The organism is Paracoccus sp. (in: a-proteobacteria) (assembly GCF_046462195.1).
In the GTDB taxonomy this organism is placed as follows: domain Bacteria; phylum Pseudomonadota; class Alphaproteobacteria; order Rhodobacterales; family Rhodobacteraceae; genus Paracoccus.
Genome location: NZ_JBKGUN010000007.1, coordinates 1 through 44,021 on the forward strand (window position 1 = coordinate 1; position 44,021 = coordinate 44,021).

33 protein-coding genes are annotated in these 44,021 nt (G+C 65.6%); 16 read left to right on the plus strand and 17 right to left on the minus strand.

The genetic code is table 11. The features are described from left to right. Together ACLHHB_RS00290 and ACLHHB_RS00295 are read right to left on the minus strand one after the other, a co-directional pair. Positions 1-1,631 (minus strand): molybdopterin cofactor-binding domain-containing protein (locus ACLHHB_RS00290; RefSeq protein WP_410216273.1); only part of this gene is annotated, 1,631 nt, incomplete at its 3' end. Beyond that, positions 1,628-2,086 (minus strand): (2Fe-2S)-binding protein, encoded by a 459-nt coding sequence (locus tag ACLHHB_RS00295; protein WP_410216274.1) that lies wholly within the window; start codon positions 2,084-2,086, stop codon positions 1,628-1,630. The genes ACLHHB_RS00295 and ACLHHB_RS00290, both read right to left, overlap by 4 nt. A 319-nt stretch (positions 2,087-2,405) precedes the next feature. Between ACLHHB_RS00295 and glf the strand changes: the two genes are divergently transcribed. Both glf and ACLHHB_RS00305 read left to right on the plus strand, forming a co-directional pair. After that, complete coding sequence (gene glf, locus ACLHHB_RS00300; protein WP_410216275.1) at positions 2,406-4,709, plus strand: UDP-galactopyranose mutase; 2,304 nt, start codon at positions 2,406-2,408, stop codon at positions 4,707-4,709. Continuing rightward, the gene (locus ACLHHB_RS00305) at positions 4,696-6,264 is read left to right on the plus strand and encodes a hypothetical protein (protein WP_410216276.1); all 1,569 of its coding nucleotides are present in this window, start codon (positions 4,696-4,698) and stop codon (positions 6,262-6,264) included. The genes glf and ACLHHB_RS00305 overlap by 14 nt, the downstream gene beginning before the upstream one ends. Positions 6,265-6,276: 12 nt before the next feature. On the opposite strand, the gene ACLHHB_RS00310 is transcribed toward ACLHHB_RS00305, so the two are convergent. Together ACLHHB_RS00310 and ACLHHB_RS00315 are read right to left on the minus strand one after the other, a co-directional pair. Then, complete coding sequence (locus ACLHHB_RS00310) at positions 6,277-7,458, minus strand: acetyl-CoA C-acyltransferase (RefSeq protein ID WP_410216277.1); 1,182 nt, start codon at positions 7,456-7,458, stop codon at positions 6,277-6,279. Positions 7,459-7,470: 12 nt separating this feature from the next. Further along, positions 7,471-8,238, minus strand: coding sequence for a 3-hydroxyacyl-CoA dehydrogenase (locus ACLHHB_RS00315; RefSeq protein ID WP_410216305.1), 768 nt, complete (start codon positions 8,236-8,238; stop codon positions 7,471-7,473). 166 nt (positions 8,239-8,404) lie between these two features. Between ACLHHB_RS00315 and ACLHHB_RS00320 the strand changes: the two genes are divergently transcribed. After that, on the plus strand, positions 8,405-9,169 hold the full coding sequence (locus ACLHHB_RS00320) for a DUF2243 domain-containing protein (RefSeq protein WP_410216278.1): 765 nt from the start codon (positions 8,405-8,407) through the stop codon (positions 9,167-9,169). A 15-nt stretch (positions 9,170-9,184) separates the two neighbouring features. Here the strand turns inward: ACLHHB_RS00320 and ACLHHB_RS00325 are convergent, their stop codons facing one another. From ACLHHB_RS00325 to ACLHHB_RS00340, 4 genes are all read right to left on the minus strand, one after another. Then, entirely contained in the window at positions 9,185-10,828 is a 1,644-nt protein-coding gene (locus tag ACLHHB_RS00325; RefSeq protein WP_410216279.1) for a Na/Pi cotransporter family protein, read from the minus strand. Between the two features lie 295 nt (positions 10,829-11,123). Further along, positions 11,124-12,023 carry a patatin-like phospholipase family protein gene (locus ACLHHB_RS00330; RefSeq protein WP_410216280.1) on the minus strand — a complete coding sequence of 300 codons (900 nt, stop codon included), beginning with the start codon at positions 12,021-12,023 and terminating at the stop codon, positions 11,124-11,126. A 143-nt stretch (positions 12,024-12,166) separates the two neighbouring features. Continuing rightward, a complete protein-coding gene (locus ACLHHB_RS00335) occupies positions 12,167-12,667 on the minus strand; it encodes a ferritin-like domain-containing protein (RefSeq protein WP_410216281.1) in 501 nt (166 codons plus the stop codon). A 133-nt stretch (positions 12,668-12,800) separates the two neighbouring features. Further along, a complete protein-coding gene (locus ACLHHB_RS00340) occupies positions 12,801-13,091 on the minus strand; it encodes a hypothetical protein (protein WP_410216282.1) in 291 nt (96 codons plus the stop codon). Between the two features lie 2,045 nt (positions 13,092-15,136). Here ACLHHB_RS00340 and ACLHHB_RS00345 point away from each other — a divergent pair. Genes ACLHHB_RS00345 through ACLHHB_RS00365 form a run of 5 tightly spaced genes read left to right on the plus strand, consistent with a single transcriptional unit; the run spans position 15,137 to position 20,566 of the window. Beyond that, a complete protein-coding gene (locus tag ACLHHB_RS00345) occupies positions 15,137-16,237 on the plus strand; it encodes an ABC transporter ATP-binding protein (RefSeq protein ID WP_410216283.1) in 1,101 nt (366 codons plus the stop codon). Then, a complete protein-coding gene (locus ACLHHB_RS00350) occupies positions 16,230-17,303 on the plus strand; it encodes an MBL fold metallo-hydrolase (RefSeq protein ID WP_410216284.1) in 1,074 nt (357 codons plus the stop codon). The genes ACLHHB_RS00345 and ACLHHB_RS00350 overlap by 8 nt, the downstream gene beginning before the upstream one ends. Next, complete coding sequence (locus tag ACLHHB_RS00355; protein ID WP_410216285.1) at positions 17,300-17,893, plus strand: histidine phosphatase family protein; 594 nt, start codon at positions 17,300-17,302, stop codon at positions 17,891-17,893. The genes ACLHHB_RS00350 and ACLHHB_RS00355 overlap by 4 nt, the downstream gene beginning before the upstream one ends. Continuing rightward, positions 17,890-18,861 (plus strand): ABC transporter substrate-binding protein, encoded by a 972-nt coding sequence (locus tag ACLHHB_RS00360; protein WP_410216286.1) that lies wholly within the window; start codon positions 17,890-17,892, stop codon positions 18,859-18,861. The genes ACLHHB_RS00355 and ACLHHB_RS00360 overlap by 4 nt, the downstream gene beginning before the upstream one ends. Further along, positions 18,851-20,566: an ABC transporter permease gene (locus ACLHHB_RS00365; protein WP_410216287.1), complete on the plus strand. Its 1,716-nt coding sequence runs from the start codon at positions 18,851-18,853 to the stop codon at positions 20,564-20,566. Before ACLHHB_RS00360 ends, ACLHHB_RS00365 begins: the two co-directional genes overlap by 11 nt. Positions 20,567-20,602: 36 nt before the next feature. Here the strand turns inward: ACLHHB_RS00365 and ACLHHB_RS00370 are convergent, their stop codons facing one another. Next, the gene (locus ACLHHB_RS00370) at positions 20,603-21,628 is read right to left on the minus strand and encodes a Gfo/Idh/MocA family protein (RefSeq protein ID WP_410216288.1); all 1,026 of its coding nucleotides are present in this window, start codon (positions 21,626-21,628) and stop codon (positions 20,603-20,605) included. Continuing rightward, a complete protein-coding gene (locus ACLHHB_RS00375; protein WP_410216289.1) occupies positions 21,619-22,629 on the minus strand; it encodes an MDR/zinc-dependent alcohol dehydrogenase-like family protein in 1,011 nt (336 codons plus the stop codon). The genes ACLHHB_RS00370 and ACLHHB_RS00375 overlap by 10 nt, the downstream gene beginning before the upstream one ends. 207 nt (positions 22,630-22,836) lie before the next feature. Between ACLHHB_RS00375 and ACLHHB_RS00380 the strand changes: the two genes are divergently transcribed. The 8 genes from ACLHHB_RS00380 to ACLHHB_RS00415 are packed head-to-tail and all read left to right on the plus strand — an operon-like array spanning position 22,837 to position 32,096. Then, positions 22,837-23,967 carry an NAD-dependent epimerase/dehydratase family protein gene (locus ACLHHB_RS00380; RefSeq protein WP_410216290.1) on the plus strand — a complete coding sequence of 377 codons (1,131 nt, stop codon included), beginning with the start codon at positions 22,837-22,839 and terminating at the stop codon, positions 23,965-23,967. Then, positions 23,964-25,958, plus strand: coding sequence for an NAD-dependent epimerase/dehydratase family protein (locus ACLHHB_RS00385; RefSeq protein ID WP_410216291.1), 1,995 nt, complete (start codon positions 23,964-23,966; stop codon positions 25,956-25,958). The genes ACLHHB_RS00380 and ACLHHB_RS00385 overlap by 4 nt, the downstream gene beginning before the upstream one ends. Continuing rightward, positions 25,955-27,052, plus strand: a complete 1,098-nt coding sequence (locus tag ACLHHB_RS00390) for a glycosyltransferase family 4 protein (protein WP_410216292.1) — start codon at positions 25,955-25,957, stop codon at positions 27,050-27,052. Before ACLHHB_RS00385 ends, ACLHHB_RS00390 begins: the two co-directional genes overlap by 4 nt. Positions 27,053-27,057: 5 nt before the next feature. Then, on the plus strand, positions 27,058-28,173 hold the full coding sequence (locus ACLHHB_RS00395; protein ID WP_410216293.1) for a glycosyltransferase: 1,116 nt from the start codon (positions 27,058-27,060) through the stop codon (positions 28,171-28,173). After that, positions 28,170-29,270 carry a glycosyltransferase gene (locus ACLHHB_RS00400; protein ID WP_410216294.1) on the plus strand — a complete coding sequence of 367 codons (1,101 nt, stop codon included), beginning with the start codon at positions 28,170-28,172 and terminating at the stop codon, positions 29,268-29,270. The genes ACLHHB_RS00395 and ACLHHB_RS00400 overlap by 4 nt, the downstream gene beginning before the upstream one ends. Beyond that, positions 29,270-30,349: a glycosyltransferase gene (locus ACLHHB_RS00405; protein ID WP_410216295.1), complete on the plus strand. Its 1,080-nt coding sequence runs from the start codon at positions 29,270-29,272 to the stop codon at positions 30,347-30,349. Before ACLHHB_RS00400 ends, ACLHHB_RS00405 begins: the two co-directional genes overlap by 1 nt. A gap of 17 nt (positions 30,350-30,366) precedes the next feature. Beyond that, a complete protein-coding gene (locus ACLHHB_RS00410) occupies positions 30,367-31,377 on the plus strand; it encodes a UDP-glucuronic acid decarboxylase family protein (RefSeq protein ID WP_410216296.1) in 1,011 nt (336 codons plus the stop codon). Then, positions 31,374-32,096: a TIGR04290 family methyltransferase gene (locus tag ACLHHB_RS00415; protein ID WP_410216297.1), complete on the plus strand. Its 723-nt coding sequence runs from the start codon at positions 31,374-31,376 to the stop codon at positions 32,094-32,096. The genes ACLHHB_RS00410 and ACLHHB_RS00415 overlap by 4 nt, the downstream gene beginning before the upstream one ends. 27 nt (positions 32,097-32,123) lie before the next feature. On the opposite strand, the gene ACLHHB_RS00420 is transcribed toward ACLHHB_RS00415, so the two are convergent. From ACLHHB_RS00420 to ACLHHB_RS00450, 7 genes are all read right to left on the minus strand, one after another. Continuing rightward, complete coding sequence (locus ACLHHB_RS00420) at positions 32,124-33,083, minus strand: alpha/beta hydrolase (RefSeq protein WP_410216298.1); 960 nt, start codon at positions 33,081-33,083, stop codon at positions 32,124-32,126. Then, entirely contained in the window at positions 33,073-35,025 is a 1,953-nt protein-coding gene (locus ACLHHB_RS00425) for a hypothetical protein (RefSeq protein WP_410216299.1), read from the minus strand. The genes ACLHHB_RS00420 and ACLHHB_RS00425 overlap by 11 nt, the downstream gene beginning before the upstream one ends. Continuing rightward, the gene (locus ACLHHB_RS00430) at positions 35,022-36,335 is read right to left on the minus strand and encodes a DUF3131 domain-containing protein (protein WP_410216300.1); all 1,314 of its coding nucleotides are present in this window, start codon (positions 36,333-36,335) and stop codon (positions 35,022-35,024) included. The genes ACLHHB_RS00425 and ACLHHB_RS00430 overlap by 4 nt, the downstream gene beginning before the upstream one ends. Further along, positions 36,335-38,176, minus strand: coding sequence for a glycosyltransferase (locus ACLHHB_RS00435; protein WP_410216301.1), 1,842 nt, complete (start codon positions 38,174-38,176; stop codon positions 36,335-36,337). Before ACLHHB_RS00435 ends, ACLHHB_RS00430 begins: the two co-directional genes overlap by 1 nt. Continuing rightward, positions 38,173-39,324: an acyltransferase gene (locus ACLHHB_RS00440; protein ID WP_410216302.1), complete on the minus strand. Its 1,152-nt coding sequence runs from the start codon at positions 39,322-39,324 to the stop codon at positions 38,173-38,175. The genes ACLHHB_RS00435 and ACLHHB_RS00440 overlap by 4 nt, the downstream gene beginning before the upstream one ends. Continuing rightward, positions 39,324-41,015 (minus strand): DUF3131 domain-containing protein, encoded by a 1,692-nt coding sequence (locus tag ACLHHB_RS00445; protein ID WP_410216303.1) that lies wholly within the window; start codon positions 41,013-41,015, stop codon positions 39,324-39,326. The genes ACLHHB_RS00440 and ACLHHB_RS00445 overlap by 1 nt, the downstream gene beginning before the upstream one ends. Next, a partial coding sequence (locus ACLHHB_RS00450) for an ATP-binding protein (RefSeq protein ID WP_410216304.1) occupies positions 41,012-44,021 on the minus strand: 3,010 nt, incomplete at its 5' end. The genes ACLHHB_RS00450 and ACLHHB_RS00445, both read right to left, overlap by 4 nt.

Below are 44,021 nucleotides of genomic sequence, written 5' to 3' on the forward strand. Positions count from 1 at the left end.
GACTGGATCGCGAAGGCATGGGGGATGTTCGACACCGACCGATACCAGCCGATCCGCGTATGCGCCGGGGCCTGCGGGTTTTCCGCCCGCACGTTCGGGATATCGAGCGGCATGTTCGTCAAACCCATGCCCAGTTCGAAGGGCAGCTTTTCCATCGGGTCGGGCGCAAAGATCGACCCGATGGTGGGCGCCGCCGTGCGGTGCAGCCAGGCGACGGGCTTGCCGCTGTCGTCCAGCGCGGCCTCCATCCGCTCGACCGAGACGGTGTGGAAATAGCTGTGGTGCAGGTCGTCCTCGCGCGTCCAGGTCAGCTTGACCGGAGTGCCGTCCATCTCGCGGCTGAGGAGCGCGGCTTCCAGCACGAAGTCGGGCTTGGACTTGCGGCCGAAGCCACCGCCCAGCAGGGTGACGTTCACGGTGATGTCCTCCTGCGGCAAACCCAGCTTTTCGGCCAGGCGCAGGCGCGTCACCTGGGGCGCCTGGACGCAGGCCCAAACCTCGCACTTGCCGTCGCGGATCTCCGCCACGGCGGCGGGCGGCTCCATCGGGGCCTGTGCAAGGTGGGGGATGTAATATTCCGCCTCGACCTTTTGCGCGGCATTGGCCAGTTCGGTCAGCGCGTCGCCCCGGTTCAGGATCAGCTTGCCATCGGTCGAACGCGCGGCCTCCTCCAGCTGCGTGCGGAAATCCTCTGACGAATAGGACCCGTGTTCGCCATCCTCCCATTCGATGGTCAGGGCCGCGCGGCCTTGCATCGCGGCCCATGTGTTGCGCGCAATGACCGCGACGCCGCCCAGCGGCTGGAATTCGGAAGGCAGTTGCGGGCTGTCGAGGGCCACCACGCGCTCGACCCCCGGCACCTCCAAGGCGGCAGTATCGTCAAAACTGGCGATGCGGCCACCAAGGACTGGCGGGCGGGCAATGACGGCATAAAGCATGCCCTCGCGCCGCACGTCGATGCCATAGGTCGTGTGGCCCGTGGTGATGTCCATGTTGTCGACAAGGCCCGTGCCGCCCTTGCCGACATAACGGAAGGTGGCCGGATCCTTCAGGCGCAGGCCTTCGCGATCGGGAACAGGCAGTTGCGATGCCGCCGTGGCCAATTCGCCAAAGGACAGGGTGCGGTTTGACGCATCGTGACGGATGGTATGGTTTTCCGTTCGGACCTCTTCGACCGGCACGCCCCATTGCTCGGCTGCGGCCTGTTCCAGCATGGTCCGGGCAGCGGCACCGGCATGGCGCATCGGGTTGAAGAAATGCCGCAGGCTCCGCGACCCGTCGGTATCCTGGTTGCCATAGCGGGGCTCGTCGCCGGGGGCCTGCGTCACCCGAACCATATCCCAGTCAGCCTCCAGCTCGTCCGCGACGACCATGGCGATCGACGTGCGCACGCCCTGCCCCATCTCGGAACGATGGACAGTGACCGTGACGATGCCGTCCTCGGCGATCGAGATGAAGACGTTGGGATCGTCGCGCCAGCCGTTCGGCATCGCATCGGCGCCGAATTTCAATTCCTGCTCTTGCGCACGGGCGCGCCGGGGCAGGCCCACTGCCAGAACGAGGCTGCTTGCCCCCAGGCCCATCAGGATGGACCGGCGGCTGACATTTGTGATCGAGGTGTTGCGCATCATTCGGTCCTCGCCTGAACGGCCTGCTTGATCGCGGCGCGGATGCGGGGATAGGTCCCGCAGCGGCACAGGTTCGCGCTCATCACGGCATCGATGTCCTCGTCCGTCAGGTCGGGGGTGGAATCCACCAGCGCCGCCGCCTGCATGATCTGACCGGCCTGGCAATAACCGCATTGCGACACGTTCAGGTCGCGCCAGGCCACCTGGACCGGATGATCGCCCTCGGCCGACAGTCCTTCGATCGTCCGGAGATCGGACCCTTCGGCGACTGCCATGGGTGTGACGCAGGCAAAGGTGGGCGCCCCGTCCAGATGGATGACACATGCGCCGCATTGCGCGATGCCGCATCCGAATTTCGTTCCTGTCAGTCCCAGTTCGTCCCGCAGATACCACAGGATCGGCATCTCGGGATCGCCCTCGAAACTGCGCTCTTCCCCGTTGACGGTGAGGGTGATCATGGTGGCTTCCTCGCTTCCGTTGGGGGCCTTGCCGCCTCATGATCAGGCAGGCCCACTTGACCGTGACGGCGCAACGCCTGACCCGCGAGGTTGTTCCTGTCTTTTTGGACAGTGCGCCTGAAGCTGAAAACAGCATTTCCTTGTCTTGAACGGCCATATCCTGCCACCATTGCAAGCATGCAGGGATCGTCATCCGAACCATGGGAACATAAGATGGCCCGGGGCGGTTGAGCGAAACAATTCAAGGAACCCTCTTGGACGGCGTCGAAGGGGAAAAGACGACAGGCTTATTGGTCCGCCTTTGTTTTCAGGAAATGCCATGACACAAAATCTTCCGCTGCCGATGCCGGCAGCCAGTCGTCTTCTGTGCTTTTCGCATCTGCGGTGGAATTTCGTGTTCCAGCGCCCGCAGCACCTCCTGACACGCGCCGCAGCCACCGCTGACGTCCTCTATGTCGAAGAGCCCGTGCACGAGCCGGTGCCCGCACCCATTTACCGCAGCCACCGGGACCCCAGCGGGGTCACGATCCTGACGCCCGTACTGCCCGAAGGACATCCCGATCCCGTCGCCGCCCAGCGCGCGTTGCTGGACGAATGGCTGTCCCGACAGCCCCCGCTGCCGCTGGTGACATGGTATTACACGCCCATGGCGCTTGGTTTCAGCCGGCATCTGGTGCCGGATCTTTGCATTTATGATTGCATGGACGAGCTTTCGGCCTTTCTTGGTGCGCCCCCCGAACTGACCGAAGCGGAAGACGAGCTGTTTGCCCGGGCGGATCTGGTCTTTGCCGGAGGCCGGGCGCTCTACGAGGCAAAGGCGCCGCGCCATCCTGCGGTGCATCTGTTTCCCAGCAGCGTCGACCGCCAGCATTTTGCCGCAGCGCGCGATCCGCGTCCCGATCCGGTCGATCAGGCGCCGATTCCCCTTCCCAGGATCGGCTTTTTCGGTGTCATCGACGAACGTATGGATACCGATCTGGTGGGGCGCATGGCGCAGGCCATGCCGGAGGTGCAGTTCGTGATGCTGGGCCCCGTGGTCAAGATCGATCCTGCCCAATTGCCGCAGGCTCCGAACCTGCACTGGCTGGGGGGCAAGGGTTATGCCGACCTTCCGGATTACCTTTCCAACTGGACAGCGGGCTGGATGCCCTTTGCGCTCAACGCATCGACCCGCTTCATCAGTCCCACCAAGACGCCGGAATTCTTGGCGGCGGGCCTGCGCCTGGTGTCGACCGCGGTGCCAGATGTCGTGCGCGGCTATGGCGACAACGGCATCGTCGCCATAGCGGACGGTGAAACCATGGTTGCCGCCCTGCAGGAGGCAATGCTTCCGCCGGGCGCCGAGTGGCTGCAAAAGGTCGAGGCCCATCTGCAGACCACCTCATGGGATGGTACCTGGGCCGAGATGGCCGCTCTGATGGCGCAGGCGCGGCGGCAGCATGCGACCCCGGTCCAGTCGCGAAAGCCCACGGCCCGCAGCTATGACTGGCTGGTCGTCGGCGCGGGCTTTGCGGGCAGCGTCCTTGCCGAACGTCTGGCTGCCGAACGCGGCGAGCGTGTGCTGGTCATTGACCGGCGGCCCCATGTCGCCGGCAACGCTTATGACCACCTGGATGACGCAGGCATCCTGATCCACCAGTATGGCCCCCACATCTTTCACACCAACGCCCCGGCGGTGGCCGATTATCTGTCGCAATTCACCGAATGGCGCGATTACGAGCACCGCGTGCTGGCGCAGGTCGATGGGCAACTGCTTCCCATCCCGATCAACCTCGACACGGTCAACCGGCTGTATGGTCTTGATCTGGACAGCGAGGGGATGGAGGCGTTCTTGGCCGAGCGGCGGGAACCCGTGGACAGGGTCCAAACCTCCGAGGACGTGGTCGTTTCGACCGTCGGGCGCGATCTTTATGAAAAATTCTTCCGCGGCTATACACGCAAGCAATGGGGAATGGATCCTTCCGAACTGGCCAGCGCCGTCACGGCCCGCATTCCCACCCGGACCAACCGCGATGACCGTTACTTCGGCGACAGCTTCCAGAAGATGCCGGCCGAGGGCTATACGCGGATGTTCCAGCGGATGCTGGATCATCCCAACATCGACATCCAGCTGGACACAGACTTTCGCGACCTGCGCGGCATCACCTACAAGCGGATGATCTTTACCGGTCCCATTGACGAATATTTCGACCACCGGCTGGGAAAGCTGCCCTACCGGTCCCTGACCTTCAGGCATGTGACAAGGCCTGTCGAATGGGCGCAGCCCGTGGCCGTCGTGAACTTTCCCCAGACCGAGGACTACACTCGCGTCACCGAATACAAGCACCTGACGGGCCAGCAGAATCCACAGACCAGTCTGACCTATGAATATCCGTCCGACGTGGGTGATCCTTATTATCCCGTTCCCCGTCCCGAGAACGAAGCCCTCTACAAGCAGTATCAGGCGCTGGCTGACAAGGTGAAGGACGTGTGGTTCGTGGGCCGTCTGGCCACCTACCGTTATTACAACATGGACCAGGTGGTGGGTCAGGCACTGGCGACCTTCAAGCGGATCGACGCCCAACTGGGCAGGGCACCGCAGATGCGGGCAGTGCTGCGGGAAGCCGCACATGCCCCGCAATGAACCCCCGATCGAGATCTGGGGCGGGATCGAGTGCAGCCATGTCCTGATCAACGGAGAGATCCGTGATCAGCTGCACGAGACCGGTCATCATCAGCGCCTTCGGGATCTGGACCTGATCGCGGAACTGGGGGTGAAAACGCTGCGCTATCCGGTCCTGTGGGGGCGCGAGGCGGCCCCCGCCTGGCAGGACGCGCGGATGGCAAGGCTGGCCGAACTGGGCATCGACCTCATCGCGGGCTTTCTGCATCACGGCAGCGGGCCCGACGGCCTTCATCCGTTGGAACCCGGCTTCAAAGAAGCCTTGGCCGATCATGCCGAAGCGGTCGTGCTGCGTTACCCGTGGCTTCGCCGCTTCACTCCCATCAACGAGCCGGTCACCACGGCGCGTTTTTCCTATCTTTATGGTCATTGGCATCCTCATCTTCGTGACGAAGACGCTTTCCTGCGCGCCGTGACCGCGTCGGCCGTGGCAACGGCCCTGGCCATGGCGCGCATCCGTCGCCATATCCCCGAAGCGGAACTGATCCAGACCGAGGATCTGGGCCGTGTCTTTGCGCCGCCTGCGCTGGCCTGTCAGGCCGATTACGAAAACGACCGGCGCTTTCTGGGCATGGACCTGCTGACCGGGCGGGTTTCAAGCGACCATCCGTTCCACCGCCGCCTGTTGCAGGCGGGCGTCGATCCGCGCGACCTGGACCGACTGGAGGCTGATCCCTGCCCCCCGCAGGTCATCGGGATCGACCAGTACCTGACCAGTGACCGTTATCTTGACCCGGATCTGGAGCGGCATCCCCCCAGTCACCATGGCGGCAACGGACGTGACACTTATGCCGATGTTGCGGCAGTCCACCTGCACGAATTGCACGACCAGGTCGGGTTCCTGCCCCGCCTGCGCGAGGTTTATGCCCGCTATGACCTGCCGATCGCGCTGACCGAGGTTCACAATGGCGCCCGGCCCGAAGGCCAGCTCCGCTGGCTGGACGAGGCATGGCGCGCCGCCTGTGCCGCCCGGGCTGAGGGAATCGCCCTGCGCGCCATCACGCCATGGTCGCTGTTCGGCTGCATGGACTGGGATTCGCTGTTGTGCGAAAGGCGCGGCCGGTACGAACCGGGCGCTTTCGACATCCGTTTCGATCCTCCACGGCGCACCGTTCTCGGTCATGCCATTGCCAGACTGGCGCGTGCTTCGATCCTGGATCACCCGATCCTGGCTCAGTCCGACTGGTGGCGCCCGTTCTGTCCGTCCCAACCGGTCCTGTTGTCCGTGCAAGGGGCACCCGAATGGACCGAACGCTTTGTGCGGCTTTGTGCGCAGCGGCACATCCGGGCGACAACCGCAGGCCCGCCGCCCCGGATGGGACGTGTCATCATCGACAGCGACGCCTCGGGGTTGTCGCTTCGGGGGCTGACGCCAGAGGGCCTGCTGATCCTGGATCATCGCGCCGACGCTGCGGCCGGCCCCGACGACAGCATGCATCTGTTCCTTGACCTGCTGATCGAGGGGGTCTGGAGCGATGACAACAGCATCTCCAAAAGGTCCAGGATTTCTGCCTGAGCCCTGACGATGTCAGGACAGTCGTTCGATGGCAATGGCCGTGGCCTCGCCGCCCCCGATGCACAGCGAGGCGATGCCGCGGCGCTGGTCGTGACGCTCCAGCGCGGCCAGCAGCGTGACCATCACCCGCGCGCCCGAGGCCCCGATCGGATGTCCCAAGGCACAGGCTCCGCCATGCACGTTCACCACGTCATGCGGCAGGCCCAGGTCCTGCATCGCGGCCATGGCGACGACGGCAAAAGCCTCGTTGATCTCGAACAGGTCGATGTCCGTCAGGGCGATGTCGCAGCGTTCTTGCAGCTTGCGGATCGCCCCGATGGGAGCCGTGGGGAAATTACCCGGACGGCAGGCATGCGTCGCATGTCCCATGATGCGCGCCCGCGGGGTCAGCCCCCGACGCTCGGCCTCCGAGGCACGCAGGATCACCATCGCCGCCGCTCCATCCGATATGGACGAACTGTTGGCGGCCGTGACGGTGCCACCCTCGCGAAAGGCGGGTTTCAGGCCGGGGATCTTGTCGATGCGCGCCTTGCCGGGCTGCTCATCCGCCTCGACCCATGTAGCGCTGCCGCGTCCCGGCACGTTGACGGCCACGATCTCGGCGGCAAAGGCCCCGGACCCGATGGCTGCCTTGGCCCTTTCCAAGGAAGCGATGGCAAAGGCATCCTGCGCCTCGCGCGTGAACTGATAGGCCTGTGCGCAGTCTTCGGCGAATGTCCCCATCAGGCGGCCCTTGTCATAGGCATCCTCCAGCCCGTCCAGGAACATGTGATCCAGAACCGCACCATGACCCATGCGATAGCCGCCCCGCGCCTTGGGCAGCAGATAGGGCGCGTTCGACATGCTCTCCATTCCGCCGGCCACGATGATCCGGGCCGAGCCTGCCGCGATCAGGTCATGGGCCAGCATCGCAGCCTTCATCCCCGATCCGCACATCTTGTTCACCGTGGTGGCCCCCACCGAGACCGGCAGCCCCGCCCCCAAGGCCGCCTGCCGTGCCGGGGCCTGCCCTTGCCCCGCTGGCAGGACGCATCCGATCAGCACCTCGTCCACCGCATCGGGCGGCAGGTCGCCCAAAGCCGCACGAATGGCCGCCGCGCCCAAGGCCGGGGCATCCATGGGTGCCAGCGCGCCTTGAAACCCGCCCATGGGGGTGCGGAACGCGCTCGCGATCACGATCGGATCCTGTGTCATCCGCTGTCCTTCCTATTTTGGAGCCATGCGCAAGGCACCGTCCAGCCGGATCACCTCGCCGTTCAGCATCGGGTTCTCGACGATATGGCGCACCAGGGCCGCGTATTCCGGCGGGCGGCCCAGCCGCGGCGGAAAGGGTACGGTTGCGCCCAGGCTGTCCTGCACATCCTGCGGCAGTCCGGCCATCATCGGCGTTTCAAAGATGCCCGGCGCAATGGTCATCACGCGGATGCCGTGCCGCGCCAGCTCGCGGGCGGCCGGCAGGGTCAGGGCGGCGACGCCCCCTTTCGAGGCCGCATAGGCCGCCTGCCCGATCTGCCCGTCAAAGGCGGCAATCGAGGCCGTGTTGATGATCACCCCGCGCTGCCCGTTCGTGTCCGGACTGTTCTGCGCCATGACTTCGGCCGCCAGACGCAGGATGTTGAAGGTGCCCATCAGGTTGATGCCGACGGCCCGGGAAAACCGTTCAAGGTCGTGCGGACCCTCACGCCCCAGGATCCGCTCTCCCGGCGCCACGCCCGCGCAGTTCACGGCCACGTCCAGCCGACCCAGGTCACGGGTCAGTGCAGCGATGGCTTCCGACGCCTGCGTGGCACTGGTGACGTCGACGGGATAGAACCGCGCGCCCTGACCAAGCTCCTGCGCCAGGGCGGTTCCGGCCTCGGCATTCAGGTCGAACAACGCCACCTTTGCCCCGGCCTGTGCCGCCATGCGTGCGACCGCAGCCCCCAGACCGGACGCTGCGCCCGTCACCAGAAAGACGGCTTCCGACAGATTCACCATATCCCCTCCCTCATCGTCCGGGACCTGCCCTTGCACAGACAGCCTTCCGGACCTTCTCCCGCCGCGGAGATTAGAGGAAACAACCGGTCAGGCAATGAAGGAATGGCACGGGAACAACCGCAGCCGGTGCCGGTTGATACGGAACGCGCAAAGGATGAGTGGCATGGCGGCAGGACGTGTGATCGGACCGGGCATCGTTCTGGGCATTGGCCTGGGCGGTTTCTTCGACGGCATCCTGCTGCACCAGATCCTGCAATGGCACCACCTGCTCAGCCTGGTGCCCGGCATGACCGACATCCGCAGCCAGATCCTGTGGGACGGGCTGTTCCATGGCCTGATGTACGTTCTGGCCGCAGTTGGCCTGTTTGGCCTGTGGCGGGCCCATCGCGGAACGCAGCCGCTGCGGGGACGTGCCTTGGCCGCTTCTGTCCTGATTGGCTTTGGCCTGTGGCACATCCTGGACAACGTCCTGTCGCACTGGCTGCTGGGCATTCACCGGATCCGGGATGACAGCCCCAACCCGCTGCTGTGGGACCTGATCTGGCTTGCGGCCTTTGGCATCGTTCCCATCCTCCTCGCGGTGACCCTGTTGCGGGGGCAAGACAACGGCTCCGGCAGCGCCCATGCGGGCAGGATGACGCTTCTTCTGGGTGTGCTGACGATCGGAACGGGCGCGTGGGCGCTGAGAACACCCCCGGACATGCCGCTGTCTGCCGTGATCTTCCGCGCCTCCACCACGGCCGAACAGGTGGAGGCCAGTCTGGCCGCCACCGGGGCCCGGATCGTCTGGGCGGACCCGGCGGCCGGAGTCGCCCTTTTGCAGGTTCCACGCCGGAACAGCTGGGCCTTTTACCGCCACGGCGCGCTGATGGTCACCGGCTCGGGCATGCCGCCCGGCTGTTTCGCCTTCAGCCGGCTGCATGCCTGACCGGCCGCCCATGCGTCATCCGGCTGCGCCGTCCCCTGAACGCAGCCGGCTTTCGATCAGGAGGCCTTCTTCGTCCAGAATCGGATAAGCGACCGAAACGGCGTGGGCGTTGATCCGCTTGAGATCGCGCAGGATGTCCAGATGCAGCGAGGAGGTTTCCCGCGTATCGCTGCGCCCTTCGCGCAGGCGGATCAGGTGGCGCTGCGAAGACTGCTTTTCCAGATGACGGATCCTGACCTTTAGCTCGACCAGTTGGCGGGCCATTTCCCGGTCGCCGGTCATGAACACCGTTTGGGCCATGCGCAGGTTTTCCTGCGTCATCAGGAACAGCCCCTCCAGCTCGTGATACCCTTCGTCCGAGAAGCGCAGGTTCAGGCCGATCTTGGTGCGGACCGCGGGGCACAGGCCCTTGTCGATGATGTCGCCCACATGCTCGAGGTTGATCACATAGTCGAGAATGCTGATCGTGCGGCGACGCTCTTCCTCGGTTGCCGCGTTCCCCAGGCGTGACAGGTAGTTCTTGACCTCTTGCTGGCGGCGGTCGATGCGGCCTTCCAGTTCGGTCACCTCGGCCAGAGGGCTGGTGTCGTTGCTGCGAAAGGCTGTCAGCGTTTGCGACATCATGCGCTCGGCCATGTCACCGATTGCCAGAACCTCGCGGCTGGCGCCGGTCAGGGCCAGAAGCGGCGTTTCCAGCTGGTCGTCATCCAGCCAGCGGCTTTGCTCGATCCCGGTCACCTCGTCCTCGGGAAGCAGCCAGGCCACGGCTGCGGTCACCAGGCCGACCAGGGGCCAGATCAGCAGGGCCAGAACCAGGTTAAAGGCCAGATGGGTTTCGACCGTAAATCCGATCTGCCCAAAGGGCACCTTTTGCAGCACTGTCCCGATCTGGGTGGCAAAGGGAAAGGCCAGAAGGCAGCCCAGGCCCCTTGCCGCCAGGTTTCCCGCCGTCAGCCGGCGTGCCGGCGCACCATCAGCCATGGTCGCCAGAACCGGAGGAATCGCTCCGCCCAGATTGGCGCCGAGAACCATGATTACCGTCAGCCCCGGCGGAAGCGCCAGCGACGCCACCAGCAGCACCGCCGCCAGCGAGGACGAACACAGCACCGCGATCACGGCCGACAAAGCAAAGGCCGCAAGGGCCGCGTTTTCCAGCAGCGGCAGAAAGGCCGCAAGAGCCGCCGACTGGCGGATCGGCGCTGTCGCTTCCTCCAGAAGCACCAGAGAGATCAGCATCAGCCCAATCCCGATCAGCGCCGCCCCGCCGCCTCTTGCGGTTGCGCTCTGGCGGCGGCGCAGGACATAGCCTGCCAGCACAAGAACGGGCGCAAAGGCACTGATGCCGGCCGAAATGATCACGGCCGTCAGCGCCGTTCCGACATTGGCCCCCAGAAGAATGATCTGCGCCATCCGGCCGCCGATCAGGTCGCGCTTGACAAAGGAGGCCGTCAGAAGGGCCGTCGCGGTCGACGACTGCAGACCAAGGGTCGCTATGAGACCCGACACAAAGGCCCGCAGTCCGGTCTGTGTGCCGAAACCGAGGATCATCTTCATGCGCAGACCAAAGGCCTCGTCCATGCCGCTGCGGATCAGCGACAATCCGAAGAGCAGCAATGCGACGGAACCGGCGATCTGCAGGGCAACATCAACAGAACTCATTCAGGATCTCCTCTGCCCCGCCAGCCGATCGGGCAGCACCAACGAAAACCGCGAAACAGCCGTATGTGCCGGCAGACAGCAAATATTAACCTGACATGCCCGCTCCTTCGGATGCATGTCTGGGCCCTATCATCCGGGACCGACAGGCATGCCTTGATCTGACCTTGTTCCGCATCCCCAGGCAAGACATTCCCCGACCGTCGGGCGGATTTGCTTCATCTGTCGGCAAACGGGGCACGGCCAGATGGGTTGCCGTGCACCACGTGATAACGCCTTCTGACCCGGAAGGGCGTGCTCAATCCGCCCTGTCCAGCGCATTCTTCGTGATCTGCTGCCCGATATCCTGCCAATGGCGAAGCGACTGGAGACTGTAGTCGAAGGCCTTTCCCACGAAATCATCGTCCTCGTCCCGCAGCACGATATGGAGCAGGGGCCGGCCCTTCAGATCGCCCTTCTCCAGAACATGCCGCGACTGCGATGCGAACATCAGCTCCTGCGCCCGGTGGGCCACGCTGTTCAGCGAAGGGGCAAAGCAACCCTGGAGGCCGTACAGGTCAAAGGCCAGTATTCGGGCCGGGTCTTCGCGGTCCAGCAGGGCCGGCAGGGGCAGGTTCTCTGCCAGACCCGGATCAAGGAACCAGCGTCCCTCCACCTCCACCGGACGAAAAATCACCGGCAATGCGGTGCTGGCCATCAGGTGATCCACGGTCAGACGGGTTTCGCCGGTCCTGAAGCGCACCACCTCTCCGGTTTCGGCATCAAGGGCGGTGATCGTCAGCTCGAACTCTCCGCCGTTCAAACGGTCAAAGTCGATCCTGTCTTCCAGAAGGCGGCGCATGGGCCGGCGCAGAAAGGCCGAGGCATCGGGAGGTGCCGCCGGAAAGATCTCGGAAAGACCCGGAAACGACGGTGTGAACATCGTGGGGTTGCCGGACAAAAGGGTTTGGGCCACGGCGCTGCGCCGGGTCATGCTGTTCCAGTGGAACGGTCTTTGCGCGATGGCGACCAGAAATTCGCTCAGCGCCTCCTGCCGCCGATGGGGTGGGTTGCCCGCGATCAGTGCCGCCATGACCGAACCGATCGAGGCCCCCGCCAGCCGCGTGACCTTCAGCCGCGCATTTTCGACGGCGGCCCAGGCTCCGGCATGAAAAGCGCCGAGGGAATTTCCGCCCGAAAAACACAACCAGTGATCCATCTTCAAACCCTTTTCCTTGCCGATTGCCCCGACAGGTCGCCCCCTCAAGGTGATGAACAGCCCCGCCCGGCATCGGCATCATCGGCCCTTGGCGATGCCAGAGGCCGATGCATTCTCCGATACTGCCGTTGAAGGTCCGGACGCTATTGCGGGCCGCCCTCTGCGGCCGCGTTGACAACAGCTTCGGCAAGCTTGGTCAGCTTCTCGTCAGTGGCGACCTCTTCCTGCAAGGTCTGGTCTAGCAGGCTGACGGCATCGTCCATGCCCAATTGCGTGGCCCAGCTTTTCAGGGTGCCATAGCGGCTGATCTCGTAATGCTCGACCGCCTGCGCCGCAGCCAGAAGCCCCGCGTCCAAGGCCGGGCTGCCCTTGAACTCGTCCATGATCTCCTGCGCCTCGCTGACGATGCCCTCGATCGCATCGCAGGTCTTTCCCTGCGCCCGCTTGCCGATCATCTCGAACACGTCCTGCAGGCGCTCGTACTGAGCCTGCGTCTCCTGTTCATGCGTTTCGAACGAAGCCTTGAGGTCCGGGTTCTGTGCCGCACGGGCCATCTTGCGAAGGGCGGTCGCGATCTTGCGCTCGGCGTAATAGATATCCTTCAGGGTTTCGTGAAACAGCGTGTCCAGGGTCTTCTCAGCCATCGTGATGCTCCTGTCTGGGGTTCTTGTATTTGCAGGCTGTAAAGTTTTGACCCCTTTGCCCGGCCCGCCGGCCGGGCAAAGGGGAACCATTCACCTACGGAATGTGTGCAAGGTCGGGACAGCGGTCCCGGCCTCAGTCATAGGTGTCGTCATCCGCCTTGGCGCCGTTGATCTCCTCGGCACCTTCGACCGGGCCGGGGTTGTTGTCGGGCTGGTCGCGCTGCCGGTCCTTCTGGCGCGCCGGGCTGCGGTCGGACGGATCGCCCTCCCCAAGCCCGAGCGATGCGCGCATGGCCTCCAACTGCTGATCATCGGCGTCAACCGGCATGCTGCTGTCGTCCGGCAGGCCCGGCCCGGTCTGAGCGATGCTGGCATCCTTGGGGCGGTCATTGGCCCCGGTGGTGGTCTTGTTGTCCTGTGTCATGGCGTCACTTCCATCAAGGGCAGGTATTGTTCAACCGATGGGTCCGGTTGTTGTTCCCGTAGAGAGGGCGTACCGACCTAGGCCTGTGCGCAGGTCTTGCAAAAGGAGGCAGGAACAGGGGCGGCCCTCGTGACGGAACAGCCGAGCCTTGTCGGAGGCGGTTGAGCCGCAGACGGATCCTGCATGTCGTTTCCATCAAAGGCCGGACCCAGAGACAAGGGATCCCGTTGCTGTCAAACCGGCTTGGCGCCGGCAGTGGCGGCGCCTGAACACCCTTCTGCGCCCGTCCATCCAGTGTTCAAGGCTCCCTCGATGAAATTTCTCGCAGGTGTCGCGCCTGTTCTTGCCTTTTTGTCACAACCAGTCGCTCAGCAGGCCGAAGGATACGGACCGCTCTTATCGATTGAGCAACACTGCCCCTGTCCTTTTCAAGTGCCCGCACGCGCTTCGTCGTCCACCGTCCCTGGCCAGCACCGACCCTCTCGCATATGTCGATGGAAGAACCGGAGCACCGGACTACCCCTCCGGAACAGCGGCTCGCGCCTGAAGTCACACCCGCCGCTGCCTGACGCGCATGGCGCTGCATCATGCACGCAACGATATCATCGCTGCCTGACTTTGGAATCCCCATGGATAAACCGAAGCCAGTATCTTGCGTCGCCCAAACCACCCGTTTCGGAGCAGCAAGAGGGATAGGACGCATCCCACACTCCTAGCGCGCGGACAAAACGGATTGAAGGAAGTCTTGACCAGGGATCTACGCACTGATTACCGAAGATTTTCGACATCGTGCCGTGCCGGGGAAAGCACAGGACGCTCAAAGACCTTTCCGGAGTTGCAATGAACAATACCGTTCAGCCAGAATGAACGCGGCGGCAAAAAGAGCGCTGGTCCTGCCGATCTTTTCTGATCACCCACTGCCAAACAGGCCCACTCGTTGTCTGCCAGCCGAGCCTCATGTTGATGCTGCCGTGGCATAACTCCGCGCTGGCAGGGCCTATGGGGCGTCATGCACCCTGCCGCAGGCATTGCGACATTGGCAGCCGAAGGGGTGGATATGCGCCTGCTGAATGGCTGCCCTTGCCAATTTTCACCATCGTCATGACAGGGGCCATGCTGTCCCCTTCCCGGCAAGAGGGCCAATCGTCCAGCTTTGCATTTTTTCCAGTCCCACATGTCGCGCATGAACGAGATTGGAAGCAGAGACGCAAAAGCTTGGCGTGGTTACTGCCAAGACAGCTCACCTGAGCCCTGAGCGGCAAGCTTCCTTTCGAACTGTCCGATGGTGACACAAGGGACACAGTGGTGGTCCCGCCTGCTGCCCCTGTGCAGGTCCCGGATCATGGTCCGATCTCTTCACCTTGCCGCTTCCATCGCAACTTTGGTCGGTTCCTTCCTGCACTCAACCTTCGGCATAGGTCTTTCAGATATTTGCTTCCAGTGTCCCTCAAGCGCATCATGGGGTTCGCGCTCGATGGTCATGGACAGGTTATGAGAACAGGACACGAATTGCTGCCTCGCCAAGACATGATCATGCTGTTCCGGATTTCGCGGATCGGATTGTCCCGACCCGTCTCAGGACTTGAAAGGTGCCTGTTGAACCTTATCCTGTTTTCTCCGCTTTCCCGGACGCTCCTGACCCTTGGCAGCATGAAGCCCTTCGCCCAGCAGTGATTTCCCGACGCCCCGGAAACCATCAGCGACTTGATTTCCTTATATGACGACGCGGACGCGGGCTTTTGCTTGGCTGACATCAGGTCGGTCGTGATCGTGGCGGCCTGCATGGCCCGCTCGATCTTTGGCGCTGTGTTGAACGAACGGAACTGGTGTCATGGCTGAGACGACCGAGCCAATGCAGAGATGGGGTGGCACCAGTGCGAGGCAGATTTGCTGCGCTTTCCGCAGGTGGACATTCCTGATCCGTGACCCGATCCTCCTGCGCGGTTGCGGACGATCGATCGCCGGCATTGTCATCCGGACGTTACCGAAACGTCATCGCGGCATCACAATCCCGCTCTAGATGCGGCAGCGAAAGGTGACACGCAATGCCCGATATCCGTGCCCGGGGCCTGGGAAAGGCCTTCAACCGCACGTTCGTTCTTCGCGACATCGACCTCGACCTGCCGCAGGGGGCGTTCCTGGCGCTGCTGGGCCCGTCGGGCTGTGGCAAGACCACGCTGCTGCGGCTGATTGCCGGATTGGAGTTACCGGACGAAGGGCAGTTGCATCTGGGCGAGCGGATGATTGCTGGCCCCACCTGTTTCGTGCCGCCAGAAGAGCGCGATCTGGGGATGGTCTTCCAATCCTATGCGCTGTGGCCGAACATGACCGTTCGCGGCAATATCGAGTTTGCGCTGAAGGCCCGCCGGATGCCGCGTCCGGAACGCAACGCGCGGGTGGCCGAAATGCTGCAGGCCGTGGGACTGACGCCGCTGGCCGACCGGCGCCCGCACCAGTTATCGGGCGGCCAGCGCCAACGGGTCGCGCTGGCGCGATCGCTGGCCTTGCGCCCGGCGCTCTTGCTGCTGGACGAGCCGCTGGCAAATCTGGATGCCCATCTGCGCCACCGCATGCTGGCCGAGTTCCGGCGCCTGCATGCGGCCACCGGCACGACCTTCGTCCTGGTCACCCATGACCAGGACGAGGCGATGGCTGTCGCCACCCATATCGCCGTCATGGATGCCGGCCGCATCGAACAGGTGGGCACACCCGAGGATCTGTATCGCCGCCCCGCCACGCCCATGGTGGCGCGTTTCATCGATCACGGCGTCACACTGCCGGTCACCGTCACGAACGGCCGTGACGGCCTCTGCCAAGGCACCCTGGGTGGAGCCACGTTCGATCTGCCGGGCGAGGCAGGTCCGGGCAGGGGTTGGCTGTGCCTTCATCGCCAGGACCTGCGTCCTGCAGCCAACGGCCGGGGGCATTTTCGCGCGCAGGTGCTGTCGCAAACCTTCCAGCACGGCCGCTATCTGACCCATGTCCTGCCGCAAGGGTTCGAGATGGACAACCTGTCCTTGGCGCTGGACCGGCCCCTGCCACCGCAAGGGCTCCTCGATATCGAGATCACCGGGGGCTGGGTAATCGGGCGCGAGGCGCGGTCCGATCGCGTGCCCCTGAACGAAAGAGTCAAGACCAATGCCTGAATTGCGCGCGATCTCCGGGATGGGCATCAAGGGTCCGGCCTGCTTCCTGCTGGAGATGCAGGGGCGCCGCCTGATCCTTGACCTCGGCCACGGCCCCGATGGTGCAACCCTGCCCGACCTCTCGGCCCTGCCTCCCATAGATGCCATTCTTTTCAGCCATGGCCATGCCGATCATACGGGCGGGCTGGACCGGTGGGATCAACTGGGGCGCCCCTCGCTGTTTGCCACCCGCCCCACCATCGCCGTCTCGGAACGACCCGAACTGCAGCGGGCGACGCCGCTGGAGGATCTGGACCGCATCATGGACCTGCCCCTGATGACCGGTCCTGCCGGCCATGCGCCCGGTGCCGTGTGGATGCGGATCGGGGGCGAGGACGGGCTGATGTATTCCGGGGACATCAGTGCCGAAAGCCTGCTGTTCCGGGCCACCCCCCTGCCCCGGGCCGCGGCCTTGGTGCTGGATGCATCCTACGGACAGGCCGCCGAGGCGTTGCCGGACCAGATCGAGGCGATCATGGCGCTGGCGGATCGCCCGGTCCTGTTCCCTTGTCCCGCCGGGGGACGTGGGCTGGAACTGGCATGGACCTTCCTGCGCCAAGGGTGGCCCGTCTCGATCTGCGCGTCCCACCGCCGCGTGGCGCAGATCCTGCGCGACCACTCGGACTGGCTGACGCCCGCAGGCCCGGCGGCGCTGGATCTTCTGCTGGAACAGGCCGGCCATCTGCAGAGCGATTCACCGATCGACGGTGTCATGGTGGCAGCGGGTCCCAATGCCGAGCGCGGCACGTCCAGGGATCTGGCCGCCCGCATTGCTGCAGGAACCGAGGCGCGCATCGTCCTGACCGGCCATGTTGCACGGGACACGCCCGCCAGCGCACTGGTTGCCGCCGGACGGGCGCAGTTCCGGCGCTGGAACGTGCATCCGACCTTCGGCGGCGGCAGCGATCTTGTCGCGGCCTGCGCGCCACGGATGATGCTTGCCGCCTTTTGCGACCCGCAGGCGCTTGGTGCCTTGCGCAACAACAGCCATTGGCCCATCGCCTCTGGCGCGGAGCTGGTCTGGTGAGCCTGTTCGACCACACGCGGTTCCATATCCTGCGCCATGGCCAGACCGCGATGAATGCGGCCGGGCTGATCGGCGGGTCCAGCGACGTCCCGCTGTCTGATCTGGGCCAGAGGCAGGCACGGTTCGCCGCCCAGGCTTGGCAGGACCTGCCGATCGGGCGGCTGATCACCTCGCCGCTACTGCGTGCACGGCAAACGGCCGAAGCCGTTGCAGCCCTGCGCCCGGACCTGACCCTCGAGGACGCGCCGCCGTTGGCCGAACGCGACTGGGGCCTCTGGGAGGGCCAGCCCCGGGCCATGCTCGTGCGCGACGCCACGCCCCCGGGCGGCGAAGCGCCGGACGCCTTTCGCGACCGGATCCGGGCGGGTGTCATGGCCATTCCCGCGCCCGGCACCGCCGAGGCACCTCCGCTGATCGTGGCCCATTCCGGCACGGCACGCGAGATCTTTGCACTGCTGGACCTGCCCTTCCTGCGCCCGCAGAACGGCACGCTGATCACCCTCACCCGCGACGTGGCGGGAACATGGTGGGCCAGGCCGCCCCGGCACGCTCCTGAAACCTCCCCATCCAACCGCAAGAGGATCGCATGACCCGCACCCTTCTTCTGTCGACCGCTTTGACCGGCCTTGCCTTGGCCGCACAGGCCGAGACGCTGACCGTCTATACCTCGCAGCCGCAGGACCAGATGACCCAGGTCATCGAGGCCTTCAACGCCGAGCATCCCGAGATCCAGGTCGAACTGTTCCGTTCGGGCACGACCGAGGTGATGGCCAAGCTGCAGGCGGAATTCGCGGCCGGACGCTCGCCCGCCGACGTTCTGCTGATCGCCGATGCCGTCGCCATGACCCAACTGAAGCAGGACGATCGCCTGATGGCCTATGCCGAGGCTCCGGTCGAAGGAATCGACCCGGCCCTGCTGGACGCCGACCAGATGTTCTTTCCGACCAAGCTGATCACCACAGGCATCGTCTACAACACCAACCTGGTGGACACGCCCCCCACCTCATGGGCGGATCTGACCGACCCCGAGCGGGCAGCGCAGACGATCATGCCCTCGCCCCTGTATTCCGGTGCGGCGGCGATCCATGTGGGCACGCTGGTCCAGCAGCCGCAGATGGGCTGGGACTATCTTGAGGCGCTGGCCGAGGGCGGCGCGGTCGCCGGCCAAGGCAACGGCACCGTCCTGGAGGCCGTCGCCCGGGGCGAAAAGGCCTATGGCGTTCTGGTTGAATACATGGCGATGAACGCCAAGGAACAGGGCTCTCCGGTTGATTTCGTGTTTCCGTCCGAAGGAGTGACGGCGGTCACCCAGCCGGTGGCGATCATGGCCGGCACCGACGCACCCGAGGCCGCCCGCGCCTTTGTCGACTGGCAGCTGTCGCAGGCCGCGCAGACCCAGTCGGTCGAGCAGGGTTATTTTCCGCTGCTGCAGGGGATGGACGCACCCGAAGGTTATCCCGATCCCGCGACGCTGACCGTTATCGAGGCGGACAATGCCACCCTGCTGAGCGACGGCGATGCGGTCAAGCAGGAGTTCGCGGACCTTTATGGCGGCTGAGCGGTCCCTTCGCCTGCTGGGCGACCGCAGGACCGGCGGTGGCGAGCGTCTGCTCGCCATTGTCCTTTGTATCTATGTGGGGCTGATCACCATCTGGCCGCTGGGCCAGTTGCTGCTGACCGCCTTTCGGCCCGGTGACGAAGGGCAGGTGCTGGGCGTCATGCGCGACACGCTGTCCGCGCGCGCCACCGGCCGGGCCTTCTGGAACACGCTGACGCTGTCGCTGGTGTCGGTGGCGGTGTCGGTGACGCTGGGCGGGGCGCTGGCCTTTGCCGTCGGCCTGATGCGGATGCGGTGTCGTGCGGCCCTGTCCTTCCTGATCCTGATGCCGCTGATCATCCCCTCGCAGGTGCTTGCCCTGTCATGGATCGAACTTCTGGGCGCGCAATCGCCAATACTTGCACCCTTGGGCCTGGCGCCGGCGCCCGGCTCCGGCAATCCGCTTTATTCCGGGACAGGCATCGCGCTGGTCATGGGGATCGAGCACATGCCGCTGGTTTACATCGCCATCCGTGCGGCGTTGAAATCGCTGCCCGCCGACCTGATCGAGGCTGCGCGCATTGCGGCCATTCCCCCCCGGCTGGTGCTGACGCGGATCATCGCGCCGATCACCCTGCCCTCGGCCCTGGCCGGAGCGTTGCTGGCCTTCACGGCGGCGGTTGGCAACTTTGGCGTGCCGGCGCTGCTGGGTATTCCGGGGCGGGTGCCCATGCTGACAACCCTGATCTATCAGCGATTGAACGGGTTCGGGCCGTCGGCGGCGGGACAGGTGGCGGTGCTGGCGCTGATCCTGACCCTGATGGCCGTGGTAGCCCTGCTGCTGCGCGGCCTGCTGATGCGTCATCTGCACATGCGGATCGAGAACGGGCCCCGCTTTCGCCCTGCCCGCGCCGCGCCTTTCTGGGCGCAAGGGCTGATCTGGGCCATGGTTCTGGTCATTGCGCTTCTGCCGCTGTCAGCGCTGGTGCTGACCTCGCTGATCCCCGCGATCGGGGTGCCCTTCTCGCTGGAAGTGGCAGTTCTTGACCAGTACCGTTCCGTTCTGGCCAATGACGCCGTTTCGCGCGCTTTTGCCAATTCGCTGATGTTGTCCATGGCGGCCGCAGCCATCTGCGCGCTGGTTGCGCTGCCCCTGGCCTATCTGTCCACCCACCGTCCCGGTCCTGCCGTTGCAACCATCGACCTGCTGGCCGAAGCGCCTTGGGTCGTGCCGGGCACGGTTGTGGCACTGGCCATGATCCTCGCATTCCTGCCGCCCCTGCCGCTTCTGGGGATCTCGCTCTATGGGTCGGCAACGATCATCCTGATCGCCTATCTGGCACGGTTCCTGCCCCTGGTGCTGCGTCCCGTCGTTGCGGCGGCTCAGGGCAGCGACCCCGGTCTGGACGAGGCGGCGCGGATTGCAGGGATCGGACTGCCCCTGCGGCTTGGCCGGATCTTTGCACCCTCGGTCCTGCCGGCGGCACTGGCGGGCGCGATCCTGGTGGTGATGACCGCCCTGAACGAACTGACCCTGTCCGCGCTGCTGTGGTCATCGGGCGTCGAGACCATCGGCGTCATGGTCTTTTCGCTGCAATACGAAGGAAATTCGACGGCAGCGGCGGCTGTTTCGGTTCTGTCGACGCTGCTGGTGCTTGCGCTGTGCGGGGTGGCCGATCTGGCGGCCCGCCGCAGCGCAGCCGACGTTCTGCCCTGGCGGGGATGAGCGGCTGCGGCAGGCATCCCTGCCGCAGCCGGTGTTTCAAAGACCCGCCACGCGGTAGATGTCGTCCAGCACCCTGGCCAGCGTCACCAGTTCTTCCGCACGGGGGTCAAAGCCCTGCCCCTGACGCAGCCGCGCGGCCCAGTCAATGCCGGCGCGGCCACCCCATTCATCGGGGGGACCGGCAATCTGTTCCCGGGACGTACCGTTGTGCCGCCAGGCCGCAAAGTCATAGAACGAGCCATCAATGTTGCTGACCCGGCCCCCGCCCCGGGTGCCATGGGCCTGCATCTCGATCACCGCCTCCTGCCCTGCGGGCAGGTTCCAGGAGCAGGCGATCCGGATCACGGTGCCCGAAGGCGTTTCCAGGGTCGCGCTGACGTAATCCTCGACCTGGTGATGCGGGTCGGTCAGGGGCTGGCCGCCCGTGCGGGCATGGGCCGCAACGCAGCGCATGTCGCCTGCGTCCAAGCTCCACAGCGCCATGTCGATCAGGTGGATGCCCAGATCGATCAAGCAGCCGCCGCCCGACAAGGCGCGGTCACGGAACCACGGCTTGTCAGGGCCATAAGCATTGTGAAAGGTCAGATCGACCGCGTGAACCTCGCCCAGGTCACCCTGACGGATCAGGTCGCGCAGCGCGATGAAGGCCGCCGAATGGCGATAGCTGAGATCGGTCATCAGCAGCCGGTCAGCCTGACGCGCGGCCTCGACAACCGAAGTGGTCTCCGTTTCGTTTCGCCCCAGGGGCTTTTGGCAAAAGACTGCCGCCCCGGCCTGCAGCGCGGCGACGGCCTGCCCGGCATGGAGCGCCGAAGGGGTGGCGATCACCACGCCATCGGGCTGCGCGGCCAGAACCGTTTCCAGCGTATTGCCAATGGTGGCACCGGGGGCCAGTGCGCTTGCTGCGGCAACCGCTTCGGCATCGAAATCGGCAATGGCTGCGACCTCGATATCGCCTGCCTCGGCCATGGCCTGCATGCGATGACGGCCGATCCAGCCCAGCCCCAGGAAACCGATGCGGGGGCGCCGCGCCTCGGCGGGTGAACGTGCGTTCAGTTGCATGCGATCACCGCCTTGACGAAAGTGCCGGGCTTGTCGCGCGTCGCGTCCAGCGCCGCGGCCAGATCCTCCAGCGGAAAGGTTCGGGAATAAAGCGGGCTGGGGTCCAACTGTCCATCGGCCACGGCCTGAACGGCATGACGCATGCCATCCAGCACCACGGTCTGGTCCCGTTCATGGGCGTTGATCACGTCCATGCCCTTCCAGTTCCACATCTGCATGTTCACCTGACGCGGGCCGTCCTGATGATATCCGCCGATCACCAGACGCCCGCCCTCGCGGACCAGTTCACCCGCCAGATCCAGCGGCCATTGCTTGCCTACCACCTCGATCACGACGTCGCACAAACGCTCGCCGGTCAGGCGCTTGACGTCCTCGATGATGCGCCAATGGTCATCCATGACAACGGTATGTTCCGCCCCCATCTGGCGGGCCAGATCCAGCGAGCTGTCGCGACGCGAGATCGCGATCACCCTTGCCCCGGCCAAGGTTGCCTGCCGGACCAGCAGCGCACCCAGAAAGCCGATGCCGATGATGGCCACCGTGTCGCCCGCCCGGATGGCGGCACGGCGGAACACGTTGACCGCGCAGCCCAGGGGCTCCGCCGGGACAGGCTGGCCCGCCAGCGCCTCAGGCAGTGGGATCACGTCGCTCGCAGGCACCGTTTCATGCGTGGCAAAGCCGTTCTGGCCTGCAAAAGCCACCCGCTGACCCACCTTCAGGCCCTGAACGTCCCGGCCCACCGCCTCGATGATGCCCCAAGCCTCGTGCCCCAGTTCGCCGGGGCCCAATGGAAAGTTCATCCATTCCGGCCCCGCCCAGGGCCCCAGGTTCGACGCGCAGACGCCGCAGCCCTCGATCGCGATGCGGATTTCGGACGCTTCGGGGTCGCGGGGGGTGATCGGCACGATCTCGACCTGACCGGGGGCCACGATACGGGCTGCGCGCGGTGCTTGGCTGGCAAGGGTCATCGGGGTCCAGGACTGGGGGCTGGCGTCGATCATCGGCATCTCCGGCTTGGTTCAGGTGGGGCGGAACGCGAAGAACCGCCCGAACAGGAACACGAACAAGAAGCTGGAACAAATGTTCCCTCCTGAGGTTCCGGGCCCGTTGATGATGTCTCTGAAGAAGACATTGAAGAAGATCCTTGGCCTTCATTTTGCCCGTGTGCGCAGGGCTTGGGGCCAGCCGGAACAAGGAGATGGGCAACAATGACGACGACTTTGATCACGGGCGGCTGCGGCTTCATCGGCCGCCATGTCGCGACCGAGCTGATGGATGCCGGTCAGGACGTCATACTCTATGACGCGATGATCGAACAGGTTCATGGTGGCGCGCCGGCGGAGCAGGCGCCTGACCTGGCCCCGATCCTGGCGCGCGGGGCGCGGCTTGTGCGCGGTGACATGCGCGACGCCGATGCGTTGCGCGGCGCGCTGCAGGGTGCCGACGCGGTCATGCACCTTGCCGCCGAAGTCGGCGTCGGTCAGTCCATGTACGAGATCGCCCGCTATGTCGGCGCCAACGACCTGGGCACTGCCGTCCTGCTGGAGGCCATCGCCGACCACCCGGTGAAGAAGATCGTCGTCGCCTCCTCCATGAGCGTTTATGGAGAAGGCTATTATGCCACTGCCGATGGAACGCTGCACGAGAACGTGCGCCGCCGCACCGCAGATCTGCGGGCCGGTCAGTGGGAGCCTTCGACCGCGGATGGCACCGCCCTCAAGCCCGTTCCCACCACCGAGGACAAGCGCGTCGACCTGGCCTCGATCTATGCGCTGACCAAGTACCAGCAGGAACAGGCCGTGCTGATCTTTGGCGAAGCCTACAACATCCCGGCAACCGCGCTGCGCCTGTTCAACGTCTTCGGTGCGGGCCAGGCCTTGTCGAATCCCTATACCGGCGTTCTGGCCAATTTCGCCTCGCGCATTGCCAACGACCAGCCGCCCACCATCTTCGAGGACGGACAGCAGAAGCGCGACTTCGTTCACGTTCGCGATGTCGCCCGCGCCTTCCGCCTGGCACTGGAAAGCGAGGCCGCCAACGGCCATGTCATCAACATCGGCTCGGGCCATGCTTATTCGGTGTCCGAAGTGGCCAGCCTGCTGGCCGAGGCCATGGGCGCGCCCCATCTGCAGCCCGAGATCTTAGGCAAGTTCCGCGCCGGCGACATCCGCAACTGTTTTGCCGATATCAGCAAGGCGCAGACCCTGCTGGGCTTTCAACCGCAGCACCGGCTGGAGGACAGCCTCGGGCCCTTCGTGGAATGGGTCAGCCAGCAGCCTTCGGTGGACAACGGCAGCCGGATGAGGGCCCAGCTGGAGGAGCGGGGGCTGGTGACATGAGCGCCGATTTCGGCTTTGTCGAATGGTTCCGGCCCGGCGAATACGACCGGGTCGAGGCGCTGCTTCCCGCCCTTGTTGCGTCAGGTGCCCGGCACCTGCGCACCCATGTCAGCTGGGCCGAATACCATTCGCCCGGCGGGCAGGAGTGGTTCGACTGGCTGCTGCCCCGTCTGGCCCGCGACCTCGAGATCCTGCCCTGCGTCCATTACACGCCCCCGTCGCTGTCGCGCACGGGGCGCAGTTCGGGGGCGCCCAAGGTCCTCAAGGATTATGCCGATTTCATCGACATGCTTCTGACGCGGCATGGCGAGCATTTCACCCATGTCGAATTGTGGAACGAGCCCAACAACCTGCTGGACTGGGACTGGCGCGAGGATCCTGATTTCGACCTGTTCTGCGAGATGGTCGGTGGCGCGGCCTATTGGGTGCAGAGCCGCGGCTGGAAGGCGGTGCTGGGCGGGCCCGCGCCTTTTGACCCTTACTGGCTGAACCTGATGGGCGAGCGCGGCGTGCTGGGCGTGGTGGATGTCGTGGGCTTTCACGGCTTTCCTGGAACCTGGGACAGCGAGGCGGCATCTTGGCGCGGGTGGGACATGCATTTGGGCGAGATGCGCCGCATCCTGGACCACCACAATCCTGCCGCCCGGATCTGGATCACCGAAACCGGCTACTCCACCTGGCGCCGAGACGAGATCGAGCAGGCGCGCCGCTTTGTTCGCTCGCTCCAGGCACCGGCTGACCGTGTCTACTGGTATGGCTGGGCCGATCTGCCCGCCGATGTGGCCGTGCAGGAAGGATTGTGGTTCGACCCGCGCCATTACCACATGGGCGCCGTCGCCACGGATGGCCAGCCCAAGCTGCTTGGGCGCCTGCTGACCGAAGGCGGCGTTGGCCGCTTGCAGGAACTGACCCAGTTGGCCAGCCCCGCAGGTGCGCGCACGCAGGACAGCGTGCTGATCACGGGCGGTGCGGGTTTCATCGGGGCGAACCTGGCCGATGCGCTGATGCGCGACGGGCAGCGCGTCACGGTTCTGGACAACCTCAGCCGTCCGGGCGTCGAGCGCAACCTGCGCTGGCTGGCCGACCGGCACGGCGACCGGCTGCGCGCGGTTCCCGCCGACCTGCGCGACCAGCCCTCGCTGACCAGCATCATCGCGGATGCTTCCACGGTCTTCCATCTGGCCGCGCAGACAGCCGTGACGACCAGCCTGACCTCGCCCATGGAGGATTTCGAGGTCAATGCCCGCGGCACGCTGAACGTGCTGGAGGCGGTGCGGGCCACCGGACGGTCCGTGCCGGTGATCTTTGCCTCGACCAACAAGGTCTATGGGGCGCTGTCGGACCTGACCGTGCGCGACAGCGGCGACCGGTGCGACCCGCTGGACAACGAACTGTCCGCGCATGGGGTCAGCGAGGCGCGGCCGCTGGATTTCTGCACGCCCTATGGCTGTTCCAAGGGGGTCGCGGACCAGTATGTGCTGGATTATGCCAAAAGCTATGCCATCCCGGCCGCCGTTCTGCGGATGAGCTGCATCTACGGACCCCGCCAGTTCGGAACCGAGGATCAGGGCTGGGTGGCCCATTTCCTGATCCGTGCGCTGGAGGGCCAGCCCATCACGGTCTTCGGCTCGGGGCGCCAGGTGCGGGACGTGCTGCATGTCAGCGATGCGGTGGCTGCCTATCGCAGCGTGCTGGACAATATCGGGTCGCTGTCGGGCCGCGCCTTCAACCTGGGCGGCGGGCCTGCCAATGCCGTCAGCCTGCGCGAGGTTCTGGCCGAGATTGCGCGCATCACCGGGACCAGCCCCGATGTCACCTATCGCGATTGGCGTCAGGGCGACCAGCCCTGGTTCGTGGCCGACACTCGGACGCTGCAGGCGGCCACGGGCTGGCAGGCGCGCATGGATTGGCGGCGCGGGCTGGCCGATCTGGCCGGCTGGCTGGCCGAGGATCGCGGCCTGTCCCTGCACCTGGAAAGGCGGTCCGCGTGACTGGCCTGCGCCTGCTGATGACGCTGGATGCAGTGGGGGGAGTTTGGCAGCACGCGATCGACCTTGCGGCCGGGCTGCGGGCGCGCGGAGTGTCGGTCGTGTTGGCGGGGCTGGGCCCCCGTCCCGATGCCGCGCAGATGGCGCAGGCCCGGACCATCGGGCCTGTCGAATGGGGAGCGGCGCCCTTGGACTGGCTGGCCGAGCGCCCCGCGGATCTGGCCGCAATTGGCCCTTGGCTGGACGGATTGGCGGCACGGCATCAGGTGGACGTCCTGCACCTGAACCTGCCGACACAGGCTGTGGGCCTCGCCTGCGGTTTGCCGGTTCTGACAATGTCGCATTCCTGCCTCGCCACATGGTTTGCCGCTGTGCGCGGCAGCGATGTGCCGGAAGACATGGCCTGGCAACGTGACCTGACGGCTCAGGGCCTGGCAGCTGCCGATCTGATCGTCGCGCCCAGCCAGGCGCATGCGGATGCGCTGGCGCGGTGTTATGGCAGCTTGCCGGCTCTGGCCGTTGTTCCCAACACCAGCCGTGCGGCCCTTCCTGACAGGCTGCGCCTTCCGCAGATCGTGGCGGTGGGGCGCTGGTGGGACGACGGCAAGAACGGCGGCCTTCTGGACGAGGCTGCGGCGCGCACTGACTGGCCCGTTTCCTTGGTCGGCGCCCTGTCGGGGCCCAACGGCGCGCGCATCGTGTTGTCGCATGCACAGCATGCCGGGGCGCTGTCCCACCCCGACACGCTGGCCCGGATCGCCGAGGCCGGGATCTTCTGCGCACCTTCGCGGTACGAGCCCTTCGGCCTCGCGGTTCTGGAGGCCGCGCGCGGCGCTGCGCCCCTGGTCCTGGCCGATATCCCGACCTTTCGAGAGTTGTGGGACGGTGCCGCGATCTTCTTTGACCCGGCCGACGCGGGTGAATTGTCGGACGTACTGAACCGCTTGTCGCGCAATCCTGCGCAACAGAAGGAACTGGGCCGGGCCGCGTGCGCCCGCGCTGCCCGACTGACCCCCGACACCCAGGTTGCGGCCATGCTGCGACTGTATCGCCGGCTGGCCGTTGCGGCCGCTCCGGCCCAAACCGCAACAGGATGAGGACCATGCGCTTTCTGTTCTATACCCACTCGCTTGTTTCGGACTGGAACCACGGCAACGCCCATTTCCTGCGCGGCGTGATGCGATCGCTGAACGCGCGGGGCCATCAGACTCTGGCGCTTGAGCCCAGTGACTCTTGGAGCCGGCAGAACCTGATCGCCGACCGGGGCGAGACGGCCTTGGCCGAGTTCGACCAGACCTTCCCCGACCTGCGCTGGCAGGATTACGGCGCGAATTTTGCCCATGAGCAGGCATTGGACGAGGCCGATGTGGTCATCGTGCATGAATGGACCGACCCGGCCCTGGTTGCCCGCATCGGCGCGCATCGCCGGGGGAGCGGGCGTTATCAGCTGCTGTTTCACGACACCCATCACCGCGCCGTCAGCGCGGGCGACGATATCGCCGGAATGGACCTCGATGGTTATGATGCGGTTCTGGCCTTTGGGGAAAACTTGCGCGAACATTATCTGGCGGCGGGCTGGGGACGGCAGGTCTTCACTTGGCACGAGGCCGCCGACACCACCCTTTTCCGGCCGATGCCTGAAATCCTGCCGACCTCCGACCTGATCTGGGTCGGCAACTGGGGCGACGACGAGCGCAGCGCCGAACTGGAACAGTTCCTGATCGCCCCAGCCGAGGCGTTGTCCCTCAAGGCCTGTGTGCATGGCGTGCGCTATCCGGAACATGCGCTGGAGCGGCTGTCGCAGGCGGGCATCGACTATCGCGGATGGTTGCCCAATGCCCGCGTGCCGCAGGCCTTTGCCCGGTACAGGGTGACGGTTCATGTCCCGCGCCGCCCTTATGTCACCGCCCTCCCCGGCATCCCGACCATCCGTCCCTTCGAGGCGCTGGCCTGCGGCATCCCCCTGATCAGCGCCCCGTGGGACGATGCCGAGGGTTTGTTCCGGGCAGGCGACATGCGCTTTGCCCGCGACGGGCTGGAAATGCAGAACCACCTGCGCGAACTTCTGCACGATCCCGAAGCGGCCGCCGCGCAGGCGCAGCAGGGCCTGCAGACGATCCTCGAGCGCCACACCTGCGACCACCGGGTCGAACAGCTGCTGTCCGTGCTGGACAGCCTGAACCCTGCCACCCCTCAGCCGCAGGAGGTCCCCGCATGACCCGCGTCGCATTCTATGGCTCCAGCCTCCTGTCCTCCTATTGGAACGGCGCGGCCACCTATTATCGGGGCATCATCAAGGCCATGTACCGTCATGGCTTTGATGTGACGTTCCACGAGCCGGACGCCTATGACCGCCAGTCGCATCGCGACATCGCGGTGCCGGACTGGGCAAAGGTGAATGTCTGGGCGGCCACGCCCGAAGGCTTGCGCGCCGCCGCCGCCCTTGCGGCCGAGGCCGACATCGTCATCAAGGCATCGGGCGTGGGCTACGAGGATGACGTGCTGCTGGAACAGGTGATGGGCGCGGCCCGTCCCGGAGCACTGCGCATCTTCTGGGATGTGGACGCGCCTGCGACACTGGCGGCGATGCAGCAGGAGCCGCAGGATGCCCTGCGCCGGATGCTGCCCGAACTGGACATGGTGCTAACCTATGGCGGCGGCGAGCCGGTCATCCGTGCCTATCGCGACTTGGGCGCGCGCGATTGCGTGCCGATCTATAATGCGCTGGATCCGGACACCCATCATCCCGCCCCGCCCCAGGACCGTTTTGCAGCCGATCTGGGCTTTCTGGCCAACCGCCTGCCCGACCGCGAAGCGCGCGTGGCAGAATTCTTTCTGCGCCCCGCGGCCCTTCTGCCGGACCGGCGCTTCATGCTGGGTGGTTCGGGCTGGAACCAAGGCGACCTGCCGGGCAATGTCCAAGCCATCGGCCATGTCGGCACGGCCGATCACAACGCCTTCAACACCACTCCGCGGGCCGTGCTGAACGTCGCGCGTGACTCCATGGCCGCGACCGGCTTTTCCCCCGCCACCCGTGTCTTCGAGGCCGCAGGCGCGGGCGGCTGCCTGATCACCGACGCGTGGGAAGGGATCGAGCTGTTCCTGACCCCGGACCAGGAGGTGCTGGTCGCGCGCGACGGGCAGGACGTGGCAGACATCCTGGCGGACCTGACCACGGAACGCAGCCAGGCGATCGGACAGGCCGCGCTGAAACGTGTGCTGGCCGACCACACCTATGATCGCCGCGCGCTCCAGCTGCGCGACCTGCTGCACCGCATCCGCCCCGGCCTTCTGGCCCGAGAGGAGACTTTGTGATGCCGCAAGACGAGATCATCATCTTCGGCCTGTCCCTCAGCTCGTCCTGGGGCAACGGCCATGCGACCACCTTCCGCGCCCTTTTGCGCGGGCTGCATCAGGAAGGACAGCGCGTCCTGTTCCTGGAACGGCGGCAGCCCTGGTACCAGGAAAACCAGGACCTGTCCGATCCCGACTTCTGCACGCTGGAATTCTATGACGACATCCCTGCGGTGCTGGAACGGCATGGCGCGCGGCTGGCACGGGCCAAGGCCGTCATCGTCGGCTCCTATGTCCCCGAAGGGCAGGCGCTGATCGATGCCCTTCACCGCCTGCCGCTGCAACAGCTGTGCTTTTACGACATCGACACGCCCGTGACGCTGGACATGCTGGCCCGCGGCGAGGAACAGCATCTGGCCCGCCGGCAGGTGCCGTGGTTCGACACCTATCTGTCCTTTTCGGGGGGACAGGTGCTGGACCGGCTGCGGCAGGACCATGGCGCGCGGCATCCGGTTGCGTTGTACTGTTCGGTCGATGCGGAGGCCTATCTCCCGATGCAGGTGCCGCAGCGGTGGGACCTGGGTTATCTGGGCACCTACAGCCCGGACCGCCAGCCGGGACTGGAAGCGCTGCTGATCGAGCCCGCCCGCCGCCTGCCCGACCGGCGATTTGTCGTGGCGGGATCCATGTTCCCCGACACCATCGACTGGCCCGACAATGTCGACCGGATCGAACATCTTCCGCCCGCAGGCCATGCCGAGTTCTACAATGCCCAGCGCTTTACCCTGAACATCACGAGGGCGGCGATGCGCCGGCTGGGGTGGTCCCCGTCGGTGCGGCTGTTCGAAGCGGCTGCCTGCGGCACGCCGATCATCTCGGACCGCTGGCCGGGGCTGGACGACCTGCTGCCCGAAGGCCGCGCCATCATATTGGCCGACCGCACCGAAGATGTGGTCGCCGCCTTGCGTTCCACCGATGACGCGCAACGCAATTCCATGGCGCAGGCTGCGCGCCGGATCGTGCTGAGCGATCACACAGGCAGTGCCCGGGCGCGGGACCTGATCCAGGCGCTGGATCCCGTTACCGCCCTCAACCCGTGACCACAGGAGCAACGACCATGCAACGGATGACCGCATTCCCGAAAACAGTTTTGGTCGCCGGTGGTGCCGGCTTTATCGGGTCCCATCTTTGCGAAACGCTGCTGCGACAAGGACGCCATGTGGTCTGCGTGGACAGTTTTCTGACCGGGCGGCGCGAGAATGTCGAGCCGCTGACCAACCACCCCCGCTTTACCCTGATCGAGGCGGACGTGACCGATCCCCTGTCGGTGCCGGGGCCCGTGGATCAGATCTACAACCTGGCCTGCGCCGCTTCTCCGCCCCATTACCAGGCCGATCCGGTTCATACGATGCTGACGAACGTCATGGGCGTGCGCAACCTGCTGGAACTGGCGCGGCTCAAGGGCGCACGGTTCCTGCAGGCCTCCACCAGCGAGGTTTACGGCGATCCCCTGACCCATCCGCAAACCGAGGATTACTGGGGCAACGTCAACTGCACGGGCCCCCGCGCCTGTTACGACGAAGGCAAGCGTGCGGCCGAAACCATCTGTTTCGATTACCTGCGGGCCCAGCGGGCCGACGTGCGCGTCGCGCGCATCTTCAACACCTATGGCCCGCAGATGCGGCCCGATGACGGACGCATCGTGTCGAACCTGATCTGCCAGGCGCTGCAGGGCAAGCCGCTGACCATCTATGGCGACGGCACGCAGACACGCAGCTTCTGCTATATTTCCGATCTGGTCGACGGCCTGATGGCGCTGATGGAACTGCCGGCTGCCCCGGACAGTGCGATCAACCTGGGCAATCCGGGCGAGTTCTCGATCCTGGAACTGGCCGCGGTCATCCGCCAGTTGGTGCCGGGGGCGCCGCGGCCGGTGTTCAGCCCCCTGCCCATCGACGACCCGCGCCGGCGCAGGCCGGATATCTCACGCGCCGAGCAGTTGCTGGGCTGGCAGCCCCGCATTCCGCTGCGCGAAGGGCTGCGCCATACGATCCCCTGGTTCGCCGCGCATCCTCAGCCCGATGCGCCCCCCCGTCCCCAGCTTCATGTCGAGGAGGTGCGGCCATGAACACCCAAGATATCGCCAGGCGCATCCGGCACCTGGGGCCGTGGTTCCACAACCTCCGGATCGGTGACCAGCAGACGGCGCCCGATCATCCTTTGGGGGATTACCCGCAGTTCAAGTGGCAAGGTTTCCGGCACGTGATCCCGGACGACCTGAGCGGGATGACGGTTCTGGACATCGGCTGCAACGCCGGCTTTTATGCCATCGAGATGGCGCGGCGCGGTGCCCGGGTGACCGCCGTCGACACCGACCCCCGCTATCTCGAGCAGGCGGGCTTTGCGGCCCGCATGTCCGATGTCGACATCACCTTCCGGCAGATGAGCGTTTACGACGTGGGCGCCTTGGGCCAGCGGTTCGACCTGGTGATCTTCATGGGGGTCCTTTATCACCTGCGCCACCCGCTGCTGGCGCTGGACATGCTGCACCAGCATGTCGTCGGCGACCGGCTGCTGTTCCAGTCGATGCAGCGGGGCTCACTGCAGGTCGCGGAAACGGAAGCGGACTATCCCTTCACGGACTGGGACATCTTCAACGATCCTGACTGGCCCAAGCTGCATTTCGTCGAACATTCCTATGCCAAGGATCCGACGAACTGGATGATCCCCAACCGTGCCGCGGTCGAGGCCATGCTGCGTGATGCGGGTTTCCGCATCCTGGATCATCCGGAGCCCGAGGTTTACCTGTGCCAACGCCGCGAGGATGGGGGCCACCCCCTGCCCTGAGGCTGCGTCGTCAGGTCCGGCTGGCGGTCATTCCCCGTAGCCGCGGGTAAAGATCGCCGCGAGGTGCCGCAGGGCTTCGGGAAAGGCCGCACGCCAGAACACCCAGTCGTGCTTTCCTTCCCGCACCTGGAAACGGTGCATGATGCCGGCATCGCGCAGCGCGACATGAACGGCGGCATTGCCCGCAAAGAATGGATCGTCCGCAGCCAAGTCCAGATAGAGACGCGGGATGCGCCGGAAGGGCTGGGCCTCCAGGCTGGTGATGACCCCTGCCACATCCGACGCGCGCCAGGCGTCGTTCAACCGCGCCGGTCCCTCGAGTCCTGCGCCATAGGCCCCGCCAAAGCGCAGGTCGAATGCCGGCTGTTCCATCGCAAGCAGTTCATCGGAGGTGCGGAACGCCGCACTGAGGGCTGCGGCGCCGGCGAACAGGTCGGGATGGCGAAGCTGGTTCAGGACCGCCGCATGCCCTCCCATCGACAATCCCATCAGGCCGCGTTGCAGTGGATCCCCTATGGCGCGATAGCGGGCCTCGATCCCGGGAATGAGCTCTTGCCGGAACATGTCGGCCCATCGATAGCCGCCATCCGCGTCGTTCAGGAAATAGGTTGCGCGCGCATCCTGAGGACGGCGGCCGTCCGGCGCCACGGCGATGCAGGGCGGCATGACCCCTTCGCCGATCAGGCGATCCAGGATCACGTCCAGCCCTGCCAGCCGGAACCAGTCCGCAGGCTGGCCGTCTCCGCCACCGTGCAGCAGATAGATGACCGGGTAACGCCTCCCCTCGCGCTCGTATCCCGGCGGCAGATAAATCGCATAGGGCAGGCCGTGCCCCAGGATCTCGCTGGCCAGCAGATTGCCCTCGCGCACGATGCCCGCCCCCGCCGGCCGCACCAGCATGGGAACGGCCAAGGCGGCCATGCCGCCCCCAAGGGCGCGGCGACGGGTGACAACCTGCCCCGAAGGGCGCCTTTCTTCAGAAGTCATAGCGATAGTTCAACCCGATCGTGCCCCCGTGGAACAGTTCGACACTGTCGGACGAACGGTTCCACGGCCAGCGGTTGTTGCCATAGTTCGAATAGGTCAGCATCACCTTGTCGTTGAAGGCATAGCTTGCAGCATAGGAAAAATCAGGATCGGTGCGCCTTTGCTGTCCGCGTGGATAAGCCAGGGCCGTCATGCGCAGTGTCAGCCTTTCGGTCACGTTGACGCCGCAGCTGACCCCGCCATTGACGGGTGCCGTCGACAACGAGACGTTGGCAAAGGCCGAGCAGCGCAAGGCGCGGTTCGGAAAGCGGCTGGTCCCCAAGGGGAACTCCGGCAACGCGGCCGACAGTTGCAACCGCCCATCGCCCAGTCCTGCCAGTCCGCGCCCGCCCGTCAGCGCGGCCGCGTAATTGGCATAGGTCAACGCCACGCGGTCCGTAATGCGCCAGTTGACTGAATAGCTGTAGGTCGTCTTTCCGCCATGCCGTTCGTCATGGACCGGAAAGGTCGTCAGGGCGGCGCTGAAGGTCAAACGGTCGCCGATCCGGCCTGCGCAACCGACGCTGAGCGTGATCTCCCCGATTTCCGTGATGTCCTCGCGACCCAGTGCCATCGCGCTGCTGACCGTGCAGCGCGTCAGTGCCAAGGGGGAAAGCGGCCAGGGTTGGGGTGCCGTTTGCACCACGGCGGGCGCGGGCGGCGGAGGTGGAGGCGCCTGCACCACCCGAACCGGCGGCAAGGGGCGTGGAGGCTCTGGCCGTCGCGCGACCGGCGCAGGTGCAGGGGGCGCAGGTGCAGGTGGTGTCGATGCAGGACGGGCCTCGCGGCGTGATGGCAGCGCCTCGGACGGCGGCGGCACGACAGGCTCCGGGCGGGGCTGGGAGGGGGGCACGGGATTGCCAGCCGCGGCAGGACGTGTTTGTGGCAGGAGGCGGTTCGGGGACGGTTCTTCCTCGTCACGCGGCTTCGCCCGGGACAGCGGCGGCAGGATGGCCGTGCCCTGCGTCGCGGAATATTCCAGCGGGGCGTCATCAGACGCCGCTTGGGCTGAGCCTGTTTCCTGCCGTTCCCGGGGTGGGGTTATCGCTGGGGTCTTGGCGTTGCCAAAGGGTTCGGCCACACGCGCAGCATCGAAGCCGTGCGACGGCTCGGGAGTTGCGGCAGGCGGCGCTTCTGGTGCAGGTCGGACAGGCGGCACCGGTGCCGGCTGCCGCTCCGTGGCTGCGGGGGCGGCGCGCGCACTCCCAGCCTGTACGTGTCCTGCAGCAGATCCTGTCGCGGGAGAAGGGGGCTGAGCAGGCGCGGTCGCCGCCTGGGGCGCTGCAGGGGACAACTGCTCTGGACGCGGTGCGGCCGACCTCGCCGGGCTTGCAGGTGCCGATGGCTGCGGCGTTGCCGCCGTAGGCGCAGGTGGCGTGGAGCCGGACGGTGGGAGGGTGGATGCATCCCCTTTCCCCGCCGGTGGAGCCGCCTCGGAGGAGTTCTGCGCGGGCGTCGGCGAAGGCGCAGCCGGTTGTGGCGCCGACGGGGCCGCCGGCGCCGGAGGTACGGCGGCTGGGGGAGGCTCGGGCCCGAGGATGCAACGGGCCAGCCCTTGTGCGGCGGCCTTCCCCGGCGCGCTCGCCCCTCCCGTATCGCGATAGCTGCACTGCCGCTGCTCAAGATCGCAAGAAACCTCGATCCGCCATGCGGCCATCGAGGGTGCCGGACCGATCATGGCCAGTCCTCCCGGAAAGATCCGATAGGTCAGGTCGCCAATGCGACCCTGTTGCCATTTGCCGGGAAACCGCGCCGCCGGAACGTCGGCATAAAGAACCTGCCCGTCCGTCGCGCCTGGCGGAAGGCGCGACAGATCGTCTCCGGTACAGGCATCGGCACCCAGGGCAAGCCCCGGATGGGCAGCCAGCAGCAGCACCAGCGCGCCCTGCCGACCGGTGATCACGGGGTGATCTGCATCAACGCGCCCCCGGCGCGGAAGGCCTGCGCGGCCAGGACCATGGCATTGGTGTTTGCCGTGAACGAGCCGTTCACCGTTCCGTCGGCCTCGTACACACCTTCGGGCCAGCCACGCTCGGGATCCGCGAAGGGCAGAATGGCCTCGACCATCTCCTGGGTGTAGTCGGTGGCGAAAAGGGCGTCCCAGCCAAAGGCGGCCTTGGTCGACAATGTGCGGCGGCTGTCGATGCGTTCTCCCGCAAAGGTCAGTACCGCCCATGGCGCACCTCCGCCCCAGACCGAGCCATAGGCAAAGTAGGGCTCGATCGTGATGTGCCCCTCGCTGACACCGGTCAGAAGCCCCGTGTTGCGATAACGCATTTCCTGTGCGCGATATACGACGGTGGCAAAGACATGGGTCAGGGCGTCAAAGCCGAATTCCAGCCCGTCCATCATGTAGGGCTCACTGGTGGTCAGCGCGGGGGTGCTGTTGCGGTTGAGGCGAGTGTCCACAGGGATGGGAACATCCTCGACCCGAACGACCTGCAGGGTCTGGGCCACATCCATCGCCCCGGTAGCGTCATAACCCCACAGCATCATACCCTTGGCCGCATAGCGCTCGTATCCCACGCGGCCTTCCTGGTTCTCGCGCACCGCGCCCTCGACCACGGTGGCCCCATTCAGCCGCCCTTGGCGCACCACGCGATCCAGATCCCAGCCCGTCACCAGCCGTTCGACCGCCAACGCCTGGTCCGGGTAATGGCGCTGGATCATCTTCAGCCCAGTCATCAGACGACCGATGTCCAGTGCGGACCAACCCAAGCCCACCGAGGTCGGCCGGTTGGCGTAATCGACCATCTGCAGGCTGCGCGTGTCATAAGCCTTGTTGGGCAGGCTGTTTTCGAACAGGACCAGGCGCGACAGGGCATCGACGACCTTGGCCATGCGCTCCTCGGCTTCGGCGCGGGGGATGATCCCCAGCCGCTCGGCCGAAACGGTGGCCACGACATAGGACGCGGTTTCCCACATCGTGGTCGAGGGGAACCCGTCGACCGACCCGACCAGTCCCGTGTCGGGATCGGTGTTGTTGCGGAAATAGCGCCAGGCGACACGCCCGTAGTCCACCCGCTCGGCCGACCCGCCCAGGCCGTCCGCCAAGGGCAGCGGCACGACCCCTTCGAAGGGCGCCATGACATCGGCCTGTCCGCTCATGTTTCCGGCCCTTTCCAGATAGATGATCAGCGTCACCCCAAGCAGCAGCGCCGCGACAAAGACAAGGTGGCTGCGCGCCCGGGCCAGGTTTCTCCGAAAGCTCATCACACGTCATCTCCTGTCTGTTGCGCGTCGTTTGGCGGCTGCCACAGTGCCGCCGAAATCATGCCCCACATCGCGAAGCAGTTGTTCAGGCCCCACAGTGCGTTGGTGACGACCCCGGTCACGCTGTGCCCGGTGTCTGCGGCCATCAGCGCGCCGATGCCCCAGATCGTCGAAACCAGCGTCAGCACGACGATCCCGATCTGCGGACGCACCAGGCGCAGGTGGCGTCCCGTCTGGCGGTCCTTGGGGGTCACGGGAAACGAGATCTTGCGCCCCGACAGCACCGTCCCGATGGCGCGCAGGCCCACCGGAAAGAAGGCCAGATAGCTGGTCTTGCTGGCATAGCCGGAAATGCCCCATGTGCCGACCATCATCGCCAGTTCCAGCGCCACCAGGAAGGCGATCGCGTGCAGGAAGAAGGGCAGCGTATAGGCCGAAACGGGGGCGATGCCGGTGATCAGATAGATGATCGGCGCGATCAGGAAGACGACGTTCCAGATCGGGGCCAGATAGGACCAGAAGGTCGCCCCGTACATCAGCCGCTGCGGCAGGGTCAGCCCGCGCCGGAACAGCGGGTTGTCATGGGCCAGGATGTCCAGCGAACCGCCCGCATACTTGAAGCGCTGGATCGTCCAGGACAACAGGTCCTGCGGCGACAGCATGCGCGATTCATAGGTCGGGTGCAGGACCGACTTCCAGCCCCGCTCGCGGTCGGAATGCAGCACGATGGAGGTGTAGATGTCCTCGGACACGTGGAACCGGTAGGGCGTCAGCACTTCGGCCACCACCGCCTCCGTCCGGATGGCCGACAAAAGCTGTGGATCAACAATGCTTTCGCGGCTGGTCAGGGTGATCTCCTCCTCGGTCGCGATCACCCGACGTTCGACGCTGTCGGCAAAGCTGCGCAGGGCGGCCTCCATCACCGCCTCGCGCCGATGGATCGAGCCTGCGCCGCAGCAGAAGGCCGCGTTCGCGCGGTTCCGGCGGCGCAGGATGACCTGATAGAACATCTCGGCGTCATTCACGAAGGGATCCCGGCCGATGCGGATTTCTCCGAGGACCGCCTCCGCGGCGCTCCCGAGGATGCGGCCGGTGCGGCCCATCCTGCCTTCCAGCCATTGAGGCAGGCGCCGGCCCGCAGGCAGGTCATAGAACCACTGCGGGGTCTGGACCCAGGCCATCTGCGGATCGCGGAAATGGCCCAGCGTATGCTTCAGGATCGTGGGAAAGGGGCGCGTGTCGGCGTCGAAGATGACAATGAAGTCGCCCGAGGTTTCCTCCATCGCGTGGCGCAGATTGCCGGCCTTGTATCCTTCGTTGGTGGGACGGGTGATATAGTTCACCCCCTCCTCGTCGCAGACGGCGCGCATCTCGGGGCGGCGGCCGTCGTCGCAGACATGGATCTGCAGGTCGATCGGGTGGGGATAGGTGATGGCCTTGGCGTCGATGACCCCCAGCCGGACCAGTTCGGGGTCCTCGTTAAAGGTCGCGAAGAACAGGTCGATGCTCAGCGGGCGGTCATCATCGGGCATCTGCCCCGGCGCGCGCGTCTGCCCCACGGTGGCGACAGGGTCGGGGACGGTGACCGGCTGGTCGCGCCACAGGTTGTAGATGAACAGCAAGAGCCCGACATAAGCGCAGCTTTCCGCCACCACCAGGGGCACGGCAAACCACATGGCGTCGGGGTTCAGGGACTGGGTCCAGCGCCACCAGACATACCAGCCGCCCAAAAGCGCGGCCAGCGTGGCCAGTACCTGCCACAGCGCCTCGCGCCAAGGCGAATAGGGCAACGGCGGGGGTGGGCGGCGGTGTTCGAAGCTGCGGAAATAATCGTCCATCATGCGCCCCGCCCCACCTTCTGTCGGCCCCATTCCCAAGGCGCCGGCCCCAAGCCGATGGTCCAGGCCAAAGGCTGAAAGCGGGACAGGCCCACGGCCAGCAGCAGGGCCGCGGGCAGCACCACGGCAAAGCGGCTGGTCACCACCATCCAGGGTGACATCAGCGCCGCGATCCCTGCCTTGACCACGATCACGTCGTAAAGGTCGATCAGCAGGGGGTGCACCAGATAAACGCCGAACGTGTACTGGGCCATCCAGCTCCAGCGGGGCGACCAGTCGCGGTACTGCCCGCCCATGAACAATGCAAACATCAGCAACGGCATCAGGAAGTGGCCGTAAAAGGACCATCCTTCGCGCACGCCCCACGCACCGCTGGCCACGGCCGCGCCGAAAAAGGGAATGGTGGCCAGATAGGCCATGGCTGCGAAATAGAACGCGCCGCGCCGGATCACCCGGGATTCGCCGCGCGGGATGCCGTCGCGCCACAAACCGTACAGCGCGAATGCCGCAAGGCCATACCCGACATAGCCAAGCACCTTGGTCGCGCGGAGAAGGTACTCGCGCAGGCCGGGCTCCAATCCCAGGCTCCAGATGTAGTCCTGGACGTGGTGCATCATGCCCAGCGTGGCGAAAAGGGAAATTCCCAGGATCGGAAAGCGCAGCGCCAGGCGCATGACCGGATAGAACAGGAAGATCAGGAACAGCGTGGGCAGAAAGTGCATGTGGTATTGGGACTTTCCCAGGATCAGATAGCCCATCCAGACAGCCGGATTGGACAGCTGCGCCCAGAGCTGGGGCGCATAGCCGAAGGCATCCGCCTTGATCAGCCGGAAAAAAGCATAGAACAGCGTCCAGAAGGCAAAGGGAACCAGCAGCCGCCGCGCCTGGTCGCGCATGGCGGGTCCATATTCGGGCCGGTTCCGGTCGATCCGCATCGACATCAGGAACAGCGAGAAGAAGAAGAACATCTCGGACCCGGAAAATTCCGCCACAGAACGCAGGAAAACGGGCGCCATCCTTTCCTGCGGCGTCGCGTCGGGAAAGACGCCCCCGGAAAAGTCGGTCGTGCAATGGATCAGCACGACGCCCATGGCGGCGCAGACGCGGTTGGCGTCGAACCAGACGAGGCGGGGCTTGGGCTGCTTGACCATCAGAAACCTCCGGGTACCGGGCATTGCGACACCGGGGCCGGGAGCGGCTGAGGCAATGGCAGGTTGTGCTTGTCCAGGCTGCAATCGGTGGCGGCGATGGTGCCGTCCGGCTGCGGCACGGGGCGGCAATAAAGGAATTCGGTCACCGGCACCGCAGGCTCGGCCGGAGCGGCCTGACAGTTGCAGCAGACGGGTTCGGGACGGGGCTGCGGCAGACAGCGCCTCGTGCGCGTGTCCTGATGCTGGAAGGCCGTGTCCCAGACCTGCGTGTTGCCGTTCAGCCGCTGAAGGATCGGCCCCTGCTCCTTGTAGAGCAGCGCGGCGAGGATGATGCCGTTGTTGTTGGCGCTCTGGACGGGGATGTGGCCGTTGCCGTTTTCGTAAAGCCCTTCGTAGAACCCGCCCTCGTCGCTGGACAGGTCCGCCACCGCCTCCAGCAGCAGGTTGGTATAGGGCGTTTCCCACAGCGCCCACATGCCGATGGCGGCCTTGGAGGCGATGGCCGCGCGGTCCGGCTGATAAACGTCGCTGGGGTCCAGGGTGTGCCAGGCAAAGCCATAGGCCCAGATCGCGTCATAAAAGAAGAAGGGCTGCCCAACGACCTGATGCTCGGACTTGGCGGTCATGATGCCGGTCTGTTCGAACCGGCGCTGCTGGACCAGATAGATGCGGTTGGCGAATTCGGCGCGCCAGCCCTGCGTCGCCAGACCCGGACGGTCGTTCCGGCGGTCGGTCGGCAGCTTCCAGCCCAGTTCCAGTCCGTCCAGCAGATAGCTTTCCGTCAGGACATAGTTCATGTTCTGGAAGATGCGGGGATCGCGGGCATCCACGGGAACGCGGATGTCATAAATCTCGGTATAGGTCAGCGGCTCAGGCGCCAGCGCGGCGGACACGTCGAAATTCCACAAGGCGAACCCCTTGGCGGCATATTCCTCGTAGCCCAGACGACCTTCCTGGACATAACGTGTCTCGCCGGCGCTGTTCACGACCGACCCGAACAGCCGGCCGTCCTCAGGGACCGCATTGCAGAAGTTCCAGCGCATCACCGCGTTGTCGATGCCTGGCGCCAGATAAGGGTAACGCTCCTTTAGGATCTTCAGCCAGACCAGCAGGCGGCCGATGTCCAGCACTGAAAAACCGATCTCGCCCGGCTCGTTGGCATAGTTCACCTTGGCCCCGGTGACGGTGTGATACACCTTGTTCGGCAGTTCTCCGCGGAACAGGTCGAGGTTGCGCAGCGTCCGGGTGATCTGGTTGGCCCGCAGATCGAAGGTCCGCTTGTCGATGATCCCCAACTCATAGGCCGCAACCAGCCCGCTGATATAGGACGCCGTGTCCCACATCGTTGTCGAGGGATAGGAACCGACCGCGTTCACCAACCCCGTTTCAGGCTGGAAGCGCTGTTCGAAATAGGTCCAGGCCGTCCGGGCCATCGCACGTTCGCGCGCGGTCAGCTTGCCATGGCGCCCGAAATGCCGGGCTTCGCTTTCCGTCACCGCGGCGGGAGCTTCGGGGGCCTCTTCCGGGACTTCGGACTGGACCAGCGTCGTTTCCGCCATATCCTCCGGGGGCGTTCCGAACAGGCGCTGGAACAATCCCTGCGGAGCATCGACGTCCTGGCCCGCGCTGCGGCTTATCAGCAAAAGCAGGCAGACAGCACCAAGGGCGATCACACGAATGGGGCGGGTCATAGGGGCTCCTCCGTTCCGGTGCCGTGGACCGGATCTTTCTGGTGCAGGATTGCCGCCTGCTCGCGCAGCGCGTCTTCCAGCAGGCGCGTGCCCGCCAGCAGCGCCTCCGGATCAGCCAGTGGCGCATCGGACAGTTTCAGAGTGTGTTCGGCCGCACGGGCCAGGTCGGCCAGATCATTCACGCCAAAGGTGGAGGCGATGCCCACGATCGAATGGCAGGCCCGGCGCAGCACGTCCGGCGCCACCTCTTCTTCGGCCATGGCGCGGGCGATCACGCCGCCATGCTGCGCCAGGTCGTGCAGGCTGGCCGCGATCAGGTCCGGCACGGCTTCGAAACCGATCTGCTCGGCCAGATCGGACAGGCGGGCGATCATCGAGGCCTTGACCTCGCCGGCGCGAATGCGGGACGGCACATCCCCCTGCCCGCCCGACCAGCGCTGCAGGGCGACCTGCAGCACGGCGCGATTCATGGGCTTGGTCAGCACTTCGTTGCAGCCGGCCTCCAGGCAGGCGCGATGCTCGCTCTGGCCGGCATGGGCTGTCAGGGCCAGGATGGGCAGCGTGGCATGGTGCCCTCCCATCCGGCGGATCTGGCGTGTCGCGTCGATCCCGTCCAGCACGGGCATGGAAATGTCCATCAGCACCAGGTCAAAGTGCTTGCCGGCGACGGCACGGACTGCTTGGGCACCGTCGGCCACGAACTCGGCCCGCTGTCCCAGCCGTTCCAGCATGGATCGTGCGACGATCTGGTTGGTCGCATTGTCCTCGGCCACAAGGATGGTCATGGGGGGCAGCGGCGGCAGGGCCGTTGGTTCGGCCGCAACCTCCTCGGCCTCGGCCACCGGAAGCATCACGTCGAACCAGAAGGACGAGCCCTTGCCCGGTTTGCTGGCAAAGCTCATCTGCCCGCCCATCAGTTCGGCCAGAGACCGGCAGATGGCAAGCCCCAGCCCCGTGCCGCCGAAACGGCGCGTAAAGGATGTGTCCAACTGGTTGAAGCGGCCAAACACATAGTCCTGCTTGTCCAGAGGAATGCCGATGCCGGTGTCCGACACGGCAAAGCGCAGCGCGACCATTCCTTCGGGTGCAACCATGTTCGGGGCGGGCAGCAGGGCCAGTTCGATGCTGCCCTTCTGGGTGAACTTGACTGCGTTGCTGACGATGTTGGCCAGGATCTGGCGGATGCGCAGGGGATCGGCTGCGACCCCCCGGGGCAGCGCAGGATCGACCCGCGCCTGCAGCGTCGTGCCCTTGGCCCGGGCCGACTCGGCATACAGGTTGACCACGCTGTCGATCAACGGGCGCAGCGCAAACGGTCGCTGGTCCAGCTCCATGCGGCCGGCTTCGATCTTGGACATGTCCAGCACGTCGTTCAGGATCAGCAGCAGCGCCTCGCCGCTGGTGCGGGCGATCTCGACGTGCCGGCGCTGCGACTCGTCCAATGTCCAGCCTTCCATCGCACTCAGCATGCCAAGGACGCCGTTCATGGGGGTGCGCAACTCGTGGCTCATGACGGCCAGGAATTCGGATTTGGCGGTATTGGCGCGCTCGGCCTCGGACAAGGCCTCGCGCAGCGCACGCTCCTGTTCGATCTCGGCGGTCACGTCCTGCAGCGATCCGGTCAGCATGTCGGGCTGGCCCCGCATGTCATAGGTCATCTCGGCCGTTCCGCGGATCCAGCGTTCCTCGCCGGCGGCCAGGACGCGGCAGTCAAAGCCGACTTGGCGTTGTCCTTGAGAAGGGCCGCCTGCCAAAAGGTCGGTGAACATCTGCCGCACCCGGTCGTGATCGTCGGGATGCACGATCCGCGTCAGGGGCACCGGCCCCTGGTCGGCGGGGCGGTTCAAGACCACGTAAAGCTCGGACGACCAGTGGGTCTTGTTGGTCTTGTAGTTGTGGCGAAAGCTGCCCAGCCGGGCGATGCGCTGCGCCGTGGCCAGGCTGCGCTCGCTCTCGCGCAGTGCGCGTCGCGCCCGCGCCTCCTGCGTGATGTCGCGCACGGTCGAGACCATGGTGATGGGCCGTCCCTCGGGGTCGGCGGTGAATTCCGAATGGACCTCCAGTTCGATCACCTCGCCATCCGAGCGCAGCGCCCGGAAGGTGAGGTCGCGCCGTGCCGGCGCCTCCGTTTCCCTCGCCCGGTCCAGTGTAGCCCGTTCGCTTTCCAGCACCTTTTCCGCATCGCTTGGCAGCAGCAGGGCCTCGAACTCGGCGCCCGTCATGTGGCCTTCGGGATCAAGCCCGTAGATCCGCGCGAATTCGGCCGACCAGGTGACCTTGTCCTGCTGAAAATCACGCCGCACATTGCCGATATGGGCAATCCGCTGCGCCTCGATCAGGTCGCCGATGACGGACTGCAACGACAGTTCGGCCCGTCGGAGCCCGCGGTGCTGCATCCACAGCACCACCAGCGTCAGCACCCCCACCAGCAGCAGGAACGTGGCAAATCGCTGCGCGAACAGGCCCAGCCGCGTCAGCTGCCAGCGTTCGTTGGCCGTGATCTGGCCAAGGCGGCGGAAAGCGTTGACGACATAACGGTCCAGATCGACCAGCTCGTCCCGGTCCAGATCGGCGATCCTGTCGCGTGCGGTGCGCACTGCCTCTGGCGCGCCGCCCGACAGCGACGCGGTCAGGGTGGACACGCGTTCGCGCATGCGCTGCAGACTGTGGCCGTTTTCCGGCAGAACGCCCGAGGCCCCCGGATAGGCAAGGATCACCCCCATCCTGTGGGCCAGAAGCTGCGCCCGCTCGTCCAGTTCCAGACCGGCACGCTCGATCGCCGTCCCTTCCATGTCGCGGGCAACGCGCCATCCCTCGCCTGCCCTTTCCAGCGCATCGATCCCCTGGTGCAATTCGAACAATTCATTGCGCAGGGCGGTCGTGTCGGCCGTTTCCAGGTTTCGCTGCAACACGAAAGGCGCCAGCACCAGCGCCGAGAACACGGCCACGATGATCAGTCCCAGGCAGACCCGCAACAGGCGCTGTTGCCAGCGCGGCAGGACCCGC

Excerpts from the sequence above, each read along its gene's own strand:
- ACLHHB_RS00295 (WP_410216274.1), bottom strand. The coding sequence starts at position 2,086 with ATGATCACCCTCACCGTCAACGGGGAAGAGCGCAGTTTCGAGGGCGAT.
- glf (WP_410216275.1), top strand. The coding sequence starts at position 2,406 with ATGACACAAAATCTTCCGCTGCCGATGCCGGCAGCCAGTCGTCTTCTG.
- ACLHHB_RS00305 (WP_410216276.1), top strand. The coding sequence starts at position 4,696 with ATGCCCCGCAATGAACCCCCGATCGAGATCTGGGGCGGGATCGAGTGC.
- ACLHHB_RS00310 (WP_410216277.1), bottom strand. The coding sequence starts at position 7,458 with ATGACACAGGATCCGATCGTGATCGCGAGCGCGTTCCGCACCCCCATG.
- ACLHHB_RS00320 (WP_410216278.1), top strand. The coding sequence starts at position 8,405 with ATGGCGGCAGGACGTGTGATCGGACCGGGCATCGTTCTGGGCATTGGC.
- ACLHHB_RS00325 (WP_410216279.1), bottom strand. The coding sequence starts at position 10,828 with ATGAGTTCTGTTGATGTTGCCCTGCAGATCGCCGGTTCCGTCGCATTG.
- ACLHHB_RS00330 (WP_410216280.1), bottom strand. The coding sequence starts at position 12,023 with ATGGATCACTGGTTGTGTTTTTCGGGCGGAAATTCCCTCGGCGCTTTT.
- ACLHHB_RS00335 (WP_410216281.1), bottom strand. The coding sequence starts at position 12,667 with ATGGCTGAGAAGACCCTGGACACGCTGTTTCACGAAACCCTGAAGGAT.
- ACLHHB_RS00340 (WP_410216282.1), bottom strand. The coding sequence starts at position 13,091 with ATGACACAGGACAACAAGACCACCACCGGGGCCAATGACCGCCCCAAG.
- ACLHHB_RS00345 (WP_410216283.1), top strand. The coding sequence starts at position 15,137 with ATGCCCGATATCCGTGCCCGGGGCCTGGGAAAGGCCTTCAACCGCACG.
- ACLHHB_RS00350 (WP_410216284.1), top strand. The coding sequence starts at position 16,230 with ATGCCTGAATTGCGCGCGATCTCCGGGATGGGCATCAAGGGTCCGGCC.
- ACLHHB_RS00360 (WP_410216286.1), top strand. The coding sequence starts at position 17,890 with ATGACCCGCACCCTTCTTCTGTCGACCGCTTTGACCGGCCTTGCCTTG.
- ACLHHB_RS00365 (WP_410216287.1), top strand. The coding sequence starts at position 18,851 with ATGGCGGCTGAGCGGTCCCTTCGCCTGCTGGGCGACCGCAGGACCGGC.
- ACLHHB_RS00370 (WP_410216288.1), bottom strand. The coding sequence starts at position 21,628 with ATGCAACTGAACGCACGTTCACCCGCCGAGGCGCGGCGCCCCCGCATC.
- ACLHHB_RS00375 (WP_410216289.1), bottom strand. The coding sequence starts at position 22,629 with ATGATCGACGCCAGCCCCCAGTCCTGGACCCCGATGACCCTTGCCAGC.
- ACLHHB_RS00380 (WP_410216290.1), top strand. The coding sequence starts at position 22,837 with ATGACGACGACTTTGATCACGGGCGGCTGCGGCTTCATCGGCCGCCAT.
- ACLHHB_RS00385 (WP_410216291.1), top strand. The coding sequence starts at position 23,964 with ATGAGCGCCGATTTCGGCTTTGTCGAATGGTTCCGGCCCGGCGAATAC.
- ACLHHB_RS00395 (WP_410216293.1), top strand. The coding sequence starts at position 27,058 with ATGCGCTTTCTGTTCTATACCCACTCGCTTGTTTCGGACTGGAACCAC.
- ACLHHB_RS00400 (WP_410216294.1), top strand. The coding sequence starts at position 28,170 with ATGACCCGCGTCGCATTCTATGGCTCCAGCCTCCTGTCCTCCTATTGG.
- ACLHHB_RS00405 (WP_410216295.1), top strand. The coding sequence starts at position 29,270 with ATGCCGCAAGACGAGATCATCATCTTCGGCCTGTCCCTCAGCTCGTCC.
- ACLHHB_RS00410 (WP_410216296.1), top strand. The coding sequence starts at position 30,367 with ATGCAACGGATGACCGCATTCCCGAAAACAGTTTTGGTCGCCGGTGGT.
- ACLHHB_RS00415 (WP_410216297.1), top strand. The coding sequence starts at position 31,374 with ATGAACACCCAAGATATCGCCAGGCGCATCCGGCACCTGGGGCCGTGG.
- ACLHHB_RS00420 (WP_410216298.1), bottom strand. The coding sequence starts at position 33,083 with ATGACTTCTGAAGAAAGGCGCCCTTCGGGGCAGGTTGTCACCCGTCGC.
- ACLHHB_RS00430 (WP_410216300.1), bottom strand. The coding sequence starts at position 36,335 with ATGAGCTTTCGGAGAAACCTGGCCCGGGCGCGCAGCCACCTTGTCTTT.
- ACLHHB_RS00435 (WP_410216301.1), bottom strand. The coding sequence starts at position 38,176 with ATGATGGACGATTATTTCCGCAGCTTCGAACACCGCCGCCCACCCCCG.
- ACLHHB_RS00440 (WP_410216302.1), bottom strand. The coding sequence starts at position 39,324 with ATGGTCAAGCAGCCCAAGCCCCGCCTCGTCTGGTTCGACGCCAACCGC.
- ACLHHB_RS00445 (WP_410216303.1), bottom strand. The coding sequence starts at position 41,015 with ATGACCCGCCCCATTCGTGTGATCGCCCTTGGTGCTGTCTGCCTGCTT.